The organism is Kitasatospora sp. NPDC022856 (genome assembly GCF_055561235.1).
Map to the genome: position 1 here is coordinate 1 of NZ_JBVHHE010000019.1, position 57,671 is coordinate 57,671.

Sequence of the window (57,671 nt, forward strand, 5' to 3'; positions counted from 1 at the left end):
GAACCCAGAACTCGAACGGTTCCGGCGCCGATAGTGCTCACCTGCTGGCGGCTATGGAACTGAGCATTCCCCGGTTCCATAGCTCCCATTAGGCGACGGGGGGCGTACGAGCAGACCGTGACCACGTGCTCGTCCTGTTCGAGGGTGAACCAGCCCGCGTGGACGGTGTGGCCCGCGACCGGGATCCGCCGGGGGATGACCGGCCACTGTGCAGGGTTCACGGTGATCCGGGTGACCCGGCCCCACTGCTTGTCGAGAGCCGCGGCCAGGTCGGGGAGTTCGAGAAGAAGGTCACGAGACCGAGGCCACCAGGCCCCGTCCAGCCGACCCGCCCGCCCGCCGGGCGCCAGGGAGAGCCGCAGGGCGGATTCAGAGGTGGTCGGCGCACGGTCGAGGATCGCAGTCATGATCGATGGGCCTGTCTCCGAACCCGAGCGGGGCCCGGATCCGGCATAGCCGTTCGCCGGAGATGACGCCGGTGTCAAGTGCCGGCATGCGAAGTACCTTCGGTGATGCCCAGGCTACTCCTCGTATCGTCCGAACCTCGCATGATTGATTGTGAGGCCTCCTGCCGCGTCGTCGCATCCGAGCAGGGTGGAACGACGACGGCCTGGACGCCGAGCCATAGGCCGACGTCGGCCCGGCGGTCGTAGGCGGCGGACGTGAGACATCCGCGACCGGCACCCGCCGCGCCCCGGGGGCTGATCGCCGGCCAGGTGACTCTGTTGCTGAATTCTGGCTGCGGGTTGGGCTGACTGCGGCATGATCACTCCTGTGGCCGTCTCGTGGGCAGGCGGTGGCGGGGGTGGTGTGGGTGTCGATGCAGGCGGCGGGGCTGCCGGAGGTCCCAGGTCAGACAGCGCTGGTCGCGGCGGCCTTCCCGAAGGGGACGCTGGCGATGCGGGTGCGGGAGAAGCTGGCGGAGGTCTTCTCGGACGAGCCGTTCGCGCCGGCGTTCGGGGCGCCTGGGGCGCCGGGACTGTCGCCGGGGATGCTGGCGCTGAGAACCTGACCGACCGCCAGGCTGCGGGGATGGCGGTGCGGGCGATCGACTGGAAGTACGCGCTCGGCCTGGAACTCGCCGATCCCGGCTTCGACTTCACTGTGCTGGTGAAGTTCCGGGCCCGGCTGGTCGAGCACGGCATGGAGCGCTTGGTCTTCGACCGGCTGGTGGAGCACTGCCGCCGGGAGGGGCTGATCGCGGCAGGGGGCAAGAAGCGCACCGATTCCACGCATGTCATCAGCGCGGTGCGGGACCTGAACCGCTTGGAGTTGGCCGGGGAGAGAGAGCGCGCGGCGCTGGAGGCGCTGGCCGTCGCGGCTCCGGGCTGGCTCGCGCACGGTGCCGGTGGCCGAGTGGGAACTGCGGTATGCGGCGCGGGTCGACTCGTGGCGGCTGCCCGCGTCGAAGACGAAACGGGACCGGCTGGCCGAGGTCTGCGGCCAGGACGCGCTTCAGTTGCTGCACGCGGTGCGCGAACCCACCGCGCCCGCGTGGCTGCGGCAGGTCGAGGCGGGCGAACTACTGCGGCGGATCTTCGTGCAGACCTACTACGGGCACATCGACGGACGGGGACGGGAGGTGGTCAGGAAGCGGGAGGCCGAGACGGACGGCGTCCCGCCCGGCCATCTGCGGCTCGCTTCCCCCTCCGACCCGCACGCCCGCTGGTCCGCCAAGGGAGACGAGCTGTTCCGGTGCGGCTACAAGGTCCACCTCACCGAGACCTGTGATTCTCCCGCCGAAGCCGCAGCCGGCGGTGTGCTGCGGCTGATCACAGACGTGCACACCACGGTGGCGACCGTTCCCGACGTCAAGGCGACCGCGCCTCTCCAGCAGAGCCTGAAGGAACGGGACTTGACACCGGGCGAGCACTACCTCGACTCCGGCTACCCTTCCGCCGACCTGGTCACCGACGCCGCTCGCGAGGGCATCACCATGGTCACCCCGCTACTGGCCGATCACTCACGGCAGGCCCGGGCCGCCGAGGGCTTCGACAAGAACGCCTTCCGCATCGCCTGGGCAGCGCGGCAGGTCCGCTGTCCCGAAGGCCGCACCAGTACCGGCTGGTATCCGGTCCAGCAGCACGGCAGGTCGGCGAGCACTACGAACTCGCCGCCCTCAACAGCCGCTCCTGGCAGAACGGCTGCCTCGGCTCCACCGAAACCACCCGCACCGGCGCCTACGACACCCGCACCGACGACCTCGGCGACTGGATCAAGTTCGTCCGCTCCAGCACGATGCCGCCCCAGGCCCCGGTGTCCTGCGCTGGTTCCTCTCCGACTCGGCCCAGTCGAACGTCTCCACCCGGGCCACGGACGGCTCCACTACCTCCGTCTCCTACGGCGACGGCGACTTCCCGGTCACCGGCGACCGGAGCGGCAGCGGCAAGTCGACCCAGGGCATCGTCGTCCACGGCCGGTGAGGCGCCGCCCACCCGCCCGGACCGACACCGTGGACACCAGAAGCCGCCAGCCGTGGAACAGCCGGACCAGCCCCCGCCCGGGGCGCGGTCCGATCAGGCCCGGGGGGCCCACCGCCATCCCGGCATCGATGTGGGAAATGATCTTCGGAGTGATGGGAACGCCCACGTCGCCGGGCTGGTGTCGCTGCAGGTCAACGGATTCTGTCGGATGGCCTCGACGACCTCCGCGGAGTCCTACACGGCACCCCACCCCTCCGGCCCAGCCCCGCTCCGCTCCTGATGCCACGACCCACGGAGCCTCGGACCCGGTCACAGCCGTGCGGCCGTGCGGACCAGGCCGGCCAGCGCGAGGGAGCGGCTGTGCGCGGGCCAGGCGATGTGGGTCACCACGGAAGGTGCGTCGACCAAGGGAACGGCCGCGTGCTCGGCCCACAGCCAGGAGCGGGCGGAGTCGGGGACGACCGCCACGGTGCGCCCGAGGGCGATCAGCTGGGCCAGTTGTGTCTGGTTGTGGATCTCGGGGCCGGGGCCGGGTGCGTAGGTGCCGCGGGTGGGCCAGCGGGCGAGCGGCAGACCGGGGACGTCCCTGACATCGGCCAGCGACAAGGTCTCGCGGGCGGCGAGGGGGTGCCCGGCAGGCAGGACGGCGACCTGCCCCTCCGCCGCCAGTACCTCGCTGTCGAACCCGGCGAGGGAGTTCCACGGTGTGTACATGAGCGCGACATCGGCGCGTCCGTCGCGCAGCATCTCCTCCTGCTCGCAGATCCCGCCCGGCAGCACCTCGATCTCGGCACTGTCGGGCTCGGCCGCGTAGGCGTCGAGAAGCTTCCGCAGCAGTTCATGGGAGGCTGCGGCCTTCACCGCGAGGACCAGGCGGTCGCGGGGGCCGCCGGGGCTGTCGGCACCACCGGCGCGCCGGGTTCGGCGAGCGGCGGCGACGGTCGCGTCGAGGGCCGCGCGGCCCTCGTGCAGCAGCACCTCCCCCGCACCGGTCAGGCGGACACCACGGCGGTTGCGCTCCAGCAGACAGACTCCCAGGCGCCGTTCGAGCTGCTGGATCGCCCGCGACAGCGGCGGCTGGGCCAGGCCGAGGCGCTTGGCGGCGCGTCCGAAGTGCAGTTCCTCGGCGACGGCCACGAAGTACCTCAACTCGCGGGTTTCCAGGGTGTCCACGGCCGCAGCTTACGCGGTGATACCCGGCAGGTATGACAGGACACCGTATCGGTGTTGGCCACGCCTTTCGTCCGAGGACCACCATCATCAGCATGAGCGAAACGATGATCGCGCTGGTGACCGGCGCGAACAAGGGCATTGGGTACGAGATAGCGGCCGGGCTGGGCGGTCTCGGGTACCGCGTGGGCGTGGGAGCCCGTGACGAGGCCCGTCGCGAAACCGCCGTCGGCACACTGCGCGCCCTCGGCGTGGACGCGTTCGGGGTGCCGCTGGACGTGACCGACGACCGCAGCGTCACCGATGCGGCGGAGCTGGTCGAACGGCTGGCCGGACGCCTGGACGCCCTGGTCAACAATGCCGGGATCTCGGGCGAGATGGGCCCCGGGTGGGAGCAGGACCCGACCGCGCTCGATCTGGAAGTGCTCCGCACGGTGGTGGACACCAACGTCATGGGTGTCGTCCGGGTGACCAACGCGATGCTGCCGCTGCTGCGGCGCTCCGCCTCCCCACGCATCGTCAACGTCTCCAGCAGCGTCGGCTCCCTGACCCGGCAGGCGGACCCCGACACCGAGGTCGGTCCGATCATGGCGGCCTACGCTCCGTCGAAATCCTTCCTCAACGCCCTCACGCTGCAGTACGCCCGGCGGTTCGCCGGCACCGGCATCCTCGTCAACGCCGCCTGCCCGGGCCTGGTCTCCACCGACTTCACAGGCTTCCACGGACCCCGAACCCCCGCACAGGGCGCGGCTACGGCGATCCGGCTCGCCACACTGCCCGACGGCGGCCCGAGCGGTTCGTTCTTCGAGGACGACGGCGTCGTCCCCTGGTGACCGGCCCACCGAGGCGAACAGGTCGACGGCTTCCTGGCGACGCCCGCGGCGTTGGCGTGTACGGGGTGGGAGGGTGCATGGTGTCACCATGTCCGAACGCCGCGACCGCCGCCGTCTTCACGCCCGCGCCCGAGCTCTCGGGGTACCCATCGAGCAGGCCGGCCGCCGCGCCTCCCTGCGCAGGCCCGGACCGCCGACCGCGGAACCCGTGTGGCCGCGTACCGCGATTCCTGACCGGGACGAGGCTCCTGCCGTCGTCCGGGCGGTGCCTCCGGTGGCGGTGGCGTGCTGCACGGTCTCGCGCGACCGGCAGGTCACGGACGGCGGGACGGTGGTCGTACTGACCCGCCACAGGGCCGACTGTCCGATCTGGTCCGCCCGCTGAGCGTGGGGCCCGGACAGGCCCAGCCGGCGTCGGGCCGAGTGGCTCCCGAGGCGTGAAAGGCGGCGACGGCCGCTTTCGCGGCCCGGGCGGCCATGGGTCCGTGGCCGAGGCCGCCGCCGGCCGGGTCGCTCCCCCGGCGAACCACCTCCCCGAGGCCGTGCCGAGGTCGTCGAGGGCACCGGTGTCCTGGAGTCCAGGCACCGGCGGGCCCTGACTCCACCGTGCTGGACGACGCGGTCGCCGCCCAGGACACCCTCGCCCAGATCATCGCCGCGGTCCGGGTGGGGGTTCTGAGGTCCCCGGCGCCGGCGAGGTGGCCGCCCGCCGTGCACCGCCCACGAGTACGCCGAGCCCGGCAGGCCCCGCACCGCTTGGAACGACGGGCAGACCCGAGCCGACCTCCTCGCGCCCGGCCCGGCGCCGCGCCCTACGGTGGAAGGAGTCGACCGACGGAGCCGCGTGACCGCACTGCCCGTGAGGACGGTGAGATACATGTGCCGATGGCTTGCCTACTCCGGTTCCCCGATCATGTTGGAGGAGTTGCTGTACAAACCCGCCCACTCGCTGATCGACCAGAGCCGCCACGCCCGGATGGGCGTCGAGACGACCAACGGCGACGGGTTCGGCGTCGGCTGGTATCCGGACGAGCCGCGCGACATCGACGGCGCCACGGATCCGGCGGTCTTCCGAGCGGTGGGCCCCGCGTGGAGCGACCGCAACCTGCACGAGCTCGCACACTGCGTGCGCTCGCCGCTGTTCCTCGCCCACATCCGTGCCTCCACCGGCACGGCGGTGCAGCAGACCAACTGCCATCCCTTCCGTTACGGACAGTGGCTGTGGATGCACAACGGCGCGATCCATGACTTCCCGAAGCTCAAACGCGACCTCGCACTCGAGGTCGCCGCCCCCCTCTACCCCTCCATCGAGGGCTCCACCGACTCCGAGCTGATGTTCTATCTGGCGCTGACCTTCGGGCTCCGGGACGACGTACCGGGAGCCGTCGAGCGCATGGCCGGCTTCGTCGAGGCGGTCGCCGCCCGGCACGGCGTCCCCAACGCCCTGCAGATGACGGTCGGCGTCTCCGACGGTAGGCGGCTGTGGGCGTTCCGCTACTCGACCGAACGCGCGTCCCGTTCGCTGTTCTTCAGCACCAGCGTCCACGCGCTACGCGCCCTGCATCCGGACAGCACCGTCCTGCGGCGGGTGTCCGAGGAGACCCGCATCATCGTCTCCGAGCCCCTCGGTGACCTGCCGGGCGCCTGGAACCCCGTCCCCGAGTCCTGCTACGGGCTCGTACAGGAAGGCCACGACTCGATCCACGTGTTCCGGCCGGTCCGGCCCTGAAACAGCGCCGGTTCGCCCCCGGCACGACGACTCGGGCCGAGGCCCCCGCCCGGCGGCCGGAAGGCCGACGACGGCGACAGCGCCTCGCACGGGTTCGAGACGAGCCGCGTCGGGGTCGTCATGCCGTCACCCGCTGCGCTCCGCTGCCCCGTGCCGGGGGCGGAGCCGACGCGGTGCCGCTCGGGATGTCGCCCCTCCGGCCGTCGGCCCCCACGTGCCCGCTGGGCCGCGGATCGCCGGGGCAGGTCCTACGACTGCCCCCGGCCGGAGAATCACCTGGTCCACGCCTACCCGAGACCTGGCGAGGCCTCAAGCAGGCGGTCCACGGCCTGGTTGGCTGAATCTCGCCCCCGGTCGGCGGGCCGACGCCCGTGTGGTCCCGGCCGCGCGGGGAACGCGGGCTCCCGTGCGGCGCCGGACACGAGGTCCGGCGCCGCACGGCCGGACGAGAGAGGGCGATCCTCATGATGGCGACAGTGGCGGTGCTGGCTCTGACGATCCTGCTCTTCAGTGCCGAACTCGGTCTCACCGTGGCGGCGGCGGGCCTGGCGAGTCGGTACGGGCGGTCGGCCGCGCGCCGCCGGCGATGACCGGCCGGATCCGGCCCACCGGTGCCCGGGCCTCACCGCCCCGCGTCGCCGGGGGTGTCCGCCGCAGGGGCCGCCGTCCTCCTCCTCATCACGGCGCGGCCGGCCAGCGACCCGCCGTAGATGGTGTGCCCGACGCCGATCAGCCAGGACTGCACGGTGAGGACCGTTCCGACCGTCCCGTAGGAGAGGGCGTTGGAGACCAGCAGCGGCGCGAGGACGAGCCGGGAGAAGTACCGCAGTCCGGCCGGCGCGGCCATCGTGGCCACAGCTCCGGGCAGCAGCCACGACCACGGCACCCGTGAGCCGAGCAGGAGGTGCCGCAGACACCAGAACGGCAGGACGCCGCCGAGCAGCGTGGCCCCGAGGCGCAGGACCGGCTGCGCGGTGCTCTCCCGCCAGGGAGTGCCGCTCCAGGCGGCGACGAGGATGTAGGCGGTCAGACCGGCGAGGCCCGGGCCTGCCGCCACACGGCGTGCCAGGGGCCTCGTTCGAGGTCCCAGATGCGCTCGTAGACGGTCTGGACGGATGCCATCAGGGAGATCCCGAAGACCGCCGGCGCGGCGACGCTGATGCCGGTGGTGGTGCTGAGGATCTGACCCCGGGAGACGAAGAGGCCGCTGGTGGCCCGCGCTCCGCGGCCGGTCAGCCCCAGGCCGTCGGTGATCCACCGGCTGATTCCGACGCCACGCGTCTGCGACGCCGCCGCGATCACGATCAACAGGAGCACCGGCGTGACGAAGAACAGCGCGGCGAAGGCCATCGAGCGCTGGAGGAGTTCCACCGCGCGGCCCCGCCGCCAGATCTCGTCCACCACGGCGGTCGCCCCGCGCCACCACCCCCGTGCTCCGGCCGCACCCGTCACGCCCGCTGCCCGATGCCGACCCTCAGCCATGGCGGCCTCCACACCAACGACTCCACACCGGCTCCTACCCGGACCGGGCCGACGAAGACGGACCGGACCGGCGGCGCCGCCTTTCGGCAGGCCCGACGCCGACACCCCGCCCGACGGGAGCGAGGTCCTGGCAGGCCCCGGGCGCTGCCTCCGACCCGGCCGTCGCGCCCCGCGGGTCCCAGGAGCCCAGTACCAAGACAACCTCGGTCCGCCCTGCCCACCGATCGGACCGCCCGCCCGGACGCCGTGCCGTTTCGTTTCCCGGACTGCCACCGAGCGGAAAGGCTTCGCTCCCGGTGCTGCGCGAACGGCGTCCGACCGGGAGAGTGGGCCGGGACCGGCACTCGGCCACACTCAGGGAAAGGCATCAGTGGAATCCGGACTTCGCATCGCCAGCCACCAGAGCGCACCCGGTGTGCGGCGGGTCGCACTCGACGGGGTCGCCGACATGGATACGGCTGACGTCCTGCGTGCCGCGCTGGACGACGGACTCGGTGCCCCTCCCCTCCCGCAGGCCCTGGTCGTGGACTGCGACAAGCTGAGCTTCTGTGCGTCGGCCGGGCTCAACGAGTTCCTGCGGGCCCGGATGACCGCCGTCGGCCTGGGCATCGCCTTCCGGGTCGCCGCGCCGCAGGACCAGTTGCGCCGGCTGCTGCGCCTGACGGAGACCGACACCCTCCTGGGAGTGCCGCCCGTCCCCGCGTCCGAACCGTCCAGGCCGTTCTGACCCCCGGGCCCGACGGCGGGCGACGACCGGCCGACGACCGGCCGACGACCGGCCCGACGATCACCGCCGTTCGGCGCCGACCCCCTTGAGCGCGAGCGACGGCGCCCGGCCGTACACCGAGCGGTAGAGGGCGGCGAACCGCCCGGAGTGGGCGAACCCCCAGTGCGCGGCGATCTGCGTGACGGTCACCCCGGCGTACGGGTCGGCGGCGGCGAGGTCCGCGTGCGCGCGTTCCAGCCGGACCCGGCGCAGAAACCCCAGCGGCGTGGTCCCCGCGTGGCGACGGAACGCGTACTGCAGTGCGCGCGGGGTCACCCTCACGGCGGTCGCGATGTCGGCGAGCGCGATGTCGCGGTGGGCGTTGTCCTCGATGAACGAGACCGCCCGCCGAAGGGTGCCGCTGTCGGCGTCGCGGGTGTCGACGCGCGCGGGCGCGGTCCTGACGGTGTGGGGCAGCGAGGCCAGCACCACCGCCGCGAGGTGCTGCGCGGCGGTGGAGACGGCCAGCGCGCCCGGGAAGGACGCCGCGTCGTTCAGGACCGCGTCGCGCACGTAGGCGATCGCGGCGCCGAGTCGCTTGTTCCCGGCCTCGGTGACCGCCCGGGAGCCCGTCAGCCTCACCGGTCCCGGCCCGGCTGCTCCGCCGGCGGCGGCCATCCGGTCCAGCAGGGCCGGATCGAACATCGCGATGGTGTAGCGCGCCGACCGTACCTCGCCCTGGTACGGGAGGTCGGGCTGGGCGAGGAGGAACGTCTCCCCCGGGCCGTACACCGTCTCCCGGCCGTCCGTCCGGTCCACCAAGGTCCCGGCGTGCATGCTGACCAGGCAGATCCTGCCCAGGCTGCCGGCGTCGTACCCCATGTCGAAATTGACGGCGAGACGGTCCACGCTCAGCGGGCCCGCCGCTCGACGGGTGACCCGCACCTGCGCGTCACTCACCGATCCACCGATCCGCATCGGGGTGTACGCGGACGACAGGAAGGCCTCCGTCGCGTCCAGGCTGCCACTGCGGAAGTCCACACTCTCCATGCCCCGATCCTGCCAGGGAATCCCGGCGCTCGAAACGAGGTCGCGGGAGCGCGACCCGCAGGCGACTCCCGCCCCTCCCGCGCCGGCGCGGGAGCTGAGGACCGGGCGTACGGGGACAGAGCGCGTTCGTGTGGCGGCGAGGGCGCCGAGCCTGCCAGGCGGCCCCCGGCCGGAGCGCGGCAGCCGCCGAGGGGGCACCGTGCCGAGTGAACTCCGTCTCCCCGACGGGGGTTGTGGCCGGACGGCGGCGGCCCTCGGGTGCCGGCCGGGCACCCCCGGGGCCACTGTCCTCCGGCGGGACCGGCATCGGTCGTACGGCAGAGCGTGAGCTCGCGCTCCCGGGCATCGCTGTTCAGGCGTCACTGCAGGGGCGTCACTGTTCAGGCGCTGGTCCGGGCGAGCATGGAAGCCAGCCGCCGCACCGCCTCCTCGGCCTGGGTGAACTGCTCCGCGGTGGGGACGACGGTGTTGAACGTCGGGCCGTCCCCCGCCGGCAGGGCCCGCCAGTGCAGGACGGGGGAGAGCGCCGCGCTGCACCCCGCCAGGAACCAGGCCAGGCGGCCGTGGGTGCGGGCCAGGCCGATCGCCAGCACGGCGAGCGCCTCGCGCAGCCGCTCCAGCCGCTGGGGCTCCACCGCATCCGCCCGGCCGCCCTCCGGGCCGACCACCCCGAGGCCGGCGGCCACCTCGCGGGCCAGCGCCCGGTCCCTCGGCGTGAGGTCCCACCCTGCCGTCCCGAGCTGCTCTTCCGCCTCCGTGATCAGCCCCAGGATCTCCACCCGCATGTCCATCCCCGCACGATAGCGGCAGCACCGGCCGCGCCGACACGGCCCGGCCGAGGGCACTTCGGGGAGGGAGTCGGAGGCCCGTCGGCGGGAGTTCCCGGACGAGGTGGTGGTGCGCGGGGGCCGCGCGCTGGGCGTGCGCACCGCCGACGGGCCAGTCCCACCGGGCCCGCCGTGCCGTCCTCGCGGACGTTCCGGCGCCGACCCTGTACGGCGCCCTGGTGGGGTGGGAGCACCTGCCGCCCCGGACGCGCGCGGATCTCCGGCGCTTCCAGTGGGACTTCTCCACGGTCAAGGTCGACTGGGCCCTCGACGGCCCCGTCCCCTGGACCGCGCCCGAGGCGGCCGCGGCCGGGACGGTGCACCTGGGCGCCGACCTCGACGAGTTGAGCGACTACGCGCTGCAGTTGAGCACGGGGCGGCTGCCGCGCCGCCCGTTCGCGCTCCTGGGGCAGATGACGAACCCCGATCCCGGCAGGTCCCCCGCCGGCACCGAGTCCGCCTGGGCCTACACCCACGTCCCCCAGGTGATCAGGGACGACCTGGGGGACGCCGGCATCACCGGCCGCTGGGACACCCGCGAGACCGAGGCGATGGCGGAGCGGATCGAGGACCAGGTGGAACGGTTCGCCCCGGGCTTCAGGGACCGTATCGTCGCCCGGCTCGTGCTCACCCCGCCCCTCCTGGAGGAGCGCGATCCCAGCCTGGTCGGCGGCGCGATCAACGATCGCGTTCACCCTCGTCCCGTGGGGCGCCGACACCCTGGTATTCCTCGACGAACACCCCCTCACCGGCCCGGGAACCCGGCTCCGGCCGGTCGCACGGCGATCCCCGCTACCGCGGCAGGGATCACGGGCGCGGGTGAGGGCCGTGGAGAGGCGGGCGGGGCCGGCTTCCCGGGGACCGTCGGAGCGGGCGCACCGGCGCCCGGAGCGGCGGCGTACGAGCCGTTCCCGTCGTCGGTGCCGGAGACGGTACGGACTCAGGGGTCCGCACCGGACGCCGCACGCGGCCCGGGGGCGCTTCGACACGAAGATCGCGGGTAGTCGACGCGCCGTCGGGCGCGGGTCCGGCCGGTCGCGCGGGTCCGTCGAGGGGAGCGGCGGTCGAGAAGAGCGACGAAGGTGGGGGCGCGCCATGATGGGACATTCGCACGCGGTGAGCGGAGGGCTGCTGTTCGCGGCGGCATCGAGCCATCTCCCCGTCGAACTGGTCGGACCAGGGTTCGGGCCCGCCGACCTCCTGATGGGCACCGTCCTGTGCGCCGGCGCCGCCCTCCTGCCCGACCTGGACCACCACGACAGCACGCTCGCCCACTTCCTCGGGCCGGTGTCCGGGGTGCTCTGCCGCGTGCTGGGCCGGGTCAGCGGGGGCCATCGCCACGCGACCCACTCGCTGCTGTTCGCGGCCCTCGCCGGCGCCGGTACCTGGGCCGGTATCGACCATCTGGGCCGCGGCTTCGTCCTGGGCCTGACCTTCTGCCTGCTGGCGCTGGCCCTGCGGGCCCTGCACCTGCACCCGCCCGGCAACGGCCCGGCGACCTGGGCACTGCCCACCGGCCTGGCCGCCCTCGGAGCGGCCGGCCTGGACTCCTGGCTGCCGAACGCCCGGTACTGGCTGCCGTGCGCGGTGACCCTGGGCGTCCTGGCGCACCTGCTCGGTGACTTCCTGACCAGGCGGGGCGTCCCGCTGTTCTGGCCGTACGGACGGCGTTACGAGATACCGCTGATCAAGCGCACCGGAAACGGCGTCGAGACGAAGTTCCTCGCCCCCCTCATGACGATCGCGACCTTCGTCCTGCTCTGGTGCACGGTCTTCCCCGGAACCCTGCCGATCAGCTGAGCCGGCGGCACCCCGCCACCCGCCCGGACGACGGCGCGCCCCCGGCGGGGCCGGCGGCGCCGACCGACGCCGCTCAGCCCTGCGGGAGGTCGATCTCGACCCAGACCGCCTTGCCGGGGCGGTCGGCCCGCGGGAGGTGCCCCCACCGGCTGGCCAGCAGCTCGACGGTGTGCAGGCCGTGCCCGCCGATGCGGGTCGGCTCGTGCGGCAACCGGGGCCGCGGCGGTTCGTCGGAGCCGTCCAGCACCTCGATCCGGAGGATGCCGGCACTCGCGGACAGGACGAGCTGGTCCGGCCCGCCGGCGTGCTGGCAGGCGTTGGTGGCGAGCTCGGAGACGATGAGGAGGACGTCGTCGGCCCGGGCCTGCTGGTCCGGTTCGGTGGTGGGAAGCCATCCCCAGTCCTCCAGCGCGGCCCGTGTCCGGTCGCGACAGCGTCCGACCGCACCTGCCGCACCGTCCAGGGTCAGCCTCCGGACCTGGCCGGTGGGAGGCATCCCTGGCATCACCGACCGGCTCGCCGTCCGGTACTCACTGGCACTCATCTGTCCTCACTCCGACGACCGACCGGGACCGGGTGGCAACCGGCCTTTGCTTCCTCGTGTGCCCGCCGGTTCGCAGGAGACACCGGTGACGTGCACCGGGCCCCGCCGCCCCCCGACGGCTGCCGCACGGTCCACGGGTCTCCCCGCCGGCGCCCGGGTGTACCCGGCGTCATCGGGCGAGAGCCGAACCGAGGTCCGCGCGGATGTCGAACACGGTCTGCGCCCCGGTGAGCTCGAACATTCGGGCGACCGAGGACTGCAGGCCGGCCAGGACGAGGGTGAGGTGCGCGCGTTCCGCTTCGGCGCGGGTGTTGAGCAGCAGGTTGAGGCCGGTGGAGTCGCAGAACGACAAGCCGTGGCAGTCGACGACGACCCGCTCCCGGGCCTGTCCGATCGCCTCGTGGAGCTGCGCGCGCAGGAGCGCCACGCTGTCGTAGTCCAGCTCGCCGACCGGCGAGACGACCACCGCACCGTCCTCGGTTCGCAGATCGGCCCTGAGGCGCACGGTGTGCGAGTCCTCGCCGGGCTGGTGGGGGGCCGGTTCCGGCTCGGGGACGCCGTGGGGCATCGCTCTCCGTCCTCCTTCTGTCGAGTGGGACCGTGTCAGCCCGTACGACGGTACGGCGGCATCCGACCGCAAGGTACGCCCTCCGGGCGGGACAGTCGAGCAGTGCCACCCGAATGTGCGGGCAATGTGAATACAGTGGGGCCTTTCCGCAAGGGAAGGCCTGATCCGGGTGAGGCTGGGCAGGTGAGCCGCTTCGTACCTGATCAAATGATCCCCAGCAGAGGACTCGACGCCCCGACCCTCGGGGCGGACGGCGGCGACCCGCTGGCGGACCGGGTCGCGCAGGAGGAGGGCGCCTACGAGCTCATGCTCTGCCTGGAGACCCTCAAGCCGGCGATCGCCGCCCTGCCGGAGCGCGACCGCACCATCCTCTCCCTGCGCTTCGGCGCCGAGCTGACCCAGCGCGAGATCGGCCGCCAGCTCGGCATCTCGCAGATGCACGTCTCCCGGCTGCTCGATCGCATCCTGGCCGGCCTGCGCGCCGATCTCCTGGCCGACGCCCGAGCGATGCTCCCGAGCCGTCGCGGACGGCATGGGAGGGGCGCCCGCCGAACCGTCGGGCGCCCCTTTCGGGGGTCCCGGGGTGTTCCCGACCGTGCGGCGGCGGGAGCGGGCGGCGTCGGTCACACCGGCGGCGAAGCGGGTGATCAGGATCACCGGCACCCGCCCCGGTGCTTCCGGAGCGGGCCCGGCGTCGCGGGAGAACGGCGGCGACAGGTCGGCCGGGGCGACGCGCCACCGCGGCGCGGGGCCGCCCTCCGGCCGGCGCCGACGGGCCGCACGGCCTTGCGGGGGGCCTGCGGCCCGACGTGAGCGGGGTCACGGCCCCGTGCCGACGGCGGAGTTCACCCTGGCGGAACAGGTGGAGTACCGTCCCTGACGGTACGGACTGGTGCCTTGCGCGGCCTGTGGCCCGGCCCTCGGCCGGGCTCACAGGCCGGAGCGGGCGGTGACTGTGGCGGGCCTTCGGCCCGGCACCTGACGAGGAAGCGACGTCCCGATGGCGGGCACGACGAAGTCCCAGGCACAGCGCACGACGAGCGACACCGCGCAGGTCGGCGAACCAGACCTGCGGCGGCTGCTGGCCGGGCTGACCGCCGTACGCGACGGCGACTTCGGCACCCGGCTGCCCGACGATGCCGACGGGCTGTTGGGCGAGATCGCCACCGTGTTCAACGGCATGGTCGACCAGCTCTCCCTGTTCACCTCCGAGGTGACCCGGGTGGCCCGCGAGGTCGGCACCGACGGCCGGCTCGGCGGCCAGGCCAAGGTGCCCGGCGTGTCGGGGACGTGGAAGGACCTGACCGACTCCGTCAACGCGATGGCCGGCAACCTCACCACCCAGGTCCGCGACATCGCCCAGGTGGCCACCGCCGTCGCCAAGGGCGACCTGTCGCAGACCATCACCGTCGACGCCCGCGGCGAGATCCTCGAACTCAAGAACACCGTCAACACGATGGTCGACCAGCTGTCCGCCTTCGCCGGCGAGGTGACCCGGGTGGCCCGCGAGGTCGGCACCGACGGCCGGCTCGGCGGCCAGGCCGACGTCAAGGGTGTCTCCGGCACCTGGCGCGACCTCACCGACTCGGTCAACTTCATGGCCGGCAACCTCACCGCCCAGGTCCGCTCGATCGCCCAGGTCGCCACCGCCGTCGCCCAGGGCGACCTGTCCCAGAAGATCAACGTCGACGCGCGCGGCGAGATCCTGGAGCTGAAGGAGACCATCAACACGATGGTCGACCAGCTGAGCGCCTTCGCCGGCGAGGTGACCCGGGTGGCCCGCGAGGTCGGCACCGAGGGACGCCTGGGCGGCCAGGCCGACGTCCGGGACGTCTCCGGCACCTGGCGGGACCTCACCGAGTCGGTCAACGTCATGGCCGACAACCTCACCGCCCAGGTCCGCTCCATCGCCGAGGTGACCACCGCCGTCGCCCAGGGCGACCTCTCCCAGAAGATCCGGGTGGACGCGCGCGGCGAGATCCTGGAGCTGAAGGAGACCATCAACACGATGGTCGACCAGCTGAGCGCCTTCGCGGACGAGGTGACCCGGGTGGCCCGCGAGGTCGGCACCGAGGGCAACCTCGGCGGCCAGGCCACCGTCCGGGGTGCGTCCGGCACCTGGAAGGACCTCACCGACAACGTCAACGTGATGGCCTCCAACCTCACCGGGCAGGTCCGCTCGATCGCCCAGGTGGCCACCGCCGTCGCCAAGGGCGACCTCTCGCAGAAGATCACCGTCGAGGCCAAGGGCGAGGTCGCCGCGCTGGCCGGCGTCATCAACACGATGGTCGACACGCTCTCCGCGTTCGCGGACGAGGTGACCCGGGTGGCCCGCGAGGTCGGCACCGAGGGCACCCTGGGCGGCCAGGCCCGGGTCCCGAACGTGGCCGGCACCTGGAAGGACCTCACCGACAACGTCAACTTCATGGCGCACAACCTCACCAGCCAGGTCCGCAACATCGCCCAGGTCACCACCGCCGTCGCCAAGGGCGACCTCACCCGCAAGATCGACGTGGACGCGCGGGGCGAGATCCTGGAGCTCAAGACCACCATCAACACGATGGTCGACCAGCTCTCGGCCTTCGCCGCGGAGGTCACCCGGGTGGCCCGCGAGGTCGGCAGCGAGGGCCGGCTCGGCGGGCAGGCCGAGGTCGAGGGCGTCTCCGGGACCTGGAAGCGGCTCACCGAGAACGTCAACGAGCTGGCCGGCAACCTCACCCGCCAGGTCCGCGCGATCGCCGAGGTCACCAGCGCGGTCGCCGAGGGCGACCTGACCCGCTCGATCACCGTGGACGCCTCCGGCGAGGTCGCCGACCTCAAGGACAACATCAACTTCATGGTGGAGTCCCTGCGTGAGACCACCCGGGCCAACGAGGAGCAGGACTGGCTCAAGTCCAACCTCGCCCGGATCTCCGCCCTGATGCAGGGCCGGCGCGACCTGCCCGTCGTCGCCGAGCTGATCATGGACGAGATCACCCCGCTCGTCGCCGCCCAGTACGGCGCCTTCTACCTCGCCGAGGACACCGGCGGCGCCACCTTCCTCAACCTGATCGGGTCCTACGCCTTCCCCGCCGGCGCGAGCCCCACCCGGTTCAGGCTCGGCGAGTCCTTCGTCGGCCAGGCCGCCCGCAGCCGGCGCACGATCGCCGTCGACCGGCTGCCGGCCGGCTACGTGAGCGTCTCCTCGGGCCTGGGCCGGGCCGAGGCCGCCTCGCTGATCGTGCTGCCGATCGTCGTCGAGGAGCAGGTGCTCGGCGTCATCGAGCTCGCCGCGCTCCAGGACTTCACCCCGGTGCACCAGGCCTTCCTGGAACAGCTGATGGAGACCATCGGCGTCAACGTGAACACCATCGTCGCCAACGCCAGGACGGACGAGCTGCTCGGCGAGTCCCAGCGCCTCACCTCCGAACTGCAGGTCCGATCCGCGGAGTTGCAGGCCCGTCAGGAGGAGCTGCAGTCCTCCAACGCCGAGCTGGAGGACAAGGCCGCCCTGCTCGCCGCCCAGAACCGGGACATCGAGACCAAGAACCTGGAGATCGAGCAGGCCCGCCAGGAGCTGGAGGACCGCGCCCACCAGCTCTCTGTCGCCTCCACCTACAAGTCCGAGTTCCTCGCCAACATGAGCCACGAGCTGCGCACCCCGCTGAACAGCCTGCTGATCCTCGCCCAGCTGCTCGCCCAGAACCCGACCCGCAACCTGACCGCCAAGCAGGTCGAGTACGCCGGCATCATCCACTCCGCCGGCTCCGACCTGCTGCAGCTCATCAACGACATCCTCGACCTCTCGAAGGTCGAGGCCGGGAAGATGGACGTCTCCCCGGAGCGCATCCCGCTGCGCCAGCTGCTCGACTACGTCGAGGCCACGTTCCGGCCGCTGACCAGCCAGAAGCGCCTGGCCTTCCAGGTCACCACCGCCGCCGGAGTACCCGCCGAACTGCTCACCGACGACTACCGGCTGCGGCAGGTCCTGCGCAACCTGCTGTCCAACGCGGTGAAGTTCACCGAGCGGGGCAGCGTCGACCTGCGCATCGAGCTCGCGGACGGCGCGCAGCTGCCCGACGTCGCCCGCCGCGACGACGGTCCGGTGGTCGCCTTCCACGTCGTGGACACCGGCATCGGGATCGACCCCCAGCACCTGGAGAGCGTCTTCGGCGCGTTCCAGCAGGCCGACGGCACCACCAGCCGCAAGTACGGCGGTACCGGCCTGGGCCTGTCCATCAGCCGGGAGATCGCCTTCCTCCTCGGCGGCGCCATCACCGCGCAGAGCACCCCGGGTAAGGGCAGCACCTTCTCGCTCTACCTGCCCGCGGCCAGGGCGGAGTTCGTCGAACTGAGCGGCCAGGCCCCGCGGGAGGCCCTGGAGCCCGGCCCGGCCGAGTCGGCCCGGCCGCGCCAGGACGAGCAGGCCGGGCAGTCGGGCACGCCGGAGGTCGCCCAGCCCAAGCGGCTGCTGGTCATCGAGGAGCGGCAGCGCGGCCTGCTCTCCCTCGTCGCGGAGAGCGCCGTCGCCGACCTGACCGGGCACGCCGACCTCGGCGGACCGCGCGGGGCGGTCGAGGTCATCACCACGGTAGGGGCCCAGGAGGCGGCGGAGACCCTCGCCGCGACGCCGTGCCACTGCGTGGTCCTCGAACTGGACCTGCCGAACGGCGCGGCGCTGGACTTCCTGGAGGAGATGGCACGGGACGCCGCGCTGCACAGCGTGCCCGTCCTGGCGCACAACAACCGGCGCCTGGGGGCCGAACAGGAGCGGCTCCTGCAACAGCGCGCCACCGTGCAGCCGCTCGAACTCCTCTCCAGCCTGGACGAGTTGCGCGAGCGCATCGCCCTGCACCTGAGCGCGGAGCAGCCCGGCGACGTGCTGCCGCTGGTCCGTGCCGAGGACCCGGCCACCCCGCTCGCCCAGGACGTCGACGGCTCGCTCGCCGGACGGACCGTCCTGGTGGTCGACGACGACGACCGCAACCTGTACGCACTGACCGGGATCCTGGAACTGCACGGCATGCGGGTGCTGCAGGCGGAGAACGGCCGCGCCGCGATCGACACCCTCACCCGCAACGCCGGTGTCGACCTGATCCTGATGGACGTCATGATGCCGGAGATGGACGGCTACGCCGCCACCACCGCGATCCGCGCCATGCCCGCGTACACCGATCTGCCGATCATCGCCGTCACCGCGAAGGCGATGATGGGTGACCGGGAGAAGAGTCTCGCCTCCGGTGCCAGCGACTACGTCACCAAGCCGGTCGACGCGCGCGACCTGATCACCTGCATCGAGCGGTGGCTGAGGCCGTAGCGCGACCCCCACCGGACCAGGCCACCCGACCCGACACCGTGCAACCCGAGGAGATACCGATGCGCGACCGCCAACCGCCTCGGGACGCAGACGACCGCCCCAACCCCGCGCCGCACCACGGCGACGTGACGAACCGGATGCCCGCCCAGTCCGTCGTCGCCCAGCGGTCGCCGGTCGGCCGGCCTCCGGACAAGCCCGCCGACTCCGGTGTCATCGGCCGGCTGACCACCACCGTCGAACGCCTGCGCCGCGAACTCACCCTGGCGCGGGCCGAGGCGGACGGCCGGGCCTTGATCGAGCTCGCCAAGGGGATCCTGGTCGAGCGCCTGGGCTACGGCCCCGCCGACGCCCTCCGGCAGCTCGAAGACCTGGCGGGCCAGTCCAACGTGTCCGTCCTGGAGCTGGCGGCCGACCTGGTCAACCAGGCCTCGCACGACCGGATCGCGGACCTCGCCCGCGAGTTCCTGGCCTCCACCGGCGAACCGTCGGTGGGCGTTCGGCTGCGCAGCGCGGAGACCGGCATGCTCGGGGCCGACGACGTCCAGGCCGTCGCGCAGTCCGCCCTCGAACACGCGCTGCGGCCGCTCGGGGCGCAGGCGGTGGCGATCTGGGCGGCCAACTCCGACCAGTCCCTGACGCTGGCCGGCAGTGCCGGTTTCGCGGAGGAGGAGGCGAGGCGCTGGCGCCATGTCCCGCCCGGGGTGCCCGTCCCCGCGCGCCGCGCGCTGACCGAGCGGGCCACAGCGACCTACCAGTCGCTGGCCGCCGCGGGCCTCCCCTCGATCGGGCAGCGGGAGTTCGGCGGCGGACGGCTGGCGGTACCGGCGGGCGCGGGCGGCCGGATCACCGGCGTCCTGGAGGTCTGCTGGAGCGGCGGCCTGCCTCCGCAGTCCCAGTCGCTGCAACGGCAGTTCGAGGCCCTGGCGGAACTGTGCGCCACCGCCCTGGAGTCCCGCCCGGCCGTCGCCGACACCAACGGCGGCGCCGACCCGGAGACCACCGACCTGCTGGAACTGGTCCACGGCCTGAACGACCCCTGCCTGATCATGCACCCGGACGTCGACGCGTCCGGCCGGGCCACCGACTACCTGATCAAGCACCTCAACCCGAGCTTCGAGGACTTCGCCGGGCGGCCGCGCAGCGCCATCCTCGGCGCCCGGCTGCTGGAGGCCTACCCGCTGGCCGCCGAGCCGGGTGGCCTCTTCGAGATGATCGAACACGTCCTCGCGACCGGCGAGTCCTTCCGCTCGCCGGGGATGATCCTGTCCGCGCTGGTGGACGGCGTCCGACTGACCACCCGGGCCCGGGTGAGCATCAGCCGCCACGGGGCCTACGCGGTCGTCGTGTGGCGGACCGAGGACGGTACCGCCCGGGTCGCCAACCTGCTCCAGCACGCCCAGCGCCTCGGGCGCATCGGCGGCTTCGAGGAGAACCTGCACACCGGCGAGATCGCCTGGAACGAGACCCTGTTCGACCTCCACGGCCTCCCCCCGCACGCCGAACCCGTCCCGCTGGAGCAGTTGCCGACCCATGCGCACCCCGACGACGGGCATGCCATCGGCCGGTTCCTGCGCACCCTGCTACACCACCAGCGGCCCGCCTCGACGGCCTTCCGCCTCCAGCGCGCCGACGGGATCGCCCGGCACATCCGGGTGGTCGCCGAGCCCGTCCTCGACGCCGACGCCCGCATCGTCGCCGTCCGCGGCGCCTACCAGGACGTCTCCGCCCAGCACTGGACCGAGGTCGCCCTCGCCGCCACCCGCGACCAGCTCGCCCACACCGAACAGCAGGCCGCCGAACGCAACCGGCTGGCCCTGCAGCTGCAGCACGCCATCATGCCGCCCAGCCGCGGCCCGTTGGACCTGCACGACCTGCGCGTGGCGGTGCGCTACCGGCCCGCCGAGAAGGACCACCTGGTCGGCGGCGACTGGTACGACGCCCTCGCCCTGCCCACCGGGCAGGTGCTGCTGTGCGTGGGCGACGTCGCCGGACACGGCATCGAAGCGGCGACCGGGATGGTCGCGCTGCGCAACGCCCTGCGCGGGCTGGCCGCCACCGGTGCCGGCCCCGGCCAGCTCCTGGGCTGGCTGAACACCGTGACCCACCACCTCACCGACAACGTCACCGCGACGACCGTCTGCGCCCTCTACGATCCGCGGACCCGGGCCCTTCGGTGGGCCAGGGCGGGTCACCTCCCGCCCATCCTGGTGCGGGACGGCCGCGCGACCGAGCTGCCCGCCGTCGCCGGCATCCTGCTCGGTGCGATCGACCAGGCCGACTACGACGAGGGGGAGATCCGGCTGGAGCCCGGGGACACCCTGATGATGTACACCGACGGCCTGATCGAGCGCCGGGACCGCTCCCTGGAGCAGTCGCTCGCCGACCTGCTGAGCACCGCCGGGGACGCGGACGGCGTCGCGGAGCTCGACCGCCGGCTCGACCACCTCCTGCGGTACAGCAGCTCCGACACCGACGACGACACCTGTCTGATCGGGATCACGGTCCGCTGAGCCGTCGGGCCCCGCCTGAGCCCGGCCCGCAGGGGTGAGCGCAGCGAACTGCGGTCGGCCTTCCAGTGCTCCAGCAGGTGGGCGGCGAACCGGTCGTCCACCACCTCGGCCGCCGCGATGCCGAACGCGATGTCGGGCTCCAGCTCCGCCTCGCTCGCGAGCAGCTCTCCGATGACACCGCGCCGCATCAGCTGTTCGTGGACGGCGTCCGCCTCGATGTGCTCGCGGTCGATCTGCGGGGCGTGGGCTTCTGCGACTCCACCGGGCTCAACGCCCCCCTGCTCCTGCGGTCGGAGGCCGAGCGTGCGGGTACGTCACTGCGCCTGGCCGGAGTACGGCCGAGGGTGTGGCGGGTCCTGGACACGACCGAGACGGCGACGACGTTCGCCGTCCACGCGAGGGCGGCGGACATCCGCCCGGCGCGGACGCGCAGCGGCGCGGGGTGAGCAGCCGGCCCCTCCGGCCGCGGCCCGCGGCGACGGCAGGCACGCCCCCGGCAGGCCGGTGACGGTCGTCCGACCCGCTCGGCCGGGAGGCCCGGTGAACGACGCTCCCCCTCCACGGCTTCCGCCGCCTGCGCATCCGCTGGGAACGGCGCGACGACATCCACGAGGCCTTCCTCGGCCTCGCCACCTGCCTGATCACCCACCGCCACGTCCAACGCCTTTGTCAGGACCTCTTACGCCGGATCGGTAGGCACCGGCTTCACCAGCCCCGAACGTCGCACCCTGCGGCCGCGCTGCGCCACCTCGGCCGGTACGTGTCACCGTTCACACCACGGACCGGGCGGGACCGGGGCCGGACCGCTGCGCCAGGTGCGCTACGCGCGGCCCGAGCTCCCGGCCGACGAGTCCCTGGAGCTCACACAGGCCGCCGCGACAGAAGCCGGTATGAGGGCCTGCGCGCGTGAGCTGCCCACCCCGGGCCGGTGGCTCGGGTAGGCAGCGGCTCTGCGGTGCCGCCGGTCGGCCAGCGGCCGCTGTCGGGGCGGCGAAGGTCTCGCGGGGCCCGAAGTCTGGGGAGGTCACGGAGAGGGCGGATTTGGGGTTCGATGACGAGCACGGTCACGCCCGTGTCGGCCCGGGCGCCGGCTGACATTGATAGTATGTCAATTACATATTAGTGCAATGCTGTTAACCGCCAAGGACTGGTACGCAACAGCGCAGATCCGGTCGGTGCGACGACGAAGGGACAGTCCGGTGAGCAGTCTCAACAAGGGTCTGGAACGGATCGAAGTAGGCCTGTTGTGGGATCCGAGTCCCGCAGGCTCGGCCCGTCACGATCTGGACCTCGTCGCCGCGACGTACACCGCCGCCGCCCCGTCCGGCGCCCCCGCCTACCTGGTTCACTTCGACAGCCGCGCTCCCGACGGCACGATCACCCTCACCCGGGACAGCCTTGACGGCAAGGGCCTCGGCGTCGACGAACGCCTCGTCCTGGAGCTCGACCGTCTGGCCGACCGCTACGTCCGGGTGGTCGTGGGCGTCGCCATCCAACAGAACGCCGGCCGACTGACGTTCGGGGACATAGCGAACCCCGTGGTGAAGATCCGGAACGGGCGCGATGAGTTCGCGGCTGTGGACTTCGCCGGCGCCGGTGAGGCAACAGCGGCGAGGGTCGCGGAGTTCGTCCGGGACAGCTCGGGGGCCTGGGGATTCCAGCCCGGCGTCCACGGCTTCGATGCCGATCCGGCGACTTTCGCGAGGATCATGGGCACCTGAGACCTGTTGCAGAAGGTCGGGCACGAGTAGGCCGGGATGCCTCGAAGAACTCCTGCCGACACCGTGCGGTGCGGGCCGTCTCCCCCGTGGTTCGGATCTTGTCACGGTGCGACAGTGAGCTGGTCTCTCTGGTCGGCCCCGGGCTGTGGAGCGTTCTGACGTGACGGATGCCGAATGGTGCTGGAACAGTCCGGGGGCCCCGAACCCCCGGTCCACCGCGCCGATGGCTCGATCGGTCAGCGGCGTCCTCAAGCACCGGGTACGCCGCCACACGTTGACAGCCGGCCCCGGCCTTCCGGAAGTGCGCCGCTCGGCCGCAACCGTCCTCCCCCGGCCTGCGGTCGGCCCGGTCAGCCGCAGGCCGCGACGGCCTGGTCCGCGCTCTCGTAGAGGCCGAAGATCCGGTCGATACCGGTGATCTGGAGGATCTGCGCCAGATCCCGGCCCGCGCCCCGACGGCGAACGGCGCCGAGTCCGCGGTGGCCCGCTGGTAGCCGGAGAGCAGCGCCGAGACCCCGATCGAGCCGCAGAACGACAGGCCCCCGACGTCCAGGACGAGCGGGACGGCGGCGGCCAGCGGCAACCCTCCGCCATCCGGCTCAGCCGCGGGGCCGTGTGCTAGTCGAGCTCCCCGGTGACGGTGAGGACCGTCGCCCCCGACGGGTGGGTGTGGGCGGCTATGGCCGACACTGCCTGTTCGGCGGCGTACCCGCGAACGGACAGCACCACCGCGTGGCGGCGGCCGCCGCGGTAGTACTCATCGGGTGCCGAGTCGGGAACGGCCGGGCCGATCTGCGGGAACTGGGCGAGGTAGGCGAGGTTACTCGTCCCCCGGCCGGGTCAGTGGCCAGTCGCGTACCAGGAGCAGTGCACCACCGCAAGGGCGGCCCCGAGGTCGCCCTCGACCTGCCGGAGAAGATCACCTTCCGGCACGCCCTCGCCCTGACTCCCACCCAGGTGGGCCTCAACACCCGTGCCACCCGCATCGCGACGGAGGTGACGCGCACCGCGCCGGGCCCCGGACGCCACCGTCGAAGCGGGTGCCGGTACGAACCGGGGGGCCAGGTGAGCGCCGGTGATTGCGCGCCGTCGACCGGTGCGGACTCGACGAGCTTGAACACCGTCGGGAGGGCCGCGGTCGGGTTGCCGGCACGCCAGGGGACCATGGTGCGGAGGTTGACCGTGAAGACGTCGACCCGATCGGACTCGTACTCGGTGGCCCGCGTGAAGATCACGACCCGCCAGCCGGAGCCGTCGAGGCAACCCTGATACCGGGTCCGGCGGCCTGAGGGGCGGTCGCCGCTGCCGGCACCATCAGGTGCTCCTTGCCGTACAGCCCGGGCAGGTTGCAGCGGCGCGGACGCTCGATCGTCCGGGCCGCCATAGAACGCTCCGAACTCCCCCGGCACCGCGGCTGGTGCCTTCGGCGCGCACCTCAGCGGCCGTGCCGGCCTCATCGCGGAACGCCGATGGGGGTCCGCAACAGCCCGCCCCACCACGGCATCCGACCGGTGCCCCCGGCGTCCGGCACCAGCAGCAGGGCCAGTCGATCCGTCGCGCTCCCCCGCCCCGCGAGAAGGATGCCGGTGGTGGCGCGGCACCGATTCTCCGGGCGTGTCCGCCGTTCAGGCCCGCGCATCCGCGAGGAGGCGGCCGTAGCGACCTCATCCTGACCACCGGCCATACGTGGCCGGTGCTTTGACCTGTGCGGTTGTCCGGCGACGCGTCAGCATCGACAGCGGATGGCAGGTTCCGCGACCCCCGCCTCCCCGTGCGCGGCCGACCCGGGCTGCCCCATTCCTGACGACCGTGCGCGTACGTGAGGGAGGGGGTCCGACGGCGGAGGCGAAGGGGTCTCCGGCTGCCGGCCGGCGTGCTGGCAGGCGAGTCGGGCTCACGCCGTACCGGCGACAGCTGGGCGGACAAGGTGGCGTCGCTGTGCCAGGAATCGCGGGCAACGCCGATGGCCGCGGCCGAGCTCCGGTCGGCCGTGCCGACCATCCGGCCCGACCTCCACCGCCGTGATGCTCGCGGTGTTCCTCCTCCCCGTCCCGTGCCACCGATCAACAGCCCCGACCCGAACCCCCGTGACGACAAGGACGCCATGACGGACCACTACGGGAACCAGGACCCAGCCACGCCGACACCGCCCGCCTGGCAGCAGACGCCGCACGCGGTGGCGCCCCGGCCCGGCGACAGCGGCTGCCCGCCATCAGCCCCGGTCGGGTCAGCGTCCGCCGCGTCGTCTGCCGCGGCACCGTCCGCCCTCGCGCCGCCGGCGCAACCGCCGGGCCGAGGCACACCGCAACCCGCGTCGGCTGCCGCGCAACCGGTCGCGGGGCGGGGGGCGGAGCCTTCGTCGGAGGCGGCGGTACCGCCCGGGGTACGGGCGACGCGGCGGGGAGCCAAGGTGCTGCGCCACTGGCCGCTGCTCGTGGCCGCTCTCCTTCCCTGCCTGGTGCTGGCCGGTATCGGGTGGTGGGTGTGGCCTCAGCAGCCGACGGGACGTGCGCCGCACGTGGCCGCGGGGACGGTCCAGGCGCAGCTCCTCGGCGCTGACAGTGTCAGCCGGCTGGCCGGGACGACGGTGGTCGCCGGCCCGCAGTCGGACCGGCCCCACGCGCCGCTCGACGTGGCGCCGTCGGAGTGCGCCGTCGCGGCGGGGCCGACGACAGAGGCGGTCTACGGGCAGGCGTGGAAGGCGTTCCTGTCGGCGACCTACCAGGACTCCGCGGGCACCGGCGGCCACACCGTGAACCAGGTGTTCGGCGTCTTCCCGGAGGCCGAGAAGGCCGGCGCCGCTTTCCGGACGCTCACCGAGGGCCTGGCCAAGTGCCCGTCGGCCACGGTCGCCGGGCAGGCCGGCCGCAGCTCGAAGTGGGTCTACACGGCGCGCCCCAGCACTGAGGTCGCGGTGGCGTGGACCGCGGCGCAGCAGGGTAGCGCGGGCTGGGCCTGCTATCACCAGGCGTGGGTGAAGGGCACGAGCCTGGTGCAGGTCTCCGTGTGCCAGGCGGGTGACGGCGAGGCGACCAGTTGGAAGGTGGCCGACGAGCTCACCAAGAAGGTGACCGGATGACCGCGACCCCGCTCGGGCCGGCCGGCCGCCCCCGGCGGGCTGTGGGGCGTGCCGTCGCCCTGGTGCTGGCGCTCCTGCTGCCTCTCGTCGGCACGGCGGCGGTGACGAGGGCTGCGGCCGACACGCCGGTCATGGCCCCGCCCGACACCGTGGCCGCCCTGGCCCAGCCCAGGGACGTCGCGGCCGTCGCCCCGGCGCTCGCCCAGAAGGTCGAGGCGCAGAAGCGGACGGAGGCCGAAATCGAGCAGATGGTCAGGGAGGTGGTCGCCGAGGCCGAGCGGATCACCAAGGAAGCCGCGGAGGTGGAGAGCGCCGACACCGCGCTGTCCGCCAGGGCCGCCGCGGTGAACAGCGAGATCGACGCCCACAACACGCGCGCGAGGACGCTGAGCGGCAAGATAGACGCCCACAACGCGGCCAAGCCTCCCGCGGATCAGGCCGCCGCGGTCGGCCGCTACAACGCCGAAGCGGCCCAGCTGCAGACCGAACAGAGCCAGGTCAAGGCCGAGGAGGCCAAGCTCCAGGGCGAGGAGGGCGAGGTCAGGCAGCAGGAGGCGCAGCTCAACTCGCGGAAATCCCAGCTCAACGCCGCTTCCAGGGCCAATGCGGAGAAGTCCTCCGCGGCAAGGGCCAGGTCCCAGCAGCTCCAGGTCCAGACCCAGCAGCTGCTCCAGGAGATGGCCGAGGTCCTCCAGAGCCTGGCCCGGACCCCGCCCGATCCGGCGGTGACGATGGATCAGGGCGGCGACGCTCCCGCGCCGCCGGAGCGCGACCACGAGGCCCGGGGCCGGGAAGCCGACACGGCAGACAGCCCCTACCGGCAGCCGCAGACCTCCGCCATGAAGCAGTACGGGCAGCAGAGCGGTACGATCGTCGACCCGCGGCCGGGGACGGCGTACCTGACGCCCGAAGCCGTCCGGCGGCTGCCGGCCGCGCAGGCGGCCATGCTCACGAGCCCTGCCGTCCCCTACGACGGGTTGGCCCGCAAGCCCAACGGGCACTACACGGCACTACGGGTCCAGGCGCCCACCACTACCGCATCCCCGGCATCACCGGCACCGGCACCGGCCACCACCGCGTCCCCGGGCCCGGCCCCCACCGCTACCGCACCCCCGGCTCCAGCTCCAGCTCCCGCCCCGGCCCCCGCCCCGGCCCCGGCTCCCGTGCTGGCCCCGGAGGTCTTCGAATCCGGCGGGGTCGTCGCGTACCGCGACGGTGAAACGCTCCCCCTCGACGGGATCACGACGGTTCAGGAAGTACCCGCCTCCCCGGAGCCCGCTCCGGCACCCGGCAACCCCGGCTCCGAGGAGAACGCCGACCGGCGCGTCCCCACCTGCAAGGATCTGGAGCCCACGGGGGCGGTACCCCTGAACGGCGGCGGGTGGGTCAGCTACCTGCCGCCGGACGGTCAGAACCGCAACCAGGGAGTCAATGCCTGTCTCGAAGGCACGCCCGGCTCCAGCAGGGGGCAGGCCGCGGCCGGCGACATCCGGGGCTGGACCGATGCCAAGGCGCGGGCGGCCACCCTGGGGTTCACTTCGGATTCCGACATCGCTCGCTGCCACTCCGTACCGCGCATGGCCGGCGGAACAGCGGACGAGCCGAACCTGACGCCGTGCTTCCAGCGGGGGGCCAACACCAACCAGCGAACCGGCGGCACGATCACCAACAGCATGCGGACCTTCGAGACCAGAGCCGGGAAGGTCATGGGCCGGGGCCCTGTGCTGTACAACGTGTTCCCGCAGTACAACAGCCCCGGCAGCACCATTCCGAACGGGTGGGCGATGTCGCTCCACGCCTGGGACGCCACCACCGGGGCGACCACGGACTCCGCCCGGACATTCGTGGACAACCGCACGTACGGCCCGAACGGCCTGGTATCCCTGGGCAACTAGCCCCGGGCGAGAACGGACGACTGATGGGAGTGGACGTGAGCATCGAGAAGATGCTGGAGCGGCTCGGCTCGGTGATCGGGCCGCCTCTGGACGGGGTGGTCCCCGTCCCCTGGGAGTCGGGGCCGGAGGTGCTCGGTTTCCAGCTGCCGGCGGACTACCGGGCGTTCGCCGACCGGTACGGGATGGTCAGCATCAGCGACGAACTCCACATCTACACACCATCGGCAGCGCCCAGTCCCAAGATCGGGGAGCCGCCCGGCTTCGCCGGATTCCTGTACGGCACGACGAACCCGTACGGATACTGTGCCTGGCTGGCCCAGGCTTACCGGGACGGGGACTACGACGAGTGCCCGTATCCGTTGTTCCCGGCCGAGGGCGGCCTCTTGAAGTGGGGAAACAACTGGAACTCCGACCACTTCTTCTGGCTGATGCGGGACCCCGACCCGGACCGATGGCCGGTCGCCGCCAAGTTCGACTCGATGCGGGAGTGGGATCTCTTCGAGGGCGGATTCCTCGAGTTCCTGCTGGCGGCGGTGACGGAACAGTACCCGTACCACGGGGACGTCCTCCCCGGTGGGATGAAGCAGATCGGTGACGGCCGTGCCTACCGCTCTCGGGGAGACTGGTCGAAGAACCTTCGAGCGTGAACCCGCGCAGGTGGTGGACCACCGGCTCGGGGCGGCGGGCGCACAGGGACCTCAGGGCGGCCCCGTGCGCCCGCCCCGGGTCGGGCGCCCCTCGTACGAGGGTGTCCGGTGGGTCGGGAGGGTGCGACTGGCCGGTGCTCTGGTCGGGGGACCCCACTGCCCGGAGCCATCCCCCGTAGCGGGTGGCCAGGGTCCGTACCGTCGCGTCGGTGCGGACGCCTTCGCGCGGCCGCTGGCAGAGAACAGCAGGACGGTGGCCGGTGGTTCTCCCCCCGGGGCGCAAACAGCCCCGGTCGCTGAGGCCGTCCGCCTCGCGGCGGTAGGGGCGGGGCTGCCCCTACCGCCCGGCCCGGGCGGTCTACTCGAACGCGGCCGCCGCCTCCCGCAGCGCCCGGACGACCGTCTCGGGGTCGTACGGCGCCGGCTCACCGGGCAGGTAGGTGACGGCGTGCAGCCCGCCGGTGTAGCGGAAGGAGCGGTGCCGTTCGTGCACCGGCCAGGAGACCGGGGACTTGCGGTCGATCCCGACGCTGATGCCCTGGAACGGTGCCATGCCGATCAGTTGGTGCACCGGGCCGAGCCGGCCGCCCTCCGCGCCGTCCACCAGGATGCGGAACTCCCACTTGAGGTCGGCCACGGCCGTGGCCTCCAGGGTGATCCGGCGGGCGCCCGGCGCGAGCGGGCCGCCGTCGGCCTCGAAGAGCTCGCCGTACTGGTTGTAGGCGAAGTGCAGCCGGCCGTCCTCGACGTAGAGGCTGTAGCCGCCGCCCTGGTCGCCGTGCGAGACCAGGACGCCCCGGTCGTCCGCGCCGTGGGCGGTCAGCTCGACCTCGACGGCGAAGGAGCGGAAGGAGATCAGGCGGGAGGAGCGGTAGCGCTCCAGCTCGGGGGTGCCGGCCAGCAGGGTGACCGGCCGGCGGAGGCGGTCGGCCTCGGGGCCGCGCAGGGCGAGGGCGCCGCTGCCGTCGGCCAGCGGGAACACGCCGTTGCGCCAGGCGGCGGCCTCCCAGGCGGCGGCCAACTCCTCGACCAGTTGCGGGTGGTCGGCGGCGACGTCGTGGATCTCGGTCGGGTCGGTGCGCAGGTCGTACAGGGCCCACTCGCTGTCGTCGTACGGCGCGCCGAACCGGTGCAGGGTGACCAGCTTCCAGCCGTCGCGGTAGTAGCTGCGGTTGCCGGTCATCTCGCAGTACTGCTCGGGGTGGGTGGACGGCGCGCCGGGCGTGCGCAGCACGGGGGCGAAGCTGATGCCGTCGAGCGACTGCACCGGTTGCCCGCCGCGCTCCGACGGCCTCTCGACACCGGCGAGTTCGAGCAGGGTGGGCAGGATGTCGGTGACGTACTGGTACTGCGCGCGGACCCCGCCGTCAGCTTCGGCGCGGGGCAGCCCGGCCGGCCAGGAGAGCACGAACGGCACCCGGACGCCGCCCGCGTAGGTCTGGCCCTTGTAGAAGCGGAACGGCGTGTTGGAGGCCATGCCCCAGCCGCGCGGGTAGTGGACGAGGGACTGCGGGCCGCCGATCAGCTCGATCTCCCGCTCCACGTCGGGGTTCCAGTCCTCGGGCAGGTTCGGGTGGTGGACGAAGCGGCTGAAGTAGCTGCGGGTGCCCTCCGCGCCGCCCTCGCCGGTGCCGCCGTTGTCGGAGGTGAACACGATGATGGTGTTGTCGAGTTCGCCGAGCGCGGCGAGGGTGTCGGTGAGCCGGCCGAGGTTCTGGTCGACGTTGTCGACCATGGCGGCGTACACCTCCATGTAGCGGGCGTACACCTTCTTCTGGACGTCGGTGAGTTCGTCCCACGGGCCGACGTCGTGACCGGCTTCGCCGTTGCGCTCGGGCAGCTCGGTGCCGGGCGGGAAGTGACCGGCGGCGAGCTGGCGGGCGAACCGGGCGGCGCGCAGCTCGTCCCAGCCGCCGTCGTACCGGCCCTTGTGCCGGGCGAGGTCGGCCGGCTTGGCCTGGAGCGGGCCGTGCACCGCGTTGTGCGCCAGGTAGAGCAGGAACGGCTTCTCGGCGTCGTGCGCCCGCAGCGACTTCACCATGGCGATCGCCTGGTCGGTGATGTCGTCGGTGTAGTAGTAGCCCTCGGGGAACTCGTCGATGTCCAGCGGGCTGTTGTCGCGGACGAGTTGGTGCGGGTGGAACAGGCTGGTGAGGCCCTCCAGCACGCCGTAGTACTGGTCGAAGCCTTTCTGCAGCGGCCAGTTGGCGCGGTTGTCGGCGGCGTTGGAGGCGGAGTCCCGGGTGAGGTGCCACTTGCCGACGGCGTAGGTGGCGTAGCCCCGGTCGTGCAGCAGCTCGGCGAGGGTGGGGATGTCCCCAGCGACCTCCATGCCGTAGCCGGGGAACCCGGGGTCGGCGTTGGCGACGAAGGAGTAGCCGACCCGGTGCGGGTTGAGGCCGGTGAGGAGGGCGGCGCGGGCGGGAGAGCAGAGCGGCATGGTGTGGTAGTTGGCCAGCTTGACGCCGGTCGCCGCGAGCCCGTCCAGGGTGGGCGTGGGGATCTCGGAGCCGAACGGGCCGATGTCGCTGTACCCCATGTCGTCGATCAGGACGACGACGATGTTGGGCGCGCCCTCGCGCGGGCGGACCGGCTCCGGCCAGGCGGGGGTGGAGGCGCCGAAGGTGCGGCCGACGGTGCCGGGGAACCCGGCGTAGGGGTCGCGGCGGTGCGGGTCGGCGAAGGTGTCGGCGGCGGTGCCGGTGCCGTCCTCGGCGGGGCGGGCGTCCGTGGCGGGGCGGTGCGGGTCCGGGGTGCTGGTCATGCGGGGCTCCGGGTGGTGAGGTGCGGGGCGGGCTGCGGGGCGGACTCCAGCCGGGGGACGGCGGCCAGGAGTTCGGCGGTGTACGGGTGCTCGGGGGCGGTGACGACGCGGTCGGCCGGGCCGGTCTCGACGATCCGGCCGCGGTGCATCACCGCGATCCGGTGGCTCACCTGCCGGACCACCGCGAGGTCGTGGGCGATGAAGAGGATGGCGAGCCCGAGGTCGCGCTGGAGCCGGGCGAGCAGCTCGATCACATGCGCCTGCACCGAGACGTCCAGCGCGGAGACCGGCTCGTCGCAGATCAGCACGCTCGGCTCGGGCGCCAGCGCCCGGGCGATGCCGATCCGCTGGCGCTGGCCGCCGGAGAAGGCGCGCGGGTGCCGGTCGGCCGTGGCCGGATCCAGCCCGACCTGCCGGAGCAGTTCGGCGACCCGCTTCTCCCGGGTCGCCCGGTCGCCGAGCCCGTGGGCGATCAACGGTTCGGCGATGATCTGCCCGGCCGTCATCCGGGGGTTGAGCGAGGCGTACGGGTCCTGGAAGACCATCTGCACCTCGCGGCGGGCGGCGGCGCCGCCGCCGCGGCCGAACTCCTCGCCGCGGAACCGGATGGTGCCGGCCGAGGGGGCGTGCACCTGGACCAGCGCGCGGGCCAGCGTCGACTTGCCGGAGCCGGACTCGCCGACCAGCCCGAGCGTCTCGCCGGGGTGCAGGACGAGGTCGACGCCGTCCAGCGCGGTGACGGCCCGTCGGCGCGGCCCGTACGTCTTGCCCACCCCGCTGACGGTGAGCAGCGGTTCGGGGCCCGGGGTGCTGTTGGCGGCGGCCTCGGAGGGGGCGTCCAGCCGTGGCACGGCGGCCAGCAGCTCCTTGGTGTACGGGTGCCGGGGCGCCGCGAGCACCTCGGCCGTCCGGCCCTGCTCGACCACCCGGCCTTCCCGCATCACCAGGATCCGGCGGCACGTCCGGGCGATCACGCCGAGGTCGTGGCTGATCACCACGAGGGCGGTGCCGGTCTCCCGGTTGATCCGGGCCAGCAGCCGGAGGATCTGCTGCTGGACGGTCGGGTCGAGTGCGGTGGTCGGTTCGTCGGCGACGAGCACCTCGGCGTCGTGGGCGAGGGCGAGCGCGATCATGATCCGCTGGCGCTGGCCGCCGGAGAACTGGTGCGGGTGGTCGCGCAGCCGGCCGGCGGCGTCGGGGATGCCGACCAGGCCGAGCAGCTCGACCGCCCGGGCGGCCCGCGCGGTGCGGTCCGTCGTGCCGTGCGCCCGCAGGGCCTCGTCCAGTTGCTTGCCCACGGTGAGCACCGGGTTCAGCGAGGACATCGGATCCTGGAAGATCATCGCGATCCGCCGTCCGCGCAGCTCGCGCAGGGCCGGCTCGGGCAGCACGGCGAGGTCCTGGCCGTCGAGCTCGACCGAACCGCCGGTGATCCGGCCGCCCGGCGGCAGCATCCGCAGCAGGGCCAGCGCGGTGGTCGACTTGCCGGAGCCGGACTCGCCGACCAGCCCGAGCGTGTCCCCGGCCGCCAGCTCGAAGCCGACCCCGTCGACGGCGCGGACCCCGGGGACGGCGCCGACCCTCCGGCCGGTGGCGGCTCCGGCTCCCTCCCCCGCGCCGCCGAACTCGACGGTGAGGTCGCGGACCCGGAGCACCGGGCCCCTCTCGGGACTGCTCCCCGGGCGGCTGTCGGGGCCGTGCTCCGGGCGGCTCGCCGGGCGGCTGTCGGGGCCGTGCTCCGGGTGGCTCGCCGGGCGGCTCATCGGCGCGCTCCCTTGTTCAGCGCCTCGGCGATCAGGGTGAAGCCGAGGACCAGGGCGGTGGTGGCGGCCAGCGGGGCGGCCGCGAACGTGGGCTGGGTGGAGAGGTAGGCGACGGACTGGCTGAGGATCGAGCCGAGGGTGGGCTCCGGCGGCCGGACGCCGAGGCCGAGGAAGCTCATCGCGCCCTCGATGAAGACGCCGATGGAGAGCGCGACGGCCGTCTGCACGATCAGCGGGTCGGCCGCGTTGGGAACGACGTGGCGCAGCAGCACCCGGAGCCGGGAGGCTCCGCCGACCCGGGCGGCCAGGGCGTACTCGCGCTCCCGCTGGACGAGGATGCCGGCCCGCAACTGGCGGCCGAAGCCCGGGATCTCGGCGAGCGCGACGACGATCAGGACCGGCCAGCGGCCGGGGCCGAGGACGGCCGTGACGGCCAGGGCCAGGATGATCCCGGGGAAGGCGAGCAGCAGGTCGAAGACGCGCTGGACGGCGAGGTCGGCCACCCGGGACGAGGCCGCGAGCAGGGCGAAGGAGCAGCCCAGCAGGGCGCCGACCGGCACCGCGGCGAAGGTGATCGCGAGGTCGGTGCCGGTGCCGTGCAGCACCCGGCTGAAGAGGTCGCGGCCCAGGTCGTCGGTGCCGAAGGGGTGGGCGGCGCTCGGCCCGGCCAGGGCCAGCGCGCTCTGGGCGTTCGGGTCGAGGTCGGTGAGCAGCGGCGCGGCGAGGGCGGCCAGGGCGATCACGCCGACCAGGACCAGGCCGGTGAGGCCGCGGCCGGTCAGCAGCCCGGCCAGGTAGCGGTTGTGGCGGCGGGCGCCGGGGGACTTCGGCCGGTCGGCCGTGAGGACGGTCATGGGTTTCACTCCCACCGGATCCGGGGGTCCAGCCACGCGTACACCAGGTCGGTGAGCAGCTGGACGGTGACGTAGACGGCGACGATCAGTAGCAGGAGGTCCTGCACGACGGGGTAGTCGCGGCGGATCACGCCCTGTTCGATCAGCTGGCCGAGGCCGGGCCAGGCGAAGATCCGCTCCACCAGGACGGCGCCGGCGATGAGTTGGCCGATCTGCAGGCCGAGCACGGTGATCGCGGGCGGCAGCGCGTTGGGCAGGGCGTGCTGCCAGACGATCCGCCGGCGGGAGACGCCGAGCGCGGTGGCGGTGCGGACGTAGTCCTCGGCGAGCGCGCGCTCCATGCCGTCCTTGAGGTAGCGGGCGAGCACGGCGGCGCTCGGCAGGGCCAGGCAGACGGCCGGCATCAGCAGGTACTGGACGGCGAGGTCGGGCTGGTCGAGCAGCGACTCGTGGCCGCCGGCCGGCAGCAGCCCGAGGGTGACCGCGAAGAGCAGCACCAGCAGGACGCCGGTGACGAACGGGGGCACGGCGAGGACGGCGGTGGTGAAGGCGCGGACGGCGGCGGCGACCGGCCGGCGCCGGGTGGTCGCGCCGAGCACCCCCAGCGGGAGGGCGATCAGGATCACCAGCAGCAGGGCGCCGAGGGTGAGTTGGACGGTGGCGCCGAGGCCGTTGCCGATCAGGTCGGCGACCTGCCCGCCGATCGCGTAGCTGGGCCCGAGATCCCCGGTGACGAGGTGGCCGAGCCAGCTGACGTACTGGGTGAGCAGCGGTCGGTCGAGGCCGAGCCGGCCGCGGACGGCGGCGACGGCCTCCGGGCCGGCGTCGGGCCCGGCCAGCGAGGTGGCCGGGTCGCCGGGGATCAGCCGGAGGATGAGGAAGACCAGGAAGGAGGCGAGGACGAGGACGAGCAGCCCCGAGGGCAGCCGTTTGACGAGGAAGGTGCGCATCGGTCAGGCCGCCAGGTAGGCGTCGTCGAGGTTGAGGTAGCCGAACTTGTTGAGGTCGGCGCCGCGGGCCTTGCCGCCGGCGACCTCGACCAGGCCGGCGATGGCGAGGTCGATGACGAACTCCTCGTCCAGCAGCACGTCGGTGATCTGCTGGTAGAGCGCCTTGGCCTCGGCGCCGTCGCTGTCCGGCCGGTTCCAGGCCTTCTGGACGACGTCCGTGTAGGCGGGCGAGCTGAAGCGCGAGCTGTTCTTCGCCTCGTTGAACGGGTAGGCGCTGACCGCCAGGGTGGCCGGGTGCAGCTGGGCGAAGCCGTGGCTGAGCGTCCAGAGGGCGGGCATGGTCTGGGAGATGAGCTGCTTCTGCATGGTGGGGGAATCGGTGGGCTGGAGCACCGTCTCGATGCCGACCTGCTTGAGGTCGTACTGCAGGATCTGGGCGACGGCGGTGGAGCCGGGCTCGTTGGAGTGCGCGAACGGCAGGGTGATGCTGTCGAGGCCCGCCTCCTTGAGCAGCGCCCGCGCCTTGTCCGGGTTGTGGCTGTAGCGGGTGGCGTTGGCCTCGCTGTAAGCGGGCGAGGACTTGGGCCAGGGGGCGGAGGAGACGGTGCCGTACCCGCCGAGGGCCTGCTGGACGAGCCGCTCGCGGTCCACCGCCCAGGCGATGGCCTGCCGGACGCGCTTGTCGCCCACGTGCTCGCCGGTGAGGTTGGCGCCGATGTAGTAGGCGCCGGCGCCGGTGTCGTACTGCTTGATGTGGAACTGCGGGTCGTCCTTGAGGGTGGCCACGTCCTTGCCGCGCACGGAGTAGGACAGCTGGGTCTGGCCGGTCCTGAGCGAGGACAGCAGGGACTCCGCCTGCGGGACGATCCGGATCTCGACGCCGTCCAGGTAGGGCCGGCCGGGGTTCCAGTACTTCTCGTTGCGGGCGAAGGTGATGGAGCTGCCGGGCTTGCGGTCGGTGAGCGTGAACGGGCCGGTGCCGATCAGTCTGGTGCCGGCGACGGCCTCCTCGACGCTGACCGAATCCGGGATGATCATGAACTCGAAGAGGTCGAAGAGGTTGCTCACCGGGTGGGCGAGGACGAGGGTCAGCTCGAAGTCGCCGTTCTTCCGGAAGTCCGTGACGGCCGCGGCGGTGGACCGCAACTGGGCCGACCGGGCCGGGTTCTGGAGGTTCTTGACGGCGAACACCACGTCGTCCGCGGTGAACTTGCGGCCGCTGTGGAAGAGCACGTCCTCGCGCAGCTTCAGCGTGACCCCGGTGCCGTCCGCCGCCACCTGCCAGGAGGTGGCCAGCTCGGGCTGCGGCTGGAGCCGGTCGTCGTACCTGGTCAGGGTGTTGAAGACCAGGCGCTGGACGAGGGTGTTGGCACTCTGGGCGAAGAGCAGGCTCGGGGTGAAGTCGACACCGGCGCCCACCGTGAGGACGCCGCCCCGGCGCGGGCCCGCCGATCCGCCCGCGGCGGAGGTGGCGGTGTCCGCGGCCGAACGGCAGGCCGCCAGCGTCAGCAGGCCGGCGCCGGCGAGGCCTCCGCGGAGCAGGGCCCGGCGGGAGACGCCGGGGGCGGAGGAAGTGGTGAACGCGGTCATAACGGGTCCTTCGACGGGGTGGTCGGGCGGGCGAGTGGGAGGGGGTGGGGCTGGGGTACTGGACGGCGGGGAGGTGCCGGGTCGTGGGGTGGCGGGGTCGTCCGGTCAGAGCAGCCGGCCGGGGCCGGCGGGCGGCGCCGGGGCGGACGCCGTCGCCTGGAGCGGCCGGGCGTACAGCACGCCCAGGACGGCGGCGCCGGCCGCCACGGCGAGCGCGTCGGCCCCGCGCCGCTGGGCGATCAGCAGGTCCGCGTCCCGGTGCAGGTGCGAGCGGAGCGCGAACTCGGCCCGGACCACGTCCAGGTAGACCGGATCGAGTACCGCGAAGGTCTCGGTGAGCACCAGCAGGTCGGGGTTGACCACGTCCGCCAGCAGGGCGAGGGCCCGGCCGACGATCGCGGCCCGGCGGCGGACCAGGAGGTCGGCCCGCCGGTCCCCGGCCTGCACGGCGGCGATCAGCTCGGCCCGGTCGGGCCGGGAGGTGATCCCGTCCGCGGCCGCCGCCTCGAAGAGCGTGGTGTCCGAGGCGGCGGCCGCCAGACAGCCGGTCCGGCCGCAGTGGCAGAGCGTGTCGTCGCCCGGCACCGGCAGGTGGGCGACGTCGCCGGTGGCCGAGGCGGGGCCCAGGTGCACCACGCCGGCCACCGCGAGCGCCGCGTCCACCACGTGCCCGACGAAGAGGTGCACCATGGAGCGGCGGGCGGCCGGGTGCCCGAAGAGGATCTCCGCCTGGGTGAGCGCACGGGCATGGTTGTCCACCCGCACCGGCAGTCCGGAGGCCCGGGAGAGCAAGTCGCCGAGCGGCATGTCCTTCCATTGGAGCGGGTCATGCCGGACCGTCATGCCGCGGTCCGGATCGACCGTGCCACCGGTGACGGCGCCCAGCCCGACCACCGTCCGGCCGCCCGGCACCTGGGCGAGCAGCCGGGGCAGCCGCTCCAGCAGTGGCCCCAGCACGGCGTGCCCGGTACGGCCGCGGTTGCTCAACTCCTGCCGGCGGAGCACGTTTCCGCGCAGGTCCAGCAGGGAGAAGGTGGTGTACGGCACCCCGATGTGCAGCCCCGCCACCGCCAGTCGGCCGGTGTCGACGTCCACCGGCAGCTGCGGCCGCCCGACCGTGCCCGCCCCGCCGCCGGTCAACTCGGGCCGCTCGCAGAGCAGTCCGATCCGGGTGAGGTCCACCACCTGCCGGGACACCGCGGAGGCGCTCAGCCCGGTGAGTGCGGCGACCCGGCTGCGGGCGATCGGCCCGCGGTCGAGCACGGTCCGCAGCACGGTGGCGGCGTTGACGTCCCGCCGCTCGTCCCCGATGCGGCGGTCGTCGCCGGTCCGCCGCTCGTCCGCGGGGCGGAGGGCGGGGTGCGGGAGCGTGTCGGACATCGCGGGTGCCTTTCGGGCTGCGGGGCTACGGGGTTGCGGGGCGCCGGCCTGCGGGTGGTGGCCCGGGCCCGGGGGACGGCCCGGGCCCGGGCCGGTCGGCTCACGCCGGGAGGGAGGCCTCCAGCTCCTCGGCCGGGACGAGACCGGCCACCTTGGGCGGCTCGGTCGGCTCCAGCAGACGGCTCGGGGTGCCGTCCACGCCCACCGGCAGGTCGCCGTCCAGGGTGATCCGGCGGACCAGGCGCGGCTCGTCGCCGTAGTCGTTGACGGCGTAGTGCTGGGTGGCGCGGTTGTCCCAGACCGCCACGTCGCCGACCTGCCACTCCCAGCGCACGGTGTTCTCCAGCCGCTCGACGTACCGCTGGAAGAGGTCGATCAGGGCGCGGCTGTCGGCCCCCGACACGCCCACGATGCGCTGCGCGAACGCGCCGAGCAGCAGCGTCTTCTCGCCGGTCACCGGGTGCACGCGGACCAGCGGGTGCTCGGTCTTGAACGCGGTCGAGACGAACACCTGGCGGAACAGCTTGGCGATCTCCGCGTTGTCGGCCAGCTCGGGCCGCAGGGCCAGGCTCGCCGCGTAGTCGTAGTCGTTGGTGTGAACCGCCCGCAGGCTCTCCGCCAGCACCTTCAGCGGCTCCGGCAGGTCCTGGTAGGCGGCGACGGTGTTGGCCCAGACGGTGGAGCCGCCGGCCGGCGGGAGTTCCAGCGAGCGGAGGATCGAGGCCTTCGGGTAGGACGGGACGAAGGTGACGTCGGTGTGCCAGTTGTTGGCGCGCACCCCCTTGGTGGCGTCCAGCTCGAAGATGTACCGGCCGTCCGCGCTGGGCACCGTCGGGTGGCCGACCGGCTGGCCCAACAGGCGGGCGAACGCCTCGTGTTCGGCGTCGTCCAGGTGGTTCTGGCCGCGGAAGAACAGCACCTTGTGCTCGTACAGCGCGGCCTCGACGGCAGCGACGGTCTCGGCGGGCAGGTCGCCGCCGAGCCGGACGTCGTGCACGATCGCGCCGATCCGGCCGGCGGCCGGGGTGATGCGGAGCTCGGTGAGGGCGGTGGTCATGGTGGAACCTCGGCTTTCGCGGGGAGGGGGGACGGGAGGGGGACGGGACGGCGAAGGAGCGGACCGGCAAGGAGATGCCGGCCGGCCGCGCCGGTGTGGGGCAGGGCGGGCGTGCGGCAGGACCGGCCGGCTTGGCGCGGACCGGATGCGGAACGCGGCGCAGGGAGGGGCGGCACAGGGCGGCGCGGCCCCACACCGGCGCGGCGCGGTGCCGTGCGGTGCCGTGCGGTGCCGTGCGGTGCCGTGCAGGGAGTACGGGCGGCGCCGGGTGTGCGGCAGTGGCGGACGGCTGTCCGACGGGCGCACGGTCGGTGGGCGCCTTGCCCGGGGGCGGGCGCCGGGCTCTACCGGATCAGCGGTACGGGCTCAGCACGGCCCCGGGCGGGAGCGGGCGTTCAGCGACAACAGCGGCTGCGGCCGTGGCCACGGCAGGGACGGGGACAGGCAGGGCACGGGACCCCGAGTACGTCGGTCATCGGCCCTCCTTCCGGCGTGCTGCGAGTGGGCTCGGCGCTCATCGTGCTGAACGCCGAGGCCTGCTGTCAATCGCCGTTCTGCCTGCTGGTCAGCGGAGTTGCGGCGGTGTTGCGTCCCGTTGCGGCCGGTGTCGGAGCGATGGCGGGCGTGCGTCACGAGGGCATTCGGCCTTGTCGGGGGGCCTGGCGGAGTTATTAGCTCTCGGAGCGGAAGAAACTCCGACGGTCTCCGCAGGCACGCTGCGGCCGCTCGCGGGCGCTGTTCGGTGCCGCCGCGCGGGCCTGCGGGCGCGGCGGCGTCGGCCCGATCGGGTTCGTGTCCGCATGCGCCTTCGTCTTCGTCGTGGTGCTCGTGACTCCGTCCCTGTCCCTGTCCCTGTCCCTGTCCCTGTCCCTGTCCCTGGTCCCGTTCCCGAGGGGAGAAGCCCGGTGCTCGACCTGGCACGTGAGGGGTGGCGTGGCTCTCCTGACCCTGGCGCGCCGGAGGCAGCGTCGGCGGCTGTCGAGGGCGACGTAGATCGCCGCGGGCCACCTGGGCAGGGACCGGACGGCCCAGCCGAGGCAGGAGCGAGAGCCGCGAGCGCCTACGCGAGACCTGCATACGCGAGCTCACGCCAATCAGGACCGATGGCGACCCGCCCTGTTCGGTCGGCGGTTCGCGGTGGAGGCTTCACGCGTGGCCGGCGGTCGGCGAGGGCGGGGCAGGCGCTGTCGGAACCCGCCAGTGCGCGGGTGGCGTGGGTCCGGTCGAAGTGAACGCCGGTGGGCCGCCCCCGCCCGCAGGCGGCCTGCGCACCGTCCAAGGATCTGGGGAAGGTTGGCGAGCATGTCGGCGGGTCCGCCGACCCCTGGTCGGCGGACGCAAGGACCGCAGCAGATCAATCACCGAGCAGCCGGGGCGGGGCCGGTCAGCCGCCGCACGCGCAGCCTGCGGCGGTCTTCGCCTCGGCCGGGCTCTGGGTGGGGTCGACGGCCTGTTCGACGGGGGTGCAGCAGGCGGTGGTGCCGCAGCAAGCCTCCGGCGCACTGTCGGCGCTCTTGCCAAGGGTGTCCGCGTCGGCCTTCACGACGTAGACCTCCCACGGCTCCTTGCCGGGGCCGTGCACCCACGTCTTGTCCTGGAGCGCGTAGCAGCAGGAGGTGTCGTTCTCCTCGAAGGTGGCCAGGCCCGCGTCCTTGAGCCGGCTGGTCGCCGCGGCCACCTGCTCGGTGGACTCGACCTCGACGCCGAGGTGGTCCAGGCGGGTGTCCTCGCCGGCCTCGCCCTCGATGAGGACGAGCTTGAGCGGGGGCTCGGTGATGGCGAAGTTCGCGTAGCCGGGGCGGCGCTTGGCCGGCTCGGTGCCGAAGAGTCTGGAGTAGAAGGCGATGGAGCCTTCGAGGTCGGCGACGCGCAGGGCGAGCTGAACACGGGACATGACGGTTCCCCGATCCGAGGTCTTGTTTCGACGTCTGTCGATACAGTGAGCTTGCCTCTCCGGATAGATGGCTGTCAACATAGACGTATGTCGAATCTGGAACTGCCGGTGCTCGGCCAGGACGACGCGGCGGCGTGCTGCTCGCCGATGGTCCGCGAGCCCTTGGGTGAGGAAGCCGCCATGGACCTGGCGAAGATGTTCAAGGCCCTGTCGGACCCGGTGCGGCTGCGGCTGCTGTCCCTGATCGCCTCGCACGAGGGCGGGGAGGCCTGCGTCTGCGACCTGACCGGCCCCTTCGAGGTCTCCCAGCCCACCATCTCCCACCACCTGAAGGTGCTGCGCGAGGCCGGGCTGGTCGGCTCCGAGCGGCGTGGGACCTGGGTCTACTACTGGGTGCTGCCCGCCGCGCTGGCCAAGCTGTCCGCCCTGCTCCGGACTCCGGCAGGCACGGCCGCCCAGACGGCAGGAGGCGCGAGATGACCGAGGTAGCTCCGCTCGGGCGCCGGGCCGCGGTCGAGTTCGTCGGCACCGGCGCCCTGGTCGCGGTCGTGGTCGGCTCCGGCATCCAGGCCACCCAGCTGTCCCAGGACGTGGGCGTGCGGCTGCTGGCCGACTCACTGGCCACCGTGTTCGGTCTCGGCGTGCTGATCGTCCTGCTCGGCCCCGTCTCCGGGGCCCACTTCAACCCTGCTGTCACCCTGGCCGCCTGGTGGACCGGACGCCGCGGCGGGGAGGGCCCGGGCCTGCGCGAGGTCGCCGCCTACCTGCCCGCGCAGATCGCCGGGGCGATCTGCGGGGCGGTGCTGGCGGACGCGATGTTCGCGCAGCCGCTGGTGCGCTGGTCCACCCACGCTCGCGGGGCCCCGCATCTGTGGCTGGGCGAGGTCGTGGCGACCGCCGGCCTCATCCTGCTGGTCTTCGGTCTGGCCCGGGCCGGCCGGGCGCACTTCGCCCCGGTCGCGGTCGCCTCCTACATCGGCGCCGCGTACTGGTTCACCTCCAGCACGTCGTTCGCCAACCCGGCCGTCACGGTCGGCCGGGCGTTCACCGAGACCTTCGCCGGGATCGCCCCGCCCTCGGTGCTGCCGTTCGTCGCCGCCCAGCTCGTCGGCCTGGTGGTCGGCGTCGCCTTGGCCGCCGTGCTGTTCGGCCGCCCCGTCGCGGCTGCCGCCGAGGACGTCGTGGTCCCGTACGACGTGCACCACCCGGCCGCCGCCGAACGCTGAACCCGCCCCGCCGCTCCTGCCCGAAGGAAGAACTCGTGAGCTCTCCTGCCGTCCCGTCCGTACTGTTCGTCTGCGTCCACAACGCCGGCCGCTCGCAGATGGCCGCCGCGTTCCTCACCCGCCTCGGCGGCCAGCGCGTCGAGGTCCGCTCCGCCGGATCCGCCCCTGCCGACACGGTGAACCCGGCCGTGGTCGAGGCGCTGGCGGAGGTCGGCATCGACATCTCCGCCGAAGTGCCGAAGGTGCTGACCGCCGAGGCGGTGCAGGCCTCCGACGTGGTGATCACCATGGGCTGCGGCGACGCCTGCCCGTACTTCCCCGGCACGCGGTACCTGGACTGGAAGCTGGATGACCCGGCAGGCCAGGGCGTCGACGCCGTGCGCCCGATCCGCGATCAGATCGAGCAGCGCATCCGCGGCCTGCTCGCCGAGCTCGGCATCGAGGCCGCAGCATGAACGCCGCCGTGACCATCACGGCGATGCTGCCCGAGCACGCCGGTCAGGTGCTGACGATCTACCAGCACGGGATCGACGGCGGCGACGCCACCTTCGAGACCACCGCCCCCAGCTGGGAGGCGTTCGACGCCTCCCGGCTCACCGGACACCGCCTGGTCGCCCTCGATGCCACCGGCCGGGTGCTCGGCTGGGCAGCCGCCGTGCCGGTCTCCGACCGATGCGCCTACGCCGGCGTGGTCGAGCACTCCGTCTACGTCCACTCTGCCGCCCGCGGCCAAGGCCTCGGCCTCGCCCTGCTCCGGGCCCTGCTCGCGTCCACCGACGCCGCCGGCATCTGGACCGTCCAGTGCGGCATCTTCCCGGAGAACACCGCCAGCCTCGCCCTGCACACCAAGGCTGGCTTCCGCGTGATCGGCACCCGCGAACGGCTGGGCCGACACCACGGACGCTGGCGCGACGTCATCCTGCTTGAGCGCCGCAGCCCGGCCGTCTCCTGATCCACCTGCGCCCGGCTCCGCCGGGCCGCTCCGTGTCCGCAGCGGCTCGGGGGCGCGGTGGCGCCGCGGGCCCGGCGGCCGGGCGGGCTCACGTGGGTGGACGGCGTCCCGGATGACCGGCCCCGTCACGTCGGTTCCTCCGTGGAGACGACCAGGAGCTTCGTCACCGAGCCGTCCTCGCCGACGACGTCGCGCAGGTGCCGGAAACCCAGACGGCGGCACATCTCCAGACTCGCGGTGTTCTCCGCGCCCACCATCCCGTAGGCCTCCTTGAGTCCGAGGTGGTCCGCGGCGTGGCGCAGCAGGCCGCGGACCACCTCGCTGCCCAGTCCCCGGCCCCAGAACTCGGGGGCGAGGGCGGTGATCAGTTCGTGGCCGTCGACGTTTCCGGTCTTCTTCAGCTCCGCGTGGCCCGCGTATCTCCCGTCGTGCCACAGGCCCCACACGTCGAACAGGTCCTTGGGGTACACGTCCGTCTGGATCGCGCGGAACAGCACGCGCAGCTCCGACTCGGGAGCGCGCTCCTGGCCCATCCAGTGGCACACCTCCTCGATGCGCAGCAGTGCGACGAAGGCGTCCTCGTCCTCGGGCCGGTAGGGGATGAAGTCGAGGCGCTCGGTGCGCAGGGCGGGGGTCATGGCGGGCTCCGATCGGGGTGGGCGCCGTGGCGGTGGCAGGGAGCGGGGGGTAGGAGGGGGCGGGGGCGCCGGGCCGGCGTTGTGCGGCCGGCACCCCCGGTCGGGTGGCGGGTCAGGACTCGCTGTTCGCCATGCGCTCGCGCAGGCTGCGCGGGCGCATGTCGGTCCAGACCTCGTCGACGTAGGCCATGCACTCGGCCTCGGTGCCCTCCTTGCCGACGCTCTGCCAGCCCGCGGGTACCTCGATGTCGGCCGGCCAGAGCGAGTACTGCTCCTCGTCGTTGCGCAGCACCTGGTAGCGGGTGTTCTCGTCCATGTCACGTTCCTCGGTGGTAGCTGTAGCTGGGGTGCGGTCGGCGGTGATGGTCGGGCGGGCGCGCGGGGGGCCGCGGCCCGCCGGCGGGTACGGCGCGGTCATCGGCTTCCCCGGGCGTGCCGGGCGATGTGGCGCAGAGCCTCGCCGAACTCCTCGGCGACCCCGCGCACACTGGCCGTGTCGTGGACGGCGGGGCGGTGGTGCCAGGTGAAGGCGAGGCGGCCGTCCTGGACCGCGCCCACCACCTCCAGCGGGTGGGAGCCGCCGTCGCGGGGGTCGTGGTCCTGCCCGAACGAGCCGCGCTCGACGCGCACCAGGCCGCGGCCGGCGTTCTCCGGGCGGGAGTCCCACTGGCCGAGGTAGTTGAAGACCACCTCGCCCCGGGCGCCGGCGGCGAGCCGCTCGCGGACCTCGGGCGGGCCGAAGGTGCGCAACGCGCCGTAGCCGAGCCCGTTGCCCGGCACCGCGCGCAGTTGGCGGCGCACCGACTTCACCAGGGACCGCCAGTCGCGGTCGGGTCCGAACTCGCCGGGTGCGGGCACCTGGAAGGCGACCGGGTAGACGGTGGTGAACCAGCCGACCGTGCGGGAGAGGTCGACGCCGTCGAGCACGTCCTCGCGGCCGTGTCCCTCCAGGTCCAGCCGGACCTGTTCGCTTCCGGTCCAGCGGGCCAGCGCCAGGGCGAGCGCGGCCAGCAGGACGTCGTTGACCCGGGTGCGGTAGGCCGTCGGCGCGGCCCGCAGCAGAGCTGCGGTGTCCGCCTCGTCCAGTTCCACGCTCACCGTCGCCCGCTCGCCCGCCCCGGTGTCGGTGTCGGCGTCGGCGTCGGCGTCGGCGGGGCGGGCCGCCCGGGCGGGGCCGGCGGACACCGCCTGTTCCCAGTGGGGCAGTTCGTCGTCCAGGGCGCCCGCGGCGACGTGGGCGGCGAGTCCGAGCGCCCAGTCCCGGAAGGACGTGCCGCGTTCGCCGAGGGTGACCGGTTCGCCCTGCTCGGCCTGCCGGTAGGCGCTCTCCAGGTCGTCACCCAGGATGCGCCAGGAGACGGCGTCGACGACCAGGTGGTGGGCGACCAGGAGCAGCAGGACCGGTTGGCCGGGGTCACCGGTGAACAGCGCCGCCCGCAGGAGCGGGCCGCGGGCCAGGTCGAATCCGGCGTGCAGGTCGTCGGCGGCCCGTGCGACGGCGGCGGCGGCCTGTTCGGATGTCTGCCCGGTCAGGTCGTGGTGCTCCAGAACGTCGTCGGCGGGGGCGGGCGGCGGGTTGAACTGGTGCCAGCCCGCCTCGTCCCGGGTGAAGCGCATGCGCAGCGCGTCGTGGTGCTCCAGCAGGGCGTGCAGGGCCGTGCGCAGCGCCCGCGGGTCGGGGGCGGCGCCGAGTTCGAGGAGCGTCGACTGGTTGAAGTGGTGGTGGGCGGCGCGCGGGGTGCCGAGGAACCATTCCTGGATGGGCGTGAGCGGCACCTCGCCGGTCACCGGTGCGTCGCCGGCGTGCTGCGGGGCGTCGCGCACGACGGTGGCCAGCTGTGCGACGGTCTGGTGGCTGAACAGGTCCCGGGTCGCCAGGTGCAGGCCGTCCCGGCGCAGCCGCGAGACCACCTGCATGCTCAGGATGGAGTCGCCGCCGAGGACGAAGAAGTTGTCGTCGGCGCCGATTTCCTCGATGCCCAGTACGTCGGACCAGATCCGGGCGATCCGGCGTTCGGTGTCGGTGCGCGGCGCGACCCGTGGCCCGGCGGCGGCCTGGGCGGGTCCGGGGTCGGGCAGCGCCCGGCGGTCGGTCTTGCCGCTCGGGGTGAGCGGCAGCCGCTCCAGTGGCACGAAGAGGGAGGGGACCATGTGCGGGGGCAGCAGCTCGGCCAGGTGCGCGCGCAGCTCGGCGACGGGCACCTGGTCCGCCAGGGGACCGGCGCAGCTGTCGGCGAGGACGAGGTAGGCGACCAGCCGGGCGGGCCCGGCTTCCGGGCCGTCCCCGGCTGCGCCGGTACGCACGGTGACGACCGCGTCCCGCACCAGGGCGCTGCGGCGCAGCGCACTCTCCACCTCGCCGGGCTCGATCCGGAAGCCGCGCAGCTTGACCTGGTCGTCCATCCGACCCACGAAGCGCAGCTCTCCGTCGCCGTGGCGGCGCGCGAGGTCTCCGGTGCGGTACATCCGGTCCCCCGGCGCGCCGAACGGGTCGGCCACGAAGCGGGCGGCGGTCAGGCCCGGGCGGTTCAGGTAGCCGCGGGCCAGGGCGGGCCCGGCGACGTACAGCTCCCCGGTCACACCGGGCGGGACCGGCCGTAGGGCGGCGTCCAGCAGGTAGACGCTGGTGGGACCGGCGGGGCGGCCGATCGGGGGGGTGCCCGCGCCCGCCGCCAGCGGGCCGGTCCAGCTGGCGACCACCGTGGCCTCGGTGGGGCCGTACGAGTTGACCATCCGCCGTCCGGGGGCCCAGGTGTCGACCAGGTCGGCCGGGCAGGCCTCGGCCCCGACGATGAGGGTGCGCAGGGCGGGCAGCGCGCCGGCCGCGGCCGGGTCCACGGTGGCCAGGGCCGCCGGCGGGATCAGCGCGTGGCTGATCCGCCGCTCGGCGAGCACCTCGGCCAGCCGCTCGCCGACCAGCGGGCCCTCTTCGCCGGTGACCATGGTGGCCCCGCTGAGCAATGAGACGCACAGCTCCAGCACCGAGGCGTCGAAGCTGGGCGAGGCGAACTGGAGGATCCGGTCGCCGGGGCCGGCCGCGTACTGCTCGGCGGCGGCCGCGGCGAAGCCGGCCAGTCCGCGGTGGGTGACCGCCACGCCCTTGGGTGTCCCGGTCGATCCCGAGGTGTAGATGACGTAGGCGGGGTGGCCGGTGTTGAGCGCGGTGGTGCGGTCGGCGTCGGTGGGCGGTGTCGGCGCGCCGTCGGCGGTCCACACCTCGGCGGGGTCGTCGAGCACCAGGAAGGCGCCGGCGTCGCGCACCATGAAGTCCTTTCGCCCGGTCGGGTAGTCGGGGTCGACCGGGAGGAAGGCGCCGCCGGCCTTGCTCACGGCGAGCTGCGCCACCACCGTCTCGGCCGCGCGCGGCAGCGCCAGGGCCACCACCCGCTCCGGCCCCACGCCCTGGCGGATCAGCCGGTGGGACAGCCGGTTGGCCGCCCGGTCCAGCTGCGCGTAGGTCAGTTCACGTTCGCCGTCCAGCAGCGCCACCGCGTGGGGAGTGCGGGCCGCCTGCTGTTCGAACAGCTCGGGCAGGGTCGCCTCGGGCACCGGCCGGAACGTCCCCCGGGCCTGGTCGAGCAGGGCCTTCAGCTCGTCGTCGGAGGCCAGCGGCAGGGCGCCGATGGGGCGTTCGGGGTCCTCCGCGACGGCGGCGAGCAGGGTGGCGAGCTGGTCGGCGATGCGCTCGGCGGTGACCGCGTCGAACAGGTCGGTGTTGTAGCTGATCAGGGCGCGCAGCGCTCCGGAGTCCGTCTCGGCGAACTCCAGGGTGAGGTCGAACGGCGCCTGTTCCAGCTCGCTCTCGACGTCGGTGGCGGCGAGGCCGGGAAGTTCCAGGTCGGCGGCCGGGGTGTTCTGCAGGACGACCATGACCTGGAAGAGCGGGCTGCGGCTGGTGTCGCGGACCGGCTGCACCTCGTCGACCACCCGTTCGAACGGCACCTCCTGGTGCGCGAAGGCGTCCAGCACCGTGTGCCGCACGCCGCCGAGGAACTCGGTGAAGGGCTGCCCCGCCTCGACCCGGGAGCGCAGGACCAGGGTGTTGACGAAGAACCCGACGAGGTTCCGCGTCTCGGCCCGGTCGCGGCCGGAGGTGACGGTGCCGACCGCGATGTCCGCGTCCCCGGTGAGCCGGGCGAGGTAGGCCTGGGTGGCGGCGACCAGCGTGGTGAACAGGGTGGCGCCCTGCTCCCGGCCGATCCGGGCCAACCGGCGGGCGGTCGGGGCGGGCACCTCCAGGCGGGCGGTGGCTCCGTTGCTGGTGCGCACCGCGGGCCGCGGCCGGTCGGTGGGCAGGTGGAGCGGCTCGGCGTCCGCCAGCTGCTTCCTCCAGTAGTCGAGCTGATCGTCGGCGGCGGCGCCGGCCGTGCGCTGCCAGTGCGCGTAGTCGGCGTACTGCACCGGCAGGGGCGGCAACTGGGCTTCGTCGGAGCCCAGTTCGGCGCGGTAGAGGTGGGCCAGGTCGGTGAGCAGGACGGAGGTCGACCAGCCGTCGGTGACGATGTGGTGCAGGGTGAGGGCCAGCACGTGGTCACCGTCGGCCAGCCGGACCAGGGCGACCCGCAGCAGCGGACCCCGACGCAGGTCGAAGGGTCGGCCCCGCTCGTCGGCGAGCAGCCCGCGCAGCGCCGACTGCCTTTCCCGCTCGGGCAGTTCGGACAGGTCGTGGAGCGCGAGCGGCACCTCCCGCGGCTGATGGACGAGCTGGACGCCACGCCCGTCGACGCTGTCGAAGGTGGTGCGCAGCGACTCGTGGCGGGCCACCAGCGCGTCCAGGGCCGCGCCGAGGGCGCCGAGGTCCAGGGCGCCGTGCAGGCGAAGCGCGAGCGCGGTGACGTACTCGGTGCCGCCGGGCTTGAACTCCTCCAGGAACCAGAGGCGTTGCTGGGCGTAGGACATCGGCGGCGCCGCTTCGCGGGCGACCGGGACGACGGCGGGGTCCGCGCCGCAGGGTTGCCGCTCCTGCGTGAGCAGCCGGGCCAGTCCCGCCGGGGTGGGGTGGAGGAAGACCGCGCGGGGCGTCAGGTCGGTGCCGAACGCCTCGGCCAGCCGGGCGGCGAGCCGGATGCTGAGGATGGAGTCCCCGCCCAGCTCGAAGAAGCCGTCTTCCACACCGGGCGGCGCTGTGCCCAGCACCTCCCCGAAGACCTCCGCCGTGCGGCGTTCGGCCTCGGTGCGCGGCGCGAGGCGCTCGCGGGGCCCGGCGTCGCGGTCGGCGTCCGGCGCCGGAAGTGCCGCGCGGTCGAGCTTGCCGTTGCGGCTCAGCGGAAGGGCGGCGAGCGGGACGAAGGCGGTGGGGACGAGGTAGTCGGGCAGCAGGCGGGCGGCGAAGTCCCGCAGCTGCGCCAGGTCGGCGCCCGCGGGGCCGACGACGTACGCCACCAGCTGTCGGGCGCCGGGGCGGTCCTCGCGGACGACCACGGCGGTGTCGGCGACCCCCGGGTGCGCGGCCAGCGCGGCCGCCACCTCGCCGGGCTCGACCCGGAAGCCGCGGATCTTCACCTGGTCGTCGGTGCGGCCCAGGAACTCCACGGCGCCGTCCGGCCGCCGCCTGGCCAGGTCGCCGGTGCGGTACATCCGCTCCCCCGGCGCGCCGAACGGGTCGGCCAGGAAGCGTGCCGCGCTCTCGCCGGGCCGGCCCAGGTAGCCGCGCGCCAGGCCCTCACCGGCGACGAACAGCTCGCCCGCGCAGCCGGGCGGCACGGGCCGCAGGCGGCGGTCGAGGACGTACACCCGCTTGTCGTCCAGGGGGTGGCCGACGGGCACGGTGTCGGGCACCGCCGCCGGGTCCGTGAGGGCGAAGGAGGTCGCGAAGACGGTGGTCTCGGTGGGTCCGTAGCCGTCCAGCACGCACAGGCCGGGGCAGGCGGCGAGGACCCGGCGCACGGCGGCGGCGGGCACCACGTCGCCGCCGGTCCACAGCCGGCGCAGGCCCGTGAAGCAGTCCGGCGCGTCCTGGGCCAGCAGGCGGAAGAGCCCGGCGGTGAGCCACAGCGCCGTCAGCCCGCCGGACGTCAGCCGCCGCAGCAGCGCCGCGTCCACCGGCCCGTCGGGGGCGACGACCACCCGGCCGCCGTTGAGCAGCGGTGCCCAGACCTCGAAGGTGCTCGCGTCGAAGGCCACCGGGGAGTGCAGCAGCACCTGTTCGCAACCACCGTCGGTGAAGCGGCTGTCGGTGGCCAGCGAGGCCACGTCGCGGTGCCGGACCGCCACCGCCTTGGGCTCGCCGGTGGATCCGGAGGTGAACATCACGTAGGCCAGCCGGTCGGGGTCGGCCGGCGGCGCGGACAGCACGGGCTGCCCGGCCGCCTCGGTACGGACGGCGGCGACCTGGTCGGTGGTGAGCTGGACGGTGGCGCCGGCCCGGGCGAGCAGCGCGCGGCGGCGTTCCTCGGACGCCCGGACGTCCACCGGGACGTAGGCACCGCCCGCCTTGAGGACGGCGAGCTGGGCGACGACGAGCTCGACCGAGCGGTCCATCGCCAGCGCCACCCGCCCCTCGACGGCCAGGCCGTCGGCCAGCAGCCGGGCGGCCAGCCGGTCCGACCACCGGTCGAGCCGGCGGTAGGTCAGGTCGTCCTCGCCGTGCCGCACCGCGACCGCCTCGGGTGTGCGGCGGGCCTGCTCGGCGAAGAGCGCCACCGGGCTCTGCGCCGCCGCCGGGCGGGCGGTGCTCTGCCAGGACGCCAGCAGCTCCCGGTCGGCCGCGGTCAGCGGCTCCAGCTCGCCCACCTCACCGTCCAGACCGTCGGCGAGGGCGGTGAGCAGCACGGCCAGGCGCCGGGCCGCGCGCTCCACCGTGGACCGGTCGAACAGCGCGGGGTCGTAGGCCAGGTCGAGGCCGAGCCGCTCGGTCAGGTAGGCACGCAGGCACCACGGGAAGGTGGTGGCGTCGTCGGCCCGTACCTCCGTCACCCGCACACCGGTCCTGGCCGCGACGGACTCGTCGACGGGGTAGTTCTCGAACACCACCATGCTGTCGAAGAGCGCCTCGCCGGCCGGTACCTCGCTCAGCGCCTGGATCCGGGTCAGGGCCAGGTGGTCGAAGGGGCGCCCGTCGCTCTGGCGCGCCTGGAGCTCGCGCAGCCAGGGCAGCACGCCGCCGGTGGCGGGTATCCGGACCCGGGTCGGCACGGTGTTGATGAACATGCCGATCATCGACTCGACGCCGGGCAGCTCCGCCGGCCGGCCCGAGACGGTGGTGCCGAAGACCACGTCGTCGCTGCCGCCGTAGCGCGCCAGCAGCAGGGCCCAGGCCCCCTCGACCACGGTGTTGACGGTCAGTCCGGCGTGCGCGGCCCGCTCCCGCAGCCGCTGGGAGAGGTCCTGGTCCAGCTCGTGGTGGACGGTGGCGGCGGAGCGGGCGCGGTGCGCCTGGCCGGGCACCCGGTCGTACGGCAGCGGGTTGCGCGCGGTGAAGCCGGCCAGGGCGTCGGCCCAGTAGTGCTCGGCCGCCTGCCCGTCCTGCTCGGCCAGCCAGCGCAGGAAGTCCGCGAACGGACGCCTCGACGGGCGGGGCCCCCGCGCAGCGCCGCCGGTCAGCGCGGCGTACTGGTCGCAGACCTCGGTCAGCAACTGCCCGCTGCTCCAGCCGTCCAGGATCAGGTGGTGGGTGGACCAGAGCAGCAGCACCTCGTCACCGGGGAGCGCGGCCAGCGTGAGGCGGGTGAGCGGCGCGGCGGTGAGGTCCATGCCCGCCGCGCGATCCGCGGCGAGCAGCCGCTCGGTCTGCGCCTCCTGCCGGTCCGCCGGCAGCTGCCGCCAGTCCAGCAGGGTGACGGGCACCTCGGCTCGCTGGAGCACCAGTTGAACGGGATGCGGCAGGCCCCGCCAGTGCACGCCGGTGCGCAGCGCGGGCGTGCGGTCGGCCAGCAGCTGCCAGGCCTCGGCGAACACGCGCGGGTCGGCCACGCCGGCCAGCCGCACCACGATCCGGTCGAAGTAGGCACCCTCGGTGTCGACCAGCCCGTGGAAGAGCATCCCGGACTGGAGCGGGGTCAGCGGCAGCACGTCGGCGACCTGGCGCCCGTCGCCGACGAGCCGGTCCAGCTGGTCCTGGGTCAGGCCGGCGAGCGGGAAGTCGGAGGGGGTGCGGCCGCCGGCCCCGGGGCGGGCGCAGTGCGCCGCGATCTCGCGCAGGGCGGTGCGCATCTCCTCGGCCAGTGCGCGGACCTCGGCCTCGTCGTAGACGGCCGCCGGGTAGGTCCAGCCCAGTTCCAGGCGCCCGTGCTGGACCACCCCCGTGACGTCCAGGAGGTAGGGGCGGGCTTCGTCCGGGTCGGTGTCGCGGCCGGCCGGGGGCAGCGACGCGCGGTAGAGGCCGTCGGCGCCGGCGCTCTCGGCGTCCCACCGGCCGTGGTAGTTGAAGCCGATCCGCGGAACCGGCGTACCCGCCGGCGCACCGCCCGGCAGCAGGTGGCGCAGCGCACCGTGGCTCAGCCCGCGCAGCGGGACGGCGCGCAGCTGCTCCTTGACCGAGCGCAGCGTCTCGTGCCATCCGGCGTCGGGGTCGACGCTCAGGGCGAGCGGGAACTCGGCGGTGAACCAGCCCACCGTCCGGGACAGGTCCAGGTCGTCGAAGAGGTCCTCCCGGCCGTGCCCCTCCACGCCCACCAGCACGTTCTCGCGACCGCACCAGCGCGCCAGGGTGCGCCCCAGGGCGCTGAGCAGCACGTCGTTGACCTGGGTGCGGTAGACCTCGGGGACCTGGCGCAGCAGGGCCTCGGTCGTCTCCGCGTCCAGCGTCACGGTGACGGTGGCGGCGCCGCCGTGGGTGTTGGGACCGGGCCGGCCGGCGGGCAGGTCGGCCGGGGCCGTGGCGGTCCGCGCCCAGTACGCGGCGTCGGCGGCCAGCGCGCCGGAGCGGGTGTGCTGCTCCAGCCGGGTCGCCCAGTGGCCGTAGGAGGTGCCCGCCGGGGGCAGTTCGGCGCCGCGGCCGGCACCGACCGCCTGGTAGGCCGCTTCGAGGTCGGCCAACAGGATGCGCCAGGAGACGCCGTCCACGGCCAGGTGGTGCACGGTGACGACGAGCTGGCCCGGCTGCCGGGCGCCGCGGTCGAAGAAGAGCACGCGGACCATCCGGCCCTCGGTCGGGTCCAGTTCGGCCTGGGCCGAGGCCGTGGTGTCCTGCACCGCCGCTTCCAGGGCCGCGGGGTCGAGGCCGGCCGCCTCGTACCGGGTGAAGACGCTCCGGGGCGCCTCGGCGAGCACCTCCTGGCGCCAGCCGGTGCCGGTGTGGCGCAGCCGGGTGCGGAGGGCGGCATGGCAGCGCACCAGGGCCGCGGCTGCCCGGTCCAGGGCCGACGGGTCCGCGCCGGGGGCCAGTTCCACCCGCTGGGTCATCGTGAAGCGCATCGGGTCGCCGGGGCGGCGGCCGTCGAGGTACCAGTGCTGGATCGGGGTGAGCGGTGCTTCGGTGGGCGAGGGGTCGCCCCCGGTGTCCGGGCGCGCGCCCGCCGCACCGACCACCAGTGCGAGTTCGGCGACGCTCTGGTGCCGGAAGACGTCCTTGGTGGTCAGCGCGAGCCCGCCGGCCCGGGCCCGGGAGACGATCTGGATGCTGAGGATGGAGTCCCCGCCGAGCGCGAAGAAGTTGTCGTGCGCGCCCACCCGGTCCACACCCAGCACCTCGGCCCAGATCGCGGCCAGCCGCTCCTCGGTGCCGGGCCGCGGCGCCACGAACGCGTTGCCGCTGTCGGGCTGCGCGGGCGGCGCGGGCAGGGCGCGGCGGTCGGTCTTGCCGCTGGAGTTGCGCGGGATCCGCTCCAGCGGGACGAAGGCGGCGGGCACCATGTGGTCGGGCAGCGTCCGCCGCAGCCGGACCCGCAGCTCCTCGGCGGGCGGGATCCGGTCCCCGGCAGGCACCAGGTAGCCGACGAGCATCCGCCGGCCGGCGTGCTCGCGGGCGGTGACGACCGCCTCGGCGACGCCCGGGTGGTCGAGCAGGGCGGCCTCCACCTCGCCGGGCTCGATCCGGAACCCCCGGATCTTGACCTGCTCGTCGGCCCGGCCGAGGAACTCCAGCAGGCCCTGGGCGTCCCAGCGGGCCCGGTCGCCGGTGCGGTACATGCGCTCCCCCGGCGCGCCGAACGGGTCGGCCACGTAGCGGGCGGCGGTCAGGCCCGGGCGGTTCAGGTAGCCGCGGGCCACCTGCGCCCCGGCCAGGTACAGCTCCCCCGCCATGCCCGGCGGCACCGGCCGCAGGACCTCGTCGAGCACGTAGGCCCGCAGGTTGCGGCCGGGGCGGCCGACGACCGGGCGCTCGGGGCGGTCCGCGCACCGGCCGTAGAGGGCGTCGACGGTGCACTCGGTGGGCCCGTAGACGTTGTAGGCGGTGACGCCGAGGTCGTGCTGCGCCGCGCACAGCTCCTGCCAGGCGGCGGGCGAGATCGCCTCGCCGCCGACCAGCAGCAGGCCCGGGTGGTGGCGGCCCGCCGCGAACAGCCCGGCGGCCGAGAGTTCACGCAGGTAGGAGGGGGTGACGTTGACCACGTCCAAGCGGCGTTCGGCGATCTGGGCGCAGAAGGCCTCCGGGTCGAGCCGGACGTCCTCGTCGATGAGGTGCACCTCCTGGCCGAACGTGAGCAGCAGCGGGCCCTCCCAGCTGGTGTCGAAGGAGAACGAGGCGCTGAGCGCCATCCGCAGTGGACGCCCGTCCGTCAGGTGCGGCGCGAACAGCCCCGCGCGGTGGTCCTGGCACAGGTTGACCAGCTGGCGGTGCTCCACGGCGACGCCCTTGGGTCGGCCGGTGGAGCCGGCGGTGTAGATGAGGTAGGCCGTGTGCCGCGGCAGCAGCGGATGGCGGCGGTCGGCGTCGGTGAGGTCGTGGGCGGGCAGCCGGTCCCACGGCACCTCGTGCAGCTCCCGCTCCGTCAGCAGCGTCCGCGGACGGGCGTCGGCGAGCAGGAAGGCGGCCCGCTCCTCGGGGAGTTCGGGGTCCAGGCAGAGGAGGGTGGCACCCGCCTTGAGCACCGCGAGCAGGGCCACCAGCAGGTCCGAGGTGCGCGGCAGCCGGACCGCGACCACCTGCTCCGGGCCGGCGCCACGGGAGACGAGGTGGCGGGCGAGCCGGTTGGCCCGCCCGTTGAGGGCGGCGTAGTCGAGGGTGGCGTCCCTGGCCACCAGGGCGGTGGCGTGCGGGGTACGGGCGGCCTGCGCCTCGAACAGGGCGGGAAAGGTGGTGTCCGGCACTGCCATCGGCTCGCCCTGCCCCGTCCGGAGCACCCGGCGGCGTTCGTCGGCGGTCATCAACGGCAGGGTGGCGACGGCGCTGCCCGGGTCCTCGGCCACCGCCTCCAGCAGGGTCCGCAGCCAGCCGGCCAGCCGCTCGGCGGTGGCCTCGTCGAACAGGCCGGTGCTGTACTCCAGGTAGCCGGTCAGGCCGCCGTCGCGCTCGACGAAGTCGAAGGCGAGGTCGAAGGTGGCACTGCGGACCGGCGGTGCCAGCGGTGCCACCTCCAGGCCCGGCAGACGGGGTGCCTCGGTGCCCAGGTTGTGCAGGGCCACCATCACCTGGAACAGCGGCGTGCGGCTGGTGTCGCGCTCCGGCTGGAGGGTGTCCACCAGCCGCTCGAACGGCACCTCCTGGTGGGCGAACGCCGCCAGGACGGTGTCCCGTGACCGGCTCAGCAGCTCGTGGAACGACAGCTCCGGGCGCACCTGGGCGCGCAGCACCAGGGTGTTGACGAAGATGCCCACCACGTCGTGGAGTTCGGGCCGCTCCCGGCCCGAGGCGACGGTGCCCACGGCGACGTCCTGCTGGCCGGCCCAGCGGGCGAGCAGCACCTGGCACGCCGTCAGCAGGGTCATGTAGAGGGTGGCGTCGGCCTCCCGCCCGCGCTCGCGCAGCCGTCCGGTCAGCGCGGCGGGCAGGGTGAAGGTCAGCAGGGCGCCGTCCCGGGTGCGGACGGCGGGGCGCGGGCGGTCGGTGGGCAGGTCCAGCGGCTCCAGGCCGTCCAGGGCCTGGCGCCAGTGGGCGAGGTCCGCCTCGGCGCGGTCGGTGCGGGCGCGCTGCCAGACGGCGTAGTCGGTGTACCGCACGGGCAGCTCGGGCAGCTCGGGGCGGCGCCGTTCGAGGGCGGCCGCGTACAGCTCGCCGAGGTCGCGGCCGAGGACGGCCACCGACCAGCCGTCGGTGGCGATGTGGTGCACTGCCAGCACGAGCACGTGCTCGTCCTCGGCCGTCCGCACCAGCCGGGCCCGCAGCAACGGCCCGGCGGCCAGGTCGAACGGGGTGGCGGCGACGCGTTCCAGCAGTGCCTCCAGGAGCGCCGGGGGCTGCCCGCGGAGGTCGTCCACCGGCAGCTCGACCGGCTGCGCCGGGCGCACGCTCTGCCGGGCGCGCCCGTCCTGTTCGGTGAACGTGGTGCGCAGCGCCTCGTGCCGGGCCACCAGGGCGTCCAGCGCGGTGCGCAGGGCGCTCTCGTCGAGCGCTCCGCGCAGGCGCAGCACGGACAGGGTGGTGTACTCGGTGCCGTCCGGCTCGAAGCGGTCGAGGAACCAGAGCCGCTGCTGGGCGTAGGACAGCGGCGGCTCGACGGCCGGGTCGGCGGCGGGGATCGCGTCGGCCGACGGGCTCCCCCCGGCGGCCGGCTCGCCGAGGGCGGCGGCCAGGTCGGCCAGTCTGCCGTGGCTGAACAGCAGCCGGGGCGAGACGTCCGTGCCGAACGCCGCGCGCAGCCGGGAGGTGACCCGGATCGCGAGGATGGAGTCGCCGCCGAGGGCGAAGAAGTCGTCGTCCACGCCGACCTCGTCGGTGTCCAGGACGTCCGACCAGGCCTCGGCGACCAGCCGTTCGGCCCGGGTGCGGGGGGCGGTGCGGTCGTGGCCGGCCGCGAAACCGTCCGGGCCCGGCGCGGGCAGCGCCCGCCGGTCGAGCTTGCCGTTGACGGTGAGCGGCAGGGCCGCCACCGGGACGTAGGCGGCGGGCACCATGTAGGGGGGCAGCAGCCGCTCCAGGTGCGCGCGCAGCTCGGCGGCGGACGGCGGGGCTTCGGCGCGCTCACCGCCGCCGACCACGTGGGCCACCAGGCGGCGGGTGCCGGCGGTGTCCTCGTACACGCCCACGGCGGCGGCGCCCACACCCGGATGGGCGTGCAGGGCGGCCTCGATCTCGCCGGGCTCGATCCGGTAGCCGCGGATCTTCACCTGCTGGTCGGCGCGGCCGAGGTACTCCAGGGTGGCGTCGGCCCGCCGGCGGGCCCGGTCGCCGGTGCGGTACATCCGGGAGCCGGGACGCCCGAACGGGTCGGCGACGAAGCGGGCGGCGGTCAGGCCCGGGCGGTTCAGGTAGCCGCGGGCGAGGCCCTCCCCCGCGACGAACAACTCGCCCACCGCACCGGGGGGGACCGGCGCCAGGTCGGCGTCCAGCACGTACACCCGCAGGTCGGGGATGCCGGGGCCGATCGGTCCGGGGCCGCCGGCGCGGGCCGTGGCGCGGTCCAGCGGGGCATGGGTGACGTGCACGGTCGTCTCGGTGATGCCGTACATGTTGACCAGGCGCGGCGCGCCGTCCGGGTGGCGGTCGTACCAGTCGGCCAGCCTCGTCACGTCCAGCGCCTCGCCGCCGAAGACCACCGTGCGCAGCGCCAACCGGTCCGCCAGGGCCGGGTTCTCGGCGTCGGCGCGGATCAACGGGTAGAACGCGGACGGGGTCTGGTTGAGGACGGTGACCCGCTCGTCGGCCAGCAGGCGCAGGAAGTCCTCCGGGGAGCGGGCGGTGTCCTCGGGAACCACGACGAGCCGGCCGCCGTGCAGCAGCGGGCCCCAGAGCTCCCACACCGAGAAGTCGAAGGTGTAGGAGTGGAAGAGCGTCCAGACGTCCTCGGCGCCGAAGCCGAACCACTCGGCGGTGCGGTCGAAGAGCCGCACCACGTTGGCGTGCGGGATCACGACTCCCTTCGGGCGCCCGGTGGATCCCGACGTGAAGATGGCGTAGGCCGGGCTCTCGGGCAGCGGGCGGCGGCGCGGGGCGAGCTTGCCGGCCGGGCGCCGCGCGAGGTCGGCGCGCACGTCGGCGTCGCCCAGCGCCAGCACGGGCACGTCGGTGGGCCCCGGCGCGGCGGCGTCCCCGGTGAGCGTCACCAGCGCCACCGGCCGGACGTCGCGCAGCAGCTGGGTCAGGCGCTCGGGCGGCAGCGCCGGGTCGAGCGGCAGGTAGGCCGCGCCGGTCTTGAGGACGGCGAGGACCGCCACCACCAGGTCGGTCGAGCGGGGCAGCGCGAGGGCCACGAACTGCTCGGTCGAGGCGTTCAGTTCGGCCAGTCGGTGGGCGAGCCGGTCGGCCCGCGCGTCAAGCGTGGCGTAGTCGAGGCGCTCGTCGCCG

38 protein-coding genes and 1 pseudogene (1 of these 39 running past the window's edge) are annotated in these 57,671 nt (G+C 73.9%); 19 read left to right on the forward strand and 20 right to left on the reverse strand.

Annotation, left to right across the window (positions count from 1 at the left end; translation table 11 throughout):
- The 3 genes from ACZ34W_RS24085 to ACZ34W_RS24095 form a co-directional block, all read right to left on the reverse strand.
- Positions 1-407 (reverse strand): DUF5994 family protein (locus ACZ34W_RS24085; protein WP_465606934.1); only part of this gene is annotated, 407 nt, incomplete at its 3' end.
- Between the two features lie 445 nt (positions 408-852).
- The gene (locus ACZ34W_RS24090) at positions 853-1,140 is read right to left on the reverse strand and encodes a hypothetical protein (protein WP_465606936.1); all 288 of its coding nucleotides are present in this window, start codon (positions 1,138-1,140) and stop codon (positions 853-855) included.
- 1,592 nt (positions 1,141-2,732) lie between these two features.
- The gene (locus ACZ34W_RS24095; RefSeq protein ID WP_465606938.1) at positions 2,733-3,596 is read right to left on the reverse strand and encodes a LysR family transcriptional regulator; all 864 of its coding nucleotides are present in this window, start codon (positions 3,594-3,596) and stop codon (positions 2,733-2,735) included.
- A gap of 92 nt (positions 3,597-3,688) precedes the next feature.
- On the opposite strand from ACZ34W_RS24095, the gene ACZ34W_RS24100 reads away from it, so the two are divergent.
- Together ACZ34W_RS24100 and ACZ34W_RS24105 are read left to right on the forward strand one after the other, a co-directional pair.
- Entirely contained in the window at positions 3,689-4,426 is a 738-nt protein-coding gene (locus tag ACZ34W_RS24100; RefSeq protein WP_465606940.1) for an SDR family oxidoreductase, read from the forward strand.
- Positions 4,427-5,303: 877 nt separating this feature from the next.
- Positions 5,304-6,155, forward strand: a complete 852-nt coding sequence (locus ACZ34W_RS24105) for a class II glutamine amidotransferase (RefSeq protein WP_465606942.1) — start codon at positions 5,304-5,306, stop codon at positions 6,153-6,155.
- Between the two features lie 622 nt (positions 6,156-6,777).
- Here the strand turns inward: ACZ34W_RS24105 and ACZ34W_RS24110 are convergent.
- Together ACZ34W_RS24110 and ACZ34W_RS24115 are read right to left on the reverse strand one after the other, a co-directional pair.
- Positions 6,778-7,212 (reverse strand): hypothetical protein, encoded by a 435-nt coding sequence (locus ACZ34W_RS24110; protein ID WP_465606944.1) that lies wholly within the window; start codon positions 7,210-7,212, stop codon positions 6,778-6,780.
- On the reverse strand, positions 7,182-7,637 hold the full coding sequence (locus ACZ34W_RS24115) for a hypothetical protein (RefSeq protein WP_465606946.1): 456 nt from the start codon (positions 7,635-7,637) through the stop codon (positions 7,182-7,184). The genes ACZ34W_RS24110 and ACZ34W_RS24115 overlap by 31 nt, the downstream gene beginning before the upstream one ends.
- A gap of 370 nt (positions 7,638-8,007) precedes the next feature.
- On the opposite strand from ACZ34W_RS24115, the gene ACZ34W_RS24120 reads away from it, so the two are divergent.
- Positions 8,008-8,364: an STAS domain-containing protein gene (locus tag ACZ34W_RS24120; protein WP_329491854.1), complete on the forward strand. Its 357-nt coding sequence runs from the start codon at positions 8,008-8,010 to the stop codon at positions 8,362-8,364.
- A gap of 60 nt (positions 8,365-8,424) precedes the next feature.
- Here the strand turns inward: ACZ34W_RS24120 and ACZ34W_RS24125 are convergent, their stop codons facing one another.
- Both ACZ34W_RS24125 and ACZ34W_RS24130 read right to left on the reverse strand, forming a co-directional pair.
- Entirely contained in the window at positions 8,425-9,393 is a 969-nt protein-coding gene (locus ACZ34W_RS24125; protein ID WP_329491853.1) for a helix-turn-helix transcriptional regulator, read from the reverse strand.
- A gap of 380 nt (positions 9,394-9,773) precedes the next feature.
- Positions 9,774-10,184, reverse strand: coding sequence for a hypothetical protein (locus ACZ34W_RS24130; protein WP_465606948.1), 411 nt, complete (start codon positions 10,182-10,184; stop codon positions 9,774-9,776).
- Between the two features lie 215 nt (positions 10,185-10,399).
- Between ACZ34W_RS24130 and ACZ34W_RS24135 the strand changes: the two genes are divergently transcribed.
- Positions 10,400-11,224 carry a phytoene desaturase family protein gene (locus tag ACZ34W_RS24135; RefSeq protein WP_465606950.1) on the forward strand — a complete coding sequence of 275 codons (825 nt, stop codon included), beginning with the start codon at positions 10,400-10,402 and terminating at the stop codon, positions 11,222-11,224.
- A 91-nt stretch (positions 11,225-11,315) separates the two neighbouring features.
- The gene (locus tag ACZ34W_RS24140; RefSeq protein ID WP_465606952.1) at positions 11,316-12,020 is read left to right on the forward strand and encodes a metal-dependent hydrolase; all 705 of its coding nucleotides are present in this window, start codon (positions 11,316-11,318) and stop codon (positions 12,018-12,020) included.
- Between the two features lie 73 nt (positions 12,021-12,093).
- Here ACZ34W_RS24140 and ACZ34W_RS24145 read toward each other — a convergent pair whose 3' ends face one another.
- Positions 12,094-12,564: an ATP-binding protein gene (locus ACZ34W_RS24145; protein ID WP_465606954.1), complete on the reverse strand. Its 471-nt coding sequence runs from the start codon at positions 12,562-12,564 to the stop codon at positions 12,094-12,096.
- 169 nt (positions 12,565-12,733) lie between these two features.
- The gene (locus ACZ34W_RS24150; protein WP_465606956.1) at positions 12,734-13,132 is read right to left on the reverse strand and encodes an STAS domain-containing protein; all 399 of its coding nucleotides are present in this window, start codon (positions 13,130-13,132) and stop codon (positions 12,734-12,736) included.
- Between the two features lie 183 nt (positions 13,133-13,315).
- Between ACZ34W_RS24150 and ACZ34W_RS24155 the strand changes: the two genes are divergently transcribed.
- The 10 genes and pseudogenes from ACZ34W_RS24155 to ACZ34W_RS24200 all read left to right on the forward strand — a co-directional run bounded on the left by ACZ34W_RS24155 (position 13,316) and on the right by ACZ34W_RS24200 (position 28,280).
- Positions 13,316-13,945, forward strand: a complete 630-nt coding sequence (locus tag ACZ34W_RS24155) for a sigma-70 family RNA polymerase sigma factor (protein WP_465606958.1) — start codon at positions 13,316-13,318, stop codon at positions 13,943-13,945.
- Positions 13,946-14,132: 187 nt separating this feature from the next.
- A complete protein-coding gene (locus ACZ34W_RS24160; RefSeq protein ID WP_465606960.1) occupies positions 14,133-18,428 on the forward strand; it encodes a HAMP domain-containing protein in 4,296 nt (1,431 codons plus the stop codon).
- A gap of 59 nt (positions 18,429-18,487) precedes the next feature.
- Entirely contained in the window at positions 18,488-20,938 is a 2,451-nt protein-coding gene (locus tag ACZ34W_RS24165) for a SpoIIE family protein phosphatase (protein WP_465606962.1), read from the forward strand.
- Between the two features lie 65 nt (positions 20,939-21,003).
- Positions 21,004-21,384: an STAS domain-containing protein gene (locus ACZ34W_RS24170; protein WP_465606964.1), complete on the forward strand. Its 381-nt coding sequence runs from the start codon at positions 21,004-21,006 to the stop codon at positions 21,382-21,384.
- 110 nt (positions 21,385-21,494) lie between these two features.
- Positions 21,495-21,605: pseudogene (locus tag ACZ34W_RS24175) on the forward strand (IS5/IS1182 family transposase); the annotation flags it as partial.
- A 532-nt stretch (positions 21,606-22,137) separates the two neighbouring features.
- Positions 22,138-22,659 (forward strand): TerD family protein, encoded by a 522-nt coding sequence (locus ACZ34W_RS24180; RefSeq protein WP_465607117.1) that lies wholly within the window; start codon positions 22,138-22,140, stop codon positions 22,657-22,659.
- Positions 22,660-23,526: 867 nt separating this feature from the next.
- Positions 23,527-23,928: a hypothetical protein gene (locus ACZ34W_RS24185; protein WP_465606966.1), complete on the forward strand. Its 402-nt coding sequence runs from the start codon at positions 23,527-23,529 to the stop codon at positions 23,926-23,928.
- A 1,141-nt stretch (positions 23,929-25,069) separates the two neighbouring features.
- The gene (locus ACZ34W_RS24190) at positions 25,070-25,738 is read left to right on the forward strand and encodes a sensor domain-containing protein (RefSeq protein ID WP_465606968.1); all 669 of its coding nucleotides are present in this window, start codon (positions 25,070-25,072) and stop codon (positions 25,736-25,738) included.
- On the forward strand, positions 25,735-27,633 hold the full coding sequence (locus tag ACZ34W_RS24195) for a coiled-coil domain-containing protein (protein WP_465606969.1): 1,899 nt from the start codon (positions 25,735-25,737) through the stop codon (positions 27,631-27,633). The genes ACZ34W_RS24190 and ACZ34W_RS24195 overlap by 4 nt, the downstream gene beginning before the upstream one ends.
- Positions 27,634-27,668: 35 nt before the next feature.
- On the forward strand, positions 27,669-28,280 hold the full coding sequence (locus tag ACZ34W_RS24200; RefSeq protein WP_465606971.1) for a hypothetical protein: 612 nt from the start codon (positions 27,669-27,671) through the stop codon (positions 28,278-28,280).
- 358 nt (positions 28,281-28,638) lie between these two features.
- Here the strand turns inward: ACZ34W_RS24200 and ACZ34W_RS24205 are convergent, their stop codons facing one another.
- From ACZ34W_RS24205 to ACZ34W_RS24240, 8 genes are all read right to left on the reverse strand, one after another.
- Positions 28,639-31,044 (reverse strand): arylsulfatase, encoded by a 2,406-nt coding sequence (locus ACZ34W_RS24205; RefSeq protein ID WP_465606973.1) that lies wholly within the window; start codon positions 31,042-31,044, stop codon positions 28,639-28,641.
- Entirely contained in the window at positions 31,041-32,807 is a 1,767-nt protein-coding gene (locus ACZ34W_RS24210) for a dipeptide ABC transporter ATP-binding protein (protein ID WP_465606975.1), read from the reverse strand. The genes ACZ34W_RS24205 and ACZ34W_RS24210 overlap by 4 nt, the downstream gene beginning before the upstream one ends.
- Complete coding sequence (locus tag ACZ34W_RS24215) at positions 32,804-33,661, reverse strand: ABC transporter permease (RefSeq protein WP_465606977.1); 858 nt, start codon at positions 33,659-33,661, stop codon at positions 32,804-32,806. The genes ACZ34W_RS24210 and ACZ34W_RS24215 overlap by 4 nt, the downstream gene beginning before the upstream one ends.
- A gap of 5 nt (positions 33,662-33,666) precedes the next feature.
- Positions 33,667-34,611, reverse strand: coding sequence for an ABC transporter permease (locus tag ACZ34W_RS24220; protein ID WP_329491832.1), 945 nt, complete (start codon positions 34,609-34,611; stop codon positions 33,667-33,669).
- Positions 34,612-34,614: 3 nt separating this feature from the next.
- The gene (locus tag ACZ34W_RS24225; RefSeq protein WP_465606980.1) at positions 34,615-36,201 is read right to left on the reverse strand and encodes an ABC transporter substrate-binding protein; all 1,587 of its coding nucleotides are present in this window, start codon (positions 36,199-36,201) and stop codon (positions 34,615-34,617) included.
- Positions 36,202-36,306: 105 nt separating this feature from the next.
- A complete protein-coding gene (locus tag ACZ34W_RS24230) occupies positions 36,307-37,581 on the reverse strand; it encodes an ROK family protein (RefSeq protein ID WP_465606982.1) in 1,275 nt (424 codons plus the stop codon).
- 100 nt (positions 37,582-37,681) lie between these two features.
- Positions 37,682-38,638 carry a TauD/TfdA dioxygenase family protein gene (locus tag ACZ34W_RS24235; RefSeq protein WP_352291314.1) on the reverse strand — a complete coding sequence of 319 codons (957 nt, stop codon included), beginning with the start codon at positions 38,636-38,638 and terminating at the stop codon, positions 37,682-37,684.
- 1,384 nt (positions 38,639-40,022) lie between these two features.
- On the reverse strand, positions 40,023-40,532 hold the full coding sequence (locus ACZ34W_RS24240; RefSeq protein ID WP_359808340.1) for an ArsI/CadI family heavy metal resistance metalloenzyme: 510 nt from the start codon (positions 40,530-40,532) through the stop codon (positions 40,023-40,025).
- An 87-nt stretch (positions 40,533-40,619) separates the two neighbouring features.
- Between ACZ34W_RS24240 and ACZ34W_RS24245 the strand changes: the two genes are divergently transcribed.
- The 4 genes from ACZ34W_RS24245 to ACZ34W_RS24260 are packed head-to-tail and all read left to right on the forward strand — an operon-like array spanning position 40,620 to position 42,710.
- The gene (locus tag ACZ34W_RS24245; protein ID WP_465606985.1) at positions 40,620-41,012 is read left to right on the forward strand and encodes an ArsR/SmtB family transcription factor; all 393 of its coding nucleotides are present in this window, start codon (positions 40,620-40,622) and stop codon (positions 41,010-41,012) included.
- Positions 41,009-41,758: an aquaporin gene (locus ACZ34W_RS24250; RefSeq protein ID WP_465606987.1), complete on the forward strand. Its 750-nt coding sequence runs from the start codon at positions 41,009-41,011 to the stop codon at positions 41,756-41,758. Before ACZ34W_RS24245 ends, ACZ34W_RS24250 begins: the two co-directional genes overlap by 4 nt.
- A 35-nt stretch (positions 41,759-41,793) precedes the next feature.
- Complete coding sequence (locus tag ACZ34W_RS24255; protein WP_465606988.1) at positions 41,794-42,213, forward strand: arsenate reductase ArsC; 420 nt, start codon at positions 41,794-41,796, stop codon at positions 42,211-42,213.
- Positions 42,210-42,710: a GNAT family N-acetyltransferase gene (locus ACZ34W_RS24260; RefSeq protein WP_465606990.1), complete on the forward strand. Its 501-nt coding sequence runs from the start codon at positions 42,210-42,212 to the stop codon at positions 42,708-42,710. Before ACZ34W_RS24255 ends, ACZ34W_RS24260 begins: the two co-directional genes overlap by 4 nt.
- A gap of 125 nt (positions 42,711-42,835) precedes the next feature.
- Here ACZ34W_RS24260 and ACZ34W_RS24265 read toward each other — a convergent pair whose 3' ends face one another.
- The 3 genes from ACZ34W_RS24265 to ACZ34W_RS24275 all read right to left on the reverse strand — a co-directional run.
- Positions 42,836-43,348, reverse strand: a complete 513-nt coding sequence (locus ACZ34W_RS24265) for a GNAT family N-acetyltransferase (RefSeq protein ID WP_465606993.1) — start codon at positions 43,346-43,348, stop codon at positions 42,836-42,838.
- 112 nt (positions 43,349-43,460) lie between these two features.
- Complete coding sequence (locus ACZ34W_RS24270) at positions 43,461-43,664, reverse strand: MbtH family protein (RefSeq protein ID WP_465606995.1); 204 nt, start codon at positions 43,662-43,664, stop codon at positions 43,461-43,463.
- A gap of 98 nt (positions 43,665-43,762) precedes the next feature.
- Positions 43,763-57,671 carry the 3' portion of a non-ribosomal peptide synthase/polyketide synthase gene (locus ACZ34W_RS24275; protein WP_465606997.1) on the reverse strand. 6,110 nt of this gene lie beyond the right edge of the window, so 13,909 of the gene's 20,019 nt are visible here — the last part of the coding sequence; its start codon lies beyond the right edge, outside the window; its stop codon occupies positions 43,763-43,765.

Excerpts from the sequence above, each read along its gene's own strand:
- ACZ34W_RS24100 (WP_465606940.1), top strand. The coding sequence starts at position 3,689 with ATGAGCGAAACGATGATCGCGCTGGTGACCGGCGCGAACAAGGGCATT.
- ACZ34W_RS24105 (WP_465606942.1), top strand. The coding sequence starts at position 5,304 with ATGTGCCGATGGCTTGCCTACTCCGGTTCCCCGATCATGTTGGAGGAG.
- ACZ34W_RS24115 (WP_465606946.1), bottom strand. The coding sequence starts at position 7,637 with ATGGCTGAGGGTCGGCATCGGGCAGCGGGCGTGACGGGTGCGGCCGGA.
- ACZ34W_RS24125 (WP_329491853.1), bottom strand. The coding sequence starts at position 9,393 with ATGGAGAGTGTGGACTTCCGCAGTGGCAGCCTGGACGCGACGGAGGCC.
- ACZ34W_RS24130 (WP_465606948.1), bottom strand. The coding sequence starts at position 10,184 with ATGGACATGCGGGTGGAGATCCTGGGGCTGATCACGGAGGCGGAAGAG.
- ACZ34W_RS24140 (WP_465606952.1), top strand. The coding sequence starts at position 11,316 with ATGATGGGACATTCGCACGCGGTGAGCGGAGGGCTGCTGTTCGCGGCG.
- ACZ34W_RS24145 (WP_465606954.1), bottom strand. The coding sequence starts at position 12,564 with ATGAGTGCCAGTGAGTACCGGACGGCGAGCCGGTCGGTGATGCCAGGG.
- ACZ34W_RS24150 (WP_465606956.1), bottom strand. The coding sequence starts at position 13,132 with ATGCCCCACGGCGTCCCCGAGCCGGAACCGGCCCCCCACCAGCCCGGC.
- ACZ34W_RS24160 (WP_465606960.1), top strand. The coding sequence starts at position 14,133 with ATGGCGGGCACGACGAAGTCCCAGGCACAGCGCACGACGAGCGACACC.
- ACZ34W_RS24165 (WP_465606962.1), top strand. The coding sequence starts at position 18,488 with ATGCGCGACCGCCAACCGCCTCGGGACGCAGACGACCGCCCCAACCCC.
- ACZ34W_RS24195 (WP_465606969.1), top strand. The coding sequence starts at position 25,735 with ATGACCGCGACCCCGCTCGGGCCGGCCGGCCGCCCCCGGCGGGCTGTG.
- ACZ34W_RS24205 (WP_465606973.1), bottom strand. The coding sequence starts at position 31,044 with ATGACCAGCACCCCGGACCCGCACCGCCCCGCCACGGACGCCCGCCCC.
- ACZ34W_RS24210 (WP_465606975.1), bottom strand. The coding sequence starts at position 32,807 with ATGAGCCGCCCGGCGAGCCACCCGGAGCACGGCCCCGACAGCCGCCCG.
- ACZ34W_RS24215 (WP_465606977.1), bottom strand. The coding sequence starts at position 33,661 with ATGACCGTCCTCACGGCCGACCGGCCGAAGTCCCCCGGCGCCCGCCGC.
- ACZ34W_RS24220 (WP_329491832.1), bottom strand. The coding sequence starts at position 34,611 with ATGCGCACCTTCCTCGTCAAACGGCTGCCCTCGGGGCTGCTCGTCCTC.
- ACZ34W_RS24225 (WP_465606980.1), bottom strand. The coding sequence starts at position 36,201 with ATGACCGCGTTCACCACTTCCTCCGCCCCCGGCGTCTCCCGCCGGGCC.
- ACZ34W_RS24230 (WP_465606982.1), bottom strand. The coding sequence starts at position 37,581 with ATGTCCGACACGCTCCCGCACCCCGCCCTCCGCCCCGCGGACGAGCGG.
- ACZ34W_RS24235 (WP_352291314.1), bottom strand. The coding sequence starts at position 38,638 with ATGACCACCGCCCTCACCGAGCTCCGCATCACCCCGGCCGCCGGCCGG.
- ACZ34W_RS24240 (WP_359808340.1), bottom strand. The coding sequence starts at position 40,532 with ATGTCCCGTGTTCAGCTCGCCCTGCGCGTCGCCGACCTCGAAGGCTCC.
- ACZ34W_RS24245 (WP_465606985.1), top strand. The coding sequence starts at position 40,620 with ATGTCGAATCTGGAACTGCCGGTGCTCGGCCAGGACGACGCGGCGGCG.
- ACZ34W_RS24250 (WP_465606987.1), top strand. The coding sequence starts at position 41,009 with ATGACCGAGGTAGCTCCGCTCGGGCGCCGGGCCGCGGTCGAGTTCGTC.
- ACZ34W_RS24260 (WP_465606990.1), top strand. The coding sequence starts at position 42,210 with ATGAACGCCGCCGTGACCATCACGGCGATGCTGCCCGAGCACGCCGGT.
- ACZ34W_RS24265 (WP_465606993.1), bottom strand. The coding sequence starts at position 43,348 with ATGACCCCCGCCCTGCGCACCGAGCGCCTCGACTTCATCCCCTACCGG.
- ACZ34W_RS24270 (WP_465606995.1), bottom strand. The coding sequence starts at position 43,664 with ATGGACGAGAACACCCGCTACCAGGTGCTGCGCAACGACGAGGAGCAG.